Source organism: Phytobacter massiliensis JC163, from assembly GCF_000321045.1.
Classification (GTDB): Bacteria; Pseudomonadota; Gammaproteobacteria; order Enterobacterales; family Enterobacteriaceae; genus Phytobacter_A; species Phytobacter_A massiliensis.
In genome coordinates, this window is sequence record NZ_HE578949.1 from 95,869 (window position 1) to 143,549 (window position 47,681).

Here is a 47,681-nt window from a genome sequence, read left to right on the forward strand (position 1 = left end):
TGAAAACCGGCAACGCCGCTATCCTGCGCGGCGGCAAAGAGACCTGGCGCACTAACGCCGCGACGGTCAAAGTGATCCAGCAGGCGCTGGAGGCGTGCGGTCTGCCCGCGGGCGCGGTGCAGGCAATTGAGAGCCCGGATCGTGCGCTGGTCAATGAGATGCTGCGCATGGATAAATATATCGACATGCTGATCCCGCGCGGTGGGGCAGGGCTGCACAAGCTGTGCCGCGAGCAGTCCACCATTCCGGTGATTACCGGCGGTATTGGCGTGTGTCATATTTTTGTGGATGACACGGCGGAAATCGCCCCGGCGCTTAAGGTTATCGTTAACGCGAAAACCCAGCGTCCGAGCACCTGCAATACGGTGGAGACGCTGCTGGTGCATCAGGGTATCGCTAACGACTTCCTGCCCGCTCTTAGCAAGCAGATGGCGGAAAGCGGGGTGACGCTTCACGCTGATGAACAGGCGCTGGCGCAGTTGCAGTCCGGCCCGGCGCAGGTGGTGGCGGTGAAGGCGCAGGAGTATGACGACGAGTTTTTGTCGCTGGATCTGAACGTGAAGATTGTCGCCAGCCTGGATGACGCCATCGCCCACATCCGCGAGCACGGCACCCAGCACTCCGACGCTATCCTGACCCGTACGCTCAGTAACGCGAACCGCTTTGTGAACGAGGTGGACTCCTCAGCGGTCTACGTTAACGCCTCCACGCGCTTCACCGACGGCGGCCAGTTTGGCCTGGGCGCAGAGGTGGCGGTGAGCACGCAGAAGTTGCACGCGCGCGGGCCGATGGGCCTTGAAGCGCTGACCACCTACAAGTGGATTGGTTACGGCGACGATACGATTCGTGCCTGAATGAAGCCGGGTGATGCAAAAGTAGCCGTTTGATTCACAAGGGCATTGACGCATCGCCCGGTTAGTTTTAACCTTCTACACCGTGTTCACGCTCGTGGGCACGCCCCTCAGGGCCGATATAGCTCAGTTGGTAGAGCAGCGCATTCGTAATGCGAAGGTCGTAGGTTCGACTCCTATTATCGGCACCATTTCAAATCAAAAGCACTCGCTGTTTTTTTAATCTTATCATTACCTTTCTTGCATACGCCGGCTCGCCTGGGCAGGCATGACTGTCATGCACTCATTGCAATTATCTATTGATCATATTTTCCAGCATGAATGTTGTGCCTTGCGTTTTAAGGGCTTAAATCATCTTAAATGAGTATCCCTTTCCACTCTTATCAGTCAGTGGGGGGAGATTCTTAGCGACAAAATTAAGCAGAAGCGATTTTTTGTGCGGATTTTTGCGTTTATTTCCGTCGGTTAATCTTAAAGATTATATATTTTATAGCATGAAAACCCAAGAAATCATTTAAGTAATCTCGTATTTCAAACAGTAACGCTGCCCGATACTATATTAAAACAAACGACGCCTGTAGCAGATGCCGTTTCTACGATGGCTTATTCAGTAAAGTTTTATGTTTTAATTATAGAGACCAGAAAGTGACAGATAATACAAAAATTATCATCATTGCTGACGACTTTTTTTACCTTAAAGGCGTTGCTTCTTATTTTAAGGTGAACAGTATTTTTGAAGTTATTGAAATACATGTTGATAATGATGAGTCCTCCTTTCCCTGCGAAGCACTGAATTTTTACTCGCCGCACAACTCAATTATCTTGCTGGCAGTGGAAGATTTCACAAAAATTAAGCTGATACCTGATTTGAATTTACGAGCCATTATCTGCTCAATACGTTGCCCGCAGGAGAGCCCCAGACCCTTTTTATTTAATGGCGTGCTTTTTTGAACAGGGATATTAAAGCTCGGTTTTTATTGATTGCCATACAAAATTTTATTAATGGGCATATCAGCAGAGATATGAAATTTTCACCCAGCGAGCTCAAGCTAATTTTGAATTACTTTAGCGCCAACCAAAAATCAGCTATACAAACCCTCCTGAATTTTAGTGATAAGAAGTTGAGTTACTATAAAAGATCGGTTTACGCCAAAGTGATGACCAATAGTGATTCTGGTGCATACCCTATTTTTAAAGCTATTGGCAATGTCTACGACGCGGTAAATGCGTGCCGACTGGCCAGTGCGGACTTCATTTTTCATGCCGCCTGAAAATCATAGCGTAGCGCAATCGCCCTGGCCTATTGCAGGAAATGTTAATTATGTTGTTTATTTGCGAAAAACATGTTAACTATTTCAGGGCGCAGTAATAGAATCAAGCCAGGGTGGTTCCCTCATTTTTTCCTTTAAGAAAAAAACCATCTTAAATCAGGTCATTTAAGATGGTTTTTGTTGAGCCAGATATTCAGCGGAATAAATAATATCCGGTATGAGCTTCTTAAGTTAGCAGGAGATTTCAGCGTATATATTTTTGAAGGAATATTGATTTTTAACGGACTGCAATAATTAAGGATAAGATGATGATAGCAAATAATTGGAAGCTGAAAGCCTCTGTGGTATTAGTCATGTCCGCGATACTCACTCAATCGGCACAAGCGGATTTATTAAGTGGCTGGTATTATATTTCCGGTAGTGGTGAGTTGGAGAATAATGGTCACTATAATGTTGTTGCCGTAGCTGGCGAGGAAAACACTATCTCTGTCGCTAATAATGGCCGGGTTGATATCCTTAATGAGGGGTATACACCACGTATTAATGGTCAAAACCATGTATATGGTGGCTCTATTATAATAACGCCTGCGGCAGCATTGGTAGGGAGCGGAACTCTCAATTTAGGCTCTGGTTCTTCGGTGACGGCAAGATTTGGCGATCTGCATCAAGGCACCATACCTGGAAGTAGCTCTCCTCTGGAAGAGGACTATATTGGCGTTGCTGGTATAGAGGTCGTTAATTTATACGATAGCTACAGTATTGATACTTCGCAGATCCCCTCATCCTTTCTATCCCGGACGGCGGAAGTTATTGCCGATGATCTTACCGTTAATGTCAGCCATAGCCGTGATAACAAATGGGTGCAGGGGATCGTTGGTAGCAAAAATAACGCCCTTTTTAATCTGACCGGCGAAACGACAATCAATGTCGATGCCACGGGCGTTGGCTCCGAAGCGATGGGCTTACTGGCGTCCTATGGAACCGCAATCAATGCGGAAAATGTCAATGTTAACGTTGATGGCACCTATTTTTCCGCAGGCATCTCGGCAAATTCTGGTACAGGCACTACCGCGCCTGAAACCATCGCGTCGTCGACGATTAATTATGACAATGCCACCATTAGTGTTTCCGCCCAGGATTATGCCGATGCTATCAATATTGATGGCGGCCATATTCAGGCTACAGGGGATACAACCATAAATGCCACTCTCAGCCAGAGCGGGGGAATTGCCACCGGTGTCTGGCTGAACGATGGCGTTGAGCGAAATGGCACCAGCCTGCTGTCGACGGCTAATTTCACCGGCAAGACCAGCATTGCCTATCAGGCTGGCGCGGATGGTACAGAATTTTATGGCGTTGACTCCACCGGAACGACCCAGTTCAACAGTCGTGACCTGAATATCTTAATCGATACTCAGGCGCATGCGTCAACGCTGGGGACGGGCCTGCATGCCACCAATGACGGCTCCGCGATGACAGCAGGAACTATTACCGTTGATGGTCCGCTGGATATTGATGTGCAGGACGACAGCCGGAGCGGGGTTTACCGCTATATTCATGCGGAACAAGGCGGCGAAGTCGCTCTTAATGGCTCTGCCTCGCTGGGTGTTCGCTACAATGACCCGGATGCGACTGCCATTCTTTCGACCGGCGCGGGATCGCAGGTCACCCTTAATAACCAGAAACTGTTGCTCACCGGTACGGTGGAAACAGGCGACAACGGTTTTACGGACCTGAGCGCGAACGATCGCTCTCTGTTACAGGGCGGTTTTGTCACCCACACCGGAGGCATCAGCAATCTGTCGCTGGCGGATAGCTCTGTGTGGAACATGACCAAAGATTCTCAACTGACCAGCCTGATGATGCAGGGTTCAACCCTGAACTTTGTTGCCGACACGGCGCAAGATAAACCGTCGATGCGCAGTACCTCCACTTTCAGGACACTGACGGTGAACGGTGATTATCACGGTGACAACAGCAGCATCGTTATGAACACCCAACTGAGTGATGATGCCTCCCCGACCGACCGGATGATTGTCGAGGGCAGTACCTCCGGCAATACCCGCGTTACAGTGCTGAACGCCGGGGGCGAAGGCGGGCTGACTACCGAGGGTATCGAACTGATTTCTGTGCAGGGCAATTCTGAGGGGGAATTCCAGCAGGATGGCCGTATCGTGGCGGGTGCCTATGATTACACCCTGGCGCGCGGCGAAGGACAGAACGAAAAGAACTGGTACCTGAGCAGTATTCTTACCCCGGATGAACCCGAAGAGCCGACCCCGGAAGAACCTGCGCCGACGCCGGAAGAACCTGCGCCGACGCCGGAAGAACCTGCGCCGACCCCGGAAGAGCCAGCGCCGACGCCGGAAGAGCCAGCGCCGATGCCGGAAGAGCCAGCGCCGACCCCGGAAGAACCTGCACCGACGCCAGATGAGCCGGTAACGCGCGAACATGCCGTGCGCCCGGAGGCAGGCCTTTACGGCATGAACCTGGCCGCCGCCAACACCATGTTTAATACCCGTCTGCATGACCGCCTGGGTGAGACACACTATGTGGATGCGCTCACCGGTGAAAAAGCGGTAACCAGCCTGTGGCTGCGAAACGTCGGCGGCCACACTCGTCAGCGCGACGGCAGCGGTCAGCTGCACATGCAGAGCAACCGTTATGTGATGCAGCTTGGCGGCGATCTTGCGCAATGGAGTACGGATGATACCAATCGTTTCCATCTGGGCCTGATGGCGGGCTACGCTAATCAGAAAAGCCATGCGAAAAATCAGCGCAATGGCAACCGCGCCGACGGCAGCATCAGCGGATACAGCGCTGGTCTGTACGGCACCTGGCTGCAGGACAACGCCACTTATGAAGGGGCGTACGTTGATACCTGGCTGCAATACAGCTGGTTTGACAACACTGTCTCCGGTAAAGGTCTGGATGCAGAAGAATACAACTCCAAAGGCTGGACCGCTTCTGCGGAATCCGGCTACACCTGGAAACTGGCAGAAACCAGCGCGCGTAATACGCTCTATATCCAGCCTAAAGCGCAGATCACCTGGATGGGCGTAAAAGCGGATGAGCACAAAGAAGCAAATGGTACCCGTGTTGAAGGCAAGGGTGACGGCAACATTCAGACGCGTGTCGGAGTGCGTCTGTTTGGTAAGGGTCACAACACGCTGGACGATGGCAAAGATCGCACGTTCCAGCCGTTTGTAGAAGTTAACTGGCTACACAACACCAAAGACTTCGGCGTTTCAATGAACGGCGAAAGCGCCAGTCTGACCGGCGCTCGCAATATGGCTGAGGTAAAAACCGGCGTAGAAGGCCAGCTAACGAAGAACATCTCCGTGTGGGGGAACGTTGCGCAGCAGGTGGGCAGTAAACACTACAGCGACACGTCTGCGATGTTGGGTATTAAAGCATCGTTTTGATTCGACGCTTATCCGGCCTGCAATTCCGCAGGCCGGATAATAGTCTGGGCTTTGCTGTTCTTGCGAATTTGTCGTGGCTGTCAGGAACGTCTGTATTTTAATCGCTGGCAGAAATAATAAAATAGTCTGGCACAGGAATATGACCTTGTTAAATGTCAATGGCGTCGTTCAGCAGGGATTAATTCAAGTTTCTCTGTCAGATGTTGATTTTATTTTTCCAGCGTGTTGAGAAAATGGTTGTCGCTTCGTGTTTTGACAAAAGAAACTCATAACGTATAATTATTGCAGCGTATTAGCCGTCTTTTTATTTCCCTGTGAGAGAAATATGTTCTGGATTATCAACGATAATATTAAATTTATTCCAGAGAAGAACCGTCTGGTCTCGTTGGTCAAACCAGAGCTAAGCGTAATATTGACATCGCCGGCAAGCCGTTGCCTGCATCTCTTGCTGGAATCCTGGCCAGACATTGTTTTGCAAAAAGATCTTTTTCAGAGCGTATGGGGGGAAGATGGCATGCTCGTCCCGGCAAATACGCTTTACCAGAATATTTCAATCGTCCGTCGTGGCTTGCGTAAAGTCGGGGAGACGGACTATCCGTTAATATTAACGGTGCCGCGCAGGGGCTTTCAGATAGACACCAACGTCAATATCGTGCGGGGAACCACAGAGGAAGATACCGAACAAGAGCCGGAAGAAGACGTTGTAGCCGCGCCAGTCGCACCACAGACACTATTACCTGAGCCTGAAGCGCTGCCTGTCGAGTATTCCCAGGAGGTCAATGATGAGCCGCAACTGGCATCTGTTTCTGCGACACAGAGAGCACCCCGGCGGCACCAGCGCTTTGTCGCGCTACTGGCGATGATATGCTCATTTGCGCTGGGTTTTTTATTCCTTCACTATCCGTGGTTTCATCAGGCGGATCTGGATTTCTTTAAAACCTATACGATTCATCACACCGAGAATGGCTGTCACTTTTACTCAAAAAATGATGATATTAGGAAGCGGGGTAATTTCACAAGGTTCCGCAATATGATTAAGGAGACCGGACTGGATTGTAAAAAATACCCCTGGATATATTTCTCTTCATCCAGCACTTCCCCTTCACTTTCTGCCTTTGCCTGCTCGCGGCCTTTTGAGGAAAACTCCAGTTCAGCTTGTGTAACCCTTTATTTTATGGCGGTTAATAATGACTAAGAAAACCGTTTTGTTATCCTGCTGCCTGTTATTTATTGTCGGTGCGCTGAGCGCATGGTTTCTCACAAACCGTTCAATGCGTGATACGCAGGTCTGTTCTGCCACCCTTTTTATCTATAAGGATGATATCCGGGCCAATTTAACGCTTGATTTCATGTATACGCTACAGAAAAAGACGGGGGTTGTGGCGGTTAGCGGAACTTACGCGCAAGGTGATAAAACTATTGGCGCTATCAGAAGGGATGTTTCTTATTCCTGGGAGGAAAATAACGATACCTTTCATTTTTTATCTCAAAAAGTTAAAAAATACATGACGATGAAAGTTTATCTGATGAAAAAATAAGTGAAATACTGCCTGATTTTTTTGTTTATCCTGACACTACTGTTCATTATTCAATCATAAATCAGGGTGATAAAGGTTTTATGTTCACGGTAGGCAAAAGACCTGTCTTTTTCTGCTCCCGCTGATAGCGGTAAACAGATACGTTGCCAGGCATTTGCCGAAGAAAAAATCCGCAAACGGTGCCAGAATAGCGACATCTCTAAGTATCTTGCAGCAATTTCGCGCCAGCGTCATAAAACCAGAGAAACCATCCATGCTTAAAGAAAACTTCAACGATCTGCAGGTCTTTCTGGTGGTAGCCCGCGAGCGAAGTTTTACGAAAGCGGCCAGCAAGCTTGGCGTCTCGCAGTCGGCGCTCAGCCATACCATGAAGGCGCTGGAAGCGCGGCTGAATATCCGTTTGTTGACCCGAACCACCCGCAGCGTGGCCCCGACCGAGGCGGGGGAGAGGATCATTGCCTGCCTTGCGCCCCGCATTGCCGACCTTGAACAGGAGCTGGAGGCGCTGATTCAGCTTAACGGCACGGCATCGGGCAATATTCGTCTCTCCGCGGGGGAGCACGCCGCCGCAAGCGTTGTGTGGCCGAAGTTGAAACCCTTTTTGAAAGCGCACCCGCAAATCAATGTCGAACTGGTGGTAGATAACGGCTTTGTCGATATCGTTGCGGGGCGTTTTGACGCCGGAATTCGCCTGGGCGAAAGCGTGGATAAGGACATGGTGGCGGTCAGGATCGGCCCGGATATGCGCATGGCGGTTGTGGGCTCGCCTGCCTACTTCGCTACCCATCCCGTTCCGCAGACGCCGCATGACCTCTCGCACCACCGGGGGATCAATTTGCGCCTGCCGACTGCGGGCGGCCTCTACCACTGGGAATTTGAGAAAGAGGGCAAGCCGCTGCGCGTCAAGGTGGAGGGGCAGCTGACATTCAATGTACTGCCGGAGCGGATAGACGCAGCGCTATCCGGTTTTGGCCTTGCCTGCGTCCCCGAAGATGCGGTGCGGCAGTGGCTGGACTCGGGCGAACTGGTCCAGGTTCTGCGAGCGTGGAGCCCCACCTTTCCGGGATATTCTCTCTACTATCCCAGCCGTAGACAGCATCCGCCCGCTTTTGCGCTGCTGATCGATGCGCTTCGCTACGTAAAAGAGGCAGACAGCGGGATTAATGAATTTTCAACATAGGTGAAATCACATTTCGCTGACTAATTGTCACCCCGTTTTGATCTTAAAATGAAGAGCCTTACATGACGGAGGTTCTCCCGATGGAATTTTCAGTATTGAGCAATAACCTTAAAATGCCGATGGTGGGCTTTGGTGTTTTTCAGGTAACCGACAAAGAAGAGTGCAGGCAATCGGTGCTAAGCGCCATTCGCACCGGCTATCGTCTCATCGATACTGCCGCGGTGTACGGCAATGAAGACGCCGTCGGTGAGGCCGTTCGTGACGCAATCGCCGAAGGCCTGTGTACCCGTGAAGAGTTATTTATCACCTCAAAGCTATGGGTTCAGGACATGGCAAATTACGATACGGCAAAAGCGGGGATTGCGGCATCGTTAGAAAAAGCCGGCCTGGAATACTTCGATCTCTACTTGTTGCATCAGGCGATGCGCGATTATTTCAGCGCGTGGCGTGCGTTAGAAGATGCTCTGGAGGAGGGGAAACTTAAGGCGATTGGCGTTTCCAATTTCTATGCTCACGTATTAGCCAATTTCTGTGAGACGGTGAAAATTAAGCCGATGGTCAACCAGGTTGAACTGCATCCTTATTTCAGTCAGCCTGCGGCGCTGGAAACCATGAAGTATTATAACGTTCAGCCAGAAGCCTGGGCGCCTTTAGGCGGTGGCAGACATAAGCCCTTTGAAAACAAAATGCTGCAGGACATCGCCCGCCGTCATCAGAAATCTGTTTCGCAGATTATCCTGCGCTGGAACGTACAACGAGGCGTCACCGTTATCCCTAAATCCACCCATCAGCACCGCATTGAGGAAAACTTCGCCCTTTGGGATTTCGCCTTGACGGACAAAGAAATGGAGCAGATCGGTTCGCTTGATTTGGGCTATGTTGGCGATGCCGTAAAACATTTTAACCCTGAATTTGTTCGCGGCTGTCTGGGCGTCAAAATCCATGATTAATGATGTCGTTGACGTTTTTGAGATGAGGGGGATGTCTTTTACGCCATCCAGGAGCCGCTAATTGCTCGCTTTCGCAGGGTAGAAGCAAGAGCATCCTGATAAAGACATCCGTCTTCACCTACGTTAACCCATTCACCCAACCTTCGGGTAGATTTCCAGGTATTCCGTGGAACCATAAGCAGGAACCAGCAGAAACATTAACCCGGCCCCGCCTTTTTCATATTGCACAGCCAGATCTCCACTGCGGGTAATAAACAGCTTATGGTTCCACCACTGGCAACCGACGCTCATATCCGGTTTGCAGCTGCGAACTTTTTTCGTCAGCTCGCCGTCTTTCGTCAGGGTCAGGTAGACGTCCTCGGTATCCGCCGGTTTTTCCGCTGATTCATCAAGCAGAACAATCGTTCTTTTGCGTAGAACCGTGTTCTGCGCATCCAGCGACGCGACGTCGACAGTGTTAGCCGCATAGTTGAAGCGCAGTTCAACACGGGTGGCGTTTTTATCGTCAACATAGAAGAACTCGGCCAGGTTTGCCGCCCCCCAGTACTCCTCGCCGCTGGGGCGCACAGGTTTGGTCATGAACCGATACACCGTATGCGTGCGAATATCCTGGCGGTTGCCGTATTCCTCTTTGTACTGAGCCCGTTGCGGAGAACTGATAACGCATCCGCCAAGAAGTAATGTAACCAGCAGCACCAACAATCCACGCATGATGTCTTTCCTTATCCTTAAACAGAGCCAGGTTAAGGATATGCCTGGCCATCAAACTGTCAAAACTCAGCCCCCTACCAGAAAAGGCGGGTCGAGCGCTATCCGTGTTTGCGATGTGGGGATAGCGACGCTGGCTACGCAATAAAACAATGCGAACAAAGTCACATTTATAAGATGCCTTGATTGTGAAGAGGCATTCTGCTGATACATTAGGCGCATTGGATTGTTACTGCATTAGCAGGCGAAACCTGATTTCTGGCTTAGGCCGGGGGTCGGGTTTTTTATTCCGGGGTTCAGATGAAAATCGCCAAAATACTCAATAATAATGTGGTGGTTGTACTTGATGAACACCAGCGTGAGCAGGTCGTGATGGGGCGCGGGCTGGCCTTTCAGAAACGAGCAGGTGAAAATCTTGACGAAAGTAAAATCGAAAAGATTTTTGCGTTGCAGGATGCGGGAATGGCGGGAAGGCTTTCCGAGCTATTAAGCCAAATTCCGCTGGAAGTGATGACCACCTGCGATCGTATTATTGAGCTGGCGCGCCAACGCCTGGGAAAATTACAGGATAGCCTCTACATCACGTTAACGGATCACTGCCATTTTGCCATTGAACGGCATAAGAGCGGGGCGGCCATTAAAAACGTGCTGCTATGGGAAATTAAACGGCTCTACCCGAAAGAGTTTGAAATAGGCGAAGAGGCCAGAGTCATGATCCATCGTCGCCTTGGAGTGGATCTGCCTGAAGACGAGGCCGGGTTTATCGCCCTGCATCTGGTTACCGGGCAGCTCAACAGCGAAATGCCGGAGGTCATGCATATCACCTACGTGATGCAAGAGATCCTGCATATTGTGAAGTACCAGCTTAGGTTGGAATATCATGAAGAATCATTAAGTTACCATCGGCTGGTAACGCATTTGAAATTCTTTGCGCAGCGGATGATGACGCGCACGGTGGTGCCTGATGACGATTTTTCGCTGCATAACGCAGTCAAAGAGAATTATGCCATCGCCTGGCGCTGTGCTGAAAAAGTTGCGCAGCATTTGCACCAAAAATATCAGCGGGATTCAACGACAGAAGAGATTATGTTTCTCGCCATACACATTGAACGGGTAAGAAAAGAAGGGCAATAGCGCCCGGCGAAAGGCCACCTTTGGATTGTTACTGCATTATGCAGGCAAAACCTGAACGCGGATGATTTTATCTGCGCTCGGGTTTTTTTTATCCGCAGTATTCAACAACTGAGTTAAGGGAAAGTGAAATGGGATATCAGGCACTGGCAAAAGATATTCTTAGCCATGTTGGGGGAAAAGAGAATATTGCAAGTCTTATCCACTGCGCGACCCGGCTGCGATTTAAATTAAAGGATAATGCGCTGGCCGATGCGGAAGGCCTCAAGGCTAAGCCTGGGATTATTATGGTAGTGGAAAGCGGCGGCCAGTTTCAGGTGGTGGTGGGTAACCATGTCAGCGAAGTCTGGCAGGCGGTACGCGATGAAGCGGGTATTACAGACGACACGCCGGTCAGCAGCGAAACCAAAGAGAAGAGCTCCTTACTGAGCACCGCTATCGATGTTATCTCTGCCATTTTCACCCCTTTTATCGGCGTTATGGCGGCCTCCGGGATATTAAAAGGGCTGCTGGCGCTGGCCGTGGTAACCGGGCTGCTCAATAACGAAAGCGGCACCTACAATATCCTCTTTGCGGCGAGTGATTCGCTGTTCTATTTCTTTCCGATCATTCTGGGGTACACCGCCGGTAAAAAATTTGGCGGCAGTCCGTTTATCACCATGGCTATCGGCGGGGCGTTAACGCATCCGCTGATGATAAAGGCCTTTGAGGCCCAGGCGGCAGATGCCACCATTGAGTACTTTTTCGGTATTCCGGTCACCTTTATCAATTACAGCTCTTCGGTTATTCCTATCATCATTGCGGCCTGGGTGAGCTGCCATCTTGAACGCCGCTGCAGCCCGCTTTTTCCTTCCGCCGTGCGCAACTTTTTTACGCCGCTGGTCTGCCTTGCGGTGGTGACGCCGCTTACCTTTCTGGTTATCGGCCCGGTGGCGACATGGCTTAGCCAGATGCTGGCTCACGGCTATATGTGGATTTACAACCTCGCGCCCTGGCTGGCTGGCGGCGTGATGGGCGCTATCTGGCAGATATGCGTTATCTTCGGCCTGCACTGGGGGCTGGCGCCGCTGATGATCAATAACCTGACGGTCTTTGGCCATGATTCGATGGTGCCGATGCTCCTGCCAGCCATCATGGGCCAGGTCGGGGCCGCGCTTGGCGTGTTCCTGCGCACCCGGGACGCCCGCCTAAAAACCCTTGCCGGTTCCGCTGTCTCCGCGGGGATCTTCGGCATCACCGAGCCTGCTGTTTATGGCGTGACCTTGCCCCATCGTCGCCCGTTTATCTTCGGCTGCGTCGCTGGCGCGCTGGGCGGCGCGTTCATCGGCTGGAGTCAGACCCAGGTCTACTCGTTTGGCCTGCCGAGCGTTCTCACTATTCCGCAGCTGATACCTGCCAGCGGGGTGGATTTCACAGTATGGGGCGGCATTATCGGCATGTTCGGCGCGGGGATTGTGGCCTGCGTACTGACCTGGATCGCAGGCATGCCCGCTGAAAAGTCTAAAGAAGAAATCAAAATCGACAAAGCGGGAGAAAACGATGTGCTGGCGCCGTTAAGCGGGACGGTACTGCCGCTGGAAAATGTGCCGGACGCGACCTTCTCCAGCGGTCTGCTGGGGCAGGGCGTGGCCATCATCCCTAACGATAACCGCGTTATCGCCCCCTTTGATGGTGAAGTCGCCTCGCTGTTTCAGACCAAACACGCCATTGGCATCCTGAGCGAAAGCGGAGTAGAGGTGCTTATCCATGTCGGCATCGATACCGTCAAACTGGACGGCCAGTATTTTACCGCGCACGTAAAAGCGGGGGATAAAGTTCGCGCGGGCGATCTGCTCCTCGAATTCGATCGTCAGGCGATCCGCAACGCCGGTTACGACCTTGCTACGCCGGTCATTATCAGCAACAGCGATGATTATCGCGCCATTGAAGTTGCCAACACCAGCAGCATCACGATGGGTACGCGGCTATTAACCCTGAGCCGCTAACGAAATGGAGAAAATGATGAAGTTATTCCCGGAAACATTCTTATGGGGCGGCGCCATAGCAGCGAACCAGGTTGAAGGCGCATGGCAGGAGGACGGCAAAGGCCCTTCAACGTCCGATATGCAGCCCTGGGGTATCCTGGGCGAGACGCGTCTGCGCACTCCCGGCGACAGCAATATCAAAGATATCGCTATCGATTTTTACCATCGTTACCCGGAAGATATCGCCCTCTTTGCCGGTATGGGCTTTACCTGCCTGCGTGTCTCCATTGCCTGGACGCGCATCTTCCCCGTCGGGGATGAAACCGAGCCGAATGAGGCCGGTCTGGCCTTTTACGACCGTTTATTCGACGAGTTAGCGAAGCATAACATTACCCCGCTGGTCACCCTGTCCCACTATGAAATGCCGTGGGGACTGGTGGAACAGTACGGCGGATGGGGCAGCCGGAAGACAATTGATTTCTTCGAACGCTACGCGCGCACCGTTTTTGAGCGCTACAAAGAGAAAGTAAAACTGTGGCTGACTTTTAACGAAATCAATATGTCGCTGCACGCGCCGTTGACGGGCGTCGGGCTGCCGGAAAACAGCAGCGAAGCAGAGATCTACCAGGCGATTCACCATCAGCTGGTGGCCAGCGCCCGCGCGGTTCGTGCCTGCCATGAAATCGTCGCCGACGCCAGAATCGGTAACATGCTGCTGGGCGCGTTGATGTATCCGCTAAGCTGCAAGCCGGAAGATGTCTTTAAAGCGCTGCAGGAGAATCATGGCTGGCAGTTCTTTGGCGACGTGCAGTGTCGGGGCAGCTATCCGGGCTATATGCAGCGCTATTTCCGTGAAAACAATATCGCGCTCGATATCAGCGAAAGGGATCGTGAAGATCTGCGCACCACGGTGGATTTTGTCTCCTTTAGTTATTACATGACCGGGTGCGTGACCACGGATGAAGCGCTGAATAACCAGGAGCGGGCCAATATCCTTAATATGGTGCCGAACCCGCATCTGGAAAGCTCGGAGTGGGGCTGGCAGATCGACCCTGTCGGGCTGCGCACGCTGCTTAATGTTCTGTGGGATCGCTATCAAAAGCCGCTGTTTATTGTTGAAAACGGCCTGGGGGCGAAAGACAGCATGAATGCAGAAGGGGAAATCATTGATGATTACCGTATCAGCTATCTCAATGACCACCTTGTGCAGGTCCGCGAGGCGCTGGAAGACGGGGTTGAGGTGATGGGCTATACCTCCTGGGGGCCCATCGACCTGGTCAGCGCCTCGAAAGCGGAAATCTCCAAGCGCTACGGGTTTATCTATGTCGATCGTGATGATGACGGCAACGGTAGCTTAAAGCGTATTCCGAAGAAAAGTTATGCCTGGTATCGTGAAGTGATTAAAAGCCGCGGCGCGTCGCTAAAAGAATAGCCGTCGGTGATTAACGCATTGAATACCGGTTAGTGATGTTAGCGTAAATAAAAAGCAGGATTGTTACTGTTCAGGCAGGCAAAACCTTAACGCAGACGCGTATCCGCGGCAGCGCCGGGTATTGCCTGTTTTTTGTTCCCTACAATTATATTAATTTCAGGTGTCAGGATGAAAAGCTTATATTTATTACCCGTGGGTGCCGTATTGTTGTCTTCGTTCAATCTGTATGCGGCAAATACTGAGCGGCTGTGGGATTCCGATGTTGTCGAAAATTATTTAAACCCTAAAAAAGGCAGTACGGTGGCGGCACCGATATTGACCGACCTTAATAAGGATTCCCGCTGGTATGCAACGTTTCGTGTTAAGGGAGGGTATTACAACGAAAATAAACTGCATCGTGAATATCTACAGTTAAACGGTCGCCTGCGCGGTAAAACCTATTTCACGGAAAAAATGGGGGTGATTGGCGACTTCTGGTTTAAAGGCCAGGAGAACTATTCCCGGAAGAACGGCCAGACGCTGCAAAAATTCGATGATTTTGATGATAAAACGCAGTGGGAACAGTACCGCTTTGGTATTGAACATGATGATTATGGCTCATTTATGTACGGTAAACATACGGCGACCTGGTCATTCTTTACCGTGGATATGGGCTCGCAGGGGCTGCTGGATACCCAGGCCGACGCTGGCACGAAAAATGCAGGCAAGTTCCTGTATAAGAAGCAGTTTGATAACAATCTGTTCCTTGCGGGCAGCTACGACCGCGAGTCAAAAATTACCGGTATTGATGTCGGTTACCAGACCGCCGATCTCTACTCCCTGCGCCCGGGCGACTACGGTATTTACGCCTCCGTACACAACGGCCAGCCGATGGTATCCTCAGGCAGCAAGGCGATTATTGGTAACGTTAATATCAATAAAACCCGTCAGGGTGATATCAAAAACTCCGATACCGCTTACGCGCGCGACGATAACAGTCTCTATACCTGGGGGCTCGCGGGCTATATGAACGTCGATAACGCTTACCGCCTGGTGGGCCAGATGGCGTGGTCGGAACGCGACAACGACGAGAGCACGGATGAGATTCGCCAGCGTGGCTGGGCGAAAAAAGGGCTTGGCTTCGCCGGGAACCTGGCGGTACAGACCATCCCGAAAAACTACCAGGGCTTTAGCTATATCCTGTTTAACTCCTGGGATGAAATTGGCCGCACCAGCATTACGCCGCAGTTAGAGTACTGGTTCGGCGGCGGCTTACGCGCCTGGGTCTCCTGGACATGGGAAGAAGAGGCCGACGATATTACCCGCGTTGAATTCCAGTGGGATTTCTGATGATGTAATTGAGAAGGCACTGTTTACGCCATCTGGAGACAGATGGCGTTTTTTATTTAACAGAGGCCATAAAAACAGGGCAGGTGAACTGCCCTTCGGGTGATTAACGGTAGTGCTGGTTCTTCATCTGTTTGCGGATAGCGGTGGGCGTTTTATTGCTGTGCAGCAGCGATAGCAGCGTCTGCATGCGCGGCACAACGTGGTGCAGATGAATGGCGAACCCGTCGCAGAGATAGTTCTTATTGGGTTTGCCGTCGCTGGAGAGCGCAAAACGGTGCTTCGGGCAGCCGCCGTTGCACAGCGGGCGGACAGCGCAATTCAGGCAGTCTTTGCTGATATGCGTGCGTTTACGCTGGCCAAACTCCCGGTTTTGCGGCGAGTTAACTAAATCGAGCAGATCGTCGCTATTCACGTTGCCGAGTTTATTTTCCGGGTAGACAAAATGGTCGCAGGAGTAGACGTCCCCGTTGGCCTCCACAATAAGGTTGGTGCCGCAGGTTTCATTAATTACGCAGGCGCTCATCTGGCCGCACATTTTGGTGAGCGTCTGTTCGAAATTCATCACGAACACTTCGCCCACGTCGTGGGTAACCCAGTAATCAAATAGCGTATTCATAAACCGCCCCCAGGCTTTGGGGGGCACCGACCACTCGGTCACATCGCATTGCCCGGAAAAATCGGGCTGAATAAGGGTCAGGCCGTTAGCGTCAGGCTGGGCGGCGGCGCGCTCCACCAGCGGGATAAACTGCATATACCGGCTGCCGATGCGCTTAAGGAAATGGTAGACATCCAGCGGTCGCTTGACGTTTTCATCGTTCACCACGGTCAGGGTATTGAACTCAACGTTGTGACGCTTAAGAGCCTCTATGCCGCGCATCACCGCGTCAAAAATGCTTTTACCTGAGCGGGAGCGGCGATAGGCGTCATTGCTGATGCGATCGCCGTCAATCGAAATCCCCACTAAAAAATTGTGCGCTTTCAAGAAGCGAGCCCACTCATCGTCAATTTGCGTGCCGTTGGTTTGAAAATAGTTATTAACCTGTTTTAACCCCCGGTACTGCTCCTGCAAACGAAGCGCCTCACGAAAGAAATCGATACCAAGCAGGGTAGGCTCGCCCCCCTGCCAGATAAAATCGACCACATCGTGATTCTGCGCGGCCAGGTGTTTACGGACATAGTTTTCCAGCGTGGCGGCATCCATCTTCCAGCGGTTTTTACGTTCCGGGTAGAGATGCTCCTTCTCCAGGTAAAAGCAGTAGGTGCAGTCAACGTTGCAGACCGAACCGGAGGGTTTGGCCATCAGCTGGAAATTCTGGACTGGATGACTCATTGCGCGGATTTACCTTCTTGATTAATGGCCATAACGACGGATTGGCTCTCTTCCCAGCCGTAACGGACGGCTTTAATTTCTACTTTTTTAGCCGCTTTCGGCAGGGTAAGCGCGCCGGTGTAAAGCTGCCAGGGGTGGTTATCGAAGCGGTAACCTATCGAAGCGCCTTCAGTTCGGCTGGCCAGATAAAGCTTGCCGGTAACAGGGTTGATTTCCGCCACCGGCGGCAGCGTGACATAAGCCTTGCCCCCGGCGTTCTGCATATCTTTGACCATCTGCGCCTCGGGAATGATGCTGGTGTCGTTGGTCTCGTTGCGCCACGCCTCCAGTTTTTGCCGGAACTCAGCAAGCTTCGGCTGGGACGATTTCTGGTCCGCGATGTTGTGCAACTGCCATGGGTCTGACTGCAAATCGTACAGCTCTTCGGCGGGCTTAGGCGCGTACCAGCTCTCCTGCTCAGGCGTCAGCGTTCCCTCTTTATGCGCATCGTTAAGCGTGCGGGTCGTGACCAGCGCATCACGAAAAGCGATTTGCGCGCCGTTCGGGGTCTTATCAACATTCTGTACGTACTGATAGCGGCTGTCGCGGACGAAGTAAGAGCGCAGAGAGATATCATCCATACGGCCGCGGGAGGAGAAGACCAGCTCGCGCTGCGGGGCGTTATCGGCGGCGAGGTTAATCCCTTTCATATAAGACGGAATGGCCGTACGGGTGAAGCCGAGAATGGTAGGCGCAAGATCTTCAAACGACACCAGGCGCTCATCTTTCTGGCCGTCTTGTTTCCAGCCTGCGGGCCTGAATTTGTCCGGTACATGGACGATCAGCGGAACATGCGTGCCAGAGTCATAACCTTCACGCTTATGGCGCGGCAGGCCATCGCCATTATCGGCGGCAAAAATCACGATGGTGTTATCCCACAGGCCGTCATCCTTAAGCCGCTTGATGATATTGCCCACCTGCTGATCCATGACGCTGATGTTTTTATAGAACAGCGCCAGCTCCTGGCGAACCTCCGGGGTATCTTTCCAGTAGGGATCGAGCTTCAATTTAGCGGGATCGATGTCGGGCAACGTATAAAACGCACGCAGCTTATCCCACATCACCGGCAGAGCCTTAAACGCTTCCGGCGCGTTTTCCTGCGTGAAAATACCCGATTCATGAGTAATTTGCGGGTTCAGGTTGATATAAAAAGGTTTTCCCTGCAGATCAACATTCTGCCATGCAGGCGGGACCTTGAGATCTTCAATATTGCCATAATTGCCGTGGGCATCCCACAGGGTGAACGGGCCGATATCGGCCGGGCCTTTCGAGAACTGATAATCCGTTTTAGTATCAACATAGGTAAAATAACCGGCACGGCGCAGCAGTTCCGGATACCCTTTAACCCATGACGGCGGCACCGCCTGATAAGGGTGGGAGTAAGTGGCGGTGCGCATATGCTGTAGCCCGTTGGCGTGCTGCGGCATGCCGGTGATGAGACCCGCACGCGAGGGCGCGCTGACGCCAGCCATCGTGAAGGCGTTGGTAAAAAGAACGGACTCCCTGGCGAGGGCGTCAATATTCGGCGTAACGGCATTCGGATCGCCATATGCCCCCAACCGCGGGTTCATATCCTCCGCCAGAATAAACACGACGTTTGGCGTCGCGCTCTGGATCTGCGGCGTAAAATCAACGCCGAGTGCCGTATGGCTGATAGCCAGCATGACCAATGCTGCAAGCGTTTGTTTTTTCATTGTTCTTTCTCACCTCTCCCCTGAACGTAATAAAACGATACCCCTGTCAGGGATGTGTAGCGCGGCCAGGCGAAAGCCCAAAAAAAACCAGACAGACCTCAATGAAGTCTGTCTGGTTTTGCCTGCAAAGCGCAGTCACAATCCTGTTTTCGTGAACTTAACACGCAGGCAGAAAGTTACAACGCGTGCGCTAAGAAACTGTGATGGGTTTCAACAAAAAAAGCAAAAATTCACCCGGTCAAATATTGAGTTCCGTCACACTTATCAACCTGAAAAAAGAAAGGGCTTGCGAAATAAAAAGCACCTCTTTATAAATGACCACACATCAGGATTGTTACTGTTGTTCACAGGCAAAACCTAAACCGAAGAATTTTTTAAGTTCTTCGGTTTAGGTTTTTTTTGGCCTGAAACCGGCAGGGAATACGTTCATATTAATGCTGCCCTATTTTTAAACAGAAATTCGACGGACGTTAAACACCTTCACGGAGAATATTATTCCGTTGCAATTACACAGGAGATGCAATGAGAAACGTTATAACCGCAATAACTGATAATAAAAAAGACAGCGTATCTGAAATTTCCGGCGGGATATTTCCGCTGTCTAAACCGCGTCAATTAAGTCGCGCTGTCGCGCTTACCCTGGGAATGACCTCATTATTACTGGCGTCATTTACGGCGGCCGGACAAACAAAAACGACCGCGCCTGAAAAGCAGCCGAATATTGTGATGATTGTGCTTGACGATACCGGCTTTGCCGATATCGGAGCATTTGGTTCGGAAATTAAAACGCCGAATATCGACCTGCTGGCCTACTCTGGCTTACGCTATAACCGGTTTGATACCAGCGCCATTAGCGCCCCGACCCGTGCGGCATTGATAACCGGCCGTAACAGTCAGACCGTGAATATGGAAGAGCTGCCGCCGAAGAACCAAAAAGCGCCGCCGGCTTCGGTGCCGTTGGGCTCCGGTCCGGCAACCAGCGGTGAAATTCCGTTAAATGCGCAGAACGTTGCCCAGGCGCTGCACGGGGCGGGATATGCAACGTACGCGCTGGGTAAATGGCACCTTGCGCCGGAATATAAAGATGATGAAAAGCGTAACCAGGCATTCTGGCCGCGCCAGCGCGGTTTCGACCATTTTTACGGTTTCCTGAGCGGCCATACCAGCCAGTATCACCCGGAACTGGTCGAGGATAATACGCACCTGCCGCGCCCGGATAAACCGGGATACCATTTATCCGAAGATCTGGTCGATCGCGCGATCAAAGCCATCGACGTCAAAGAGGATAAGCCGAAGTTTGTTTATCTGGCGCTTGGCGCTGCGCATTCGCCGCTGCATGTTCCGCAGAAATATATCGAGGAATACAAAGGCCGGTACGATCAGGGCTGGGATAAGCTGCGTCTTGCGCGTTTCGAACGGCAAAAATCACTCGGTATCATTCCGGCGGATACCAAACTGCCGCCGCGTGAATTTGGCGATGACGCCTGGGACTCGCTGGACGCGCAGCACAAACGTGTCTTTGCGCGCTTTATGGAGACCTACGCGGGCTACCTGACCCACACCGATGAACAAATTGGCCGTCTGGTTAAACACCTTAAAGAGACCGGGCAGTTTGATAACACGCTGATTGTTTTCATGTCTGATAACGGCGCTGCGCCTGAAGCGGGTAAAAATGGCGGCTTCCGTACGGCCTACATGGATAAAACCACCGTGCAGGAGATGGATGAGCACCTTGATGAAGCGGGCGGTCCGAAAACTGACATGCTTTATCAGCGCCCGTGGGCCTATGCCGGTAATACACCGTTCCGCCGTTACAAACTCTGGCCGTTCCAGGGCGGCGTGCGCACGCCGCTGATTGTCTCCTGGCCGAAAATGATCGAGCAAAAAGGCGCTATCCGCCACCAGTACGTCAGCACCGTGGATATCGCACCGACGCTGCTTGCCGCAGCGGGAACGCAGTTTGCTGACACCATCGACGGCGTGAAGCAGTTGCCGGTGGCGGGGCAGTCATTCCTGCCTACCTTCAATTCGGATACTGCGAAAACCCGTGATGTGCAGTACTTTGAGCTGCGTGGCCAGCGTGCCATCACCCAGGGGACATGGCGTGCCGTTGCGTTGCATAAACTGGGAACGGACTACGCGCAGGATAAGTGGATGCTGTTTGATACGGCAAAAGATTTCTCTGAGTCCACCGACCTTGCTGATAAGTATCCTGAGAAAGTGGAAGAGATGAAAAAACTGTGGTGGAGCGAGGCGAAGCGTCACAGTAACCCGCCCGTCATCGAGCCGAATGCATTCCTGTATAAATTCAACCGCATGGATAATGCCTTTGGCGTTGAGCCGGATTAATTTCGCTTTTTAACCACTCCGGCACGGCAGAACACCGCCGTGCTGGAGGTTCGAGTGGCGTTACGTCACCTTTTACTCAATTCAGGCCAGCGCGTCGGTTTTGATAACGCTCACCAGCCAGGCTTTCTCTTCCGGCGTCAGCTCAAGCTTATTAACGCGGGTTAAAAAGGTGTTGATGACCTGAATATCAGAGTCTGAGATGCGCGCCAGCAGCGCCGCGGGTATGCCTTTACTCACTATCGCCCTGCGGTGGCTCTCATAGTTTTTATTGCTCATCACTTATCCTCTCTGCACGTTATTCGCCGTGCTGCCTGCTGCAAAAACTGGATTAGCTCCGTAAACGTGCCGCCTCCACTATCGCACTATGCAACTGCCCGATCGATAAATCGCGGATTACCGGCGGGGGGATTTTGCGCAGCCAGTCTATCAGGCGACCGATTCCCAGCAGATCCAGGCCTTCGGAAGAAAAAAGGTATTCATTCTCTTGCAGTGAAAAGGTCTTACGGTAGCCCTCCTCGTCGGTGCAAAGCTCGACATTAAAGGCTTTGGCAATATCTTCCAGTAGCTCCACGCCATCATCGCCGCAAACGCCAAGGTCCGCTTCCAGCAAGGTGCTGGCATCCATCGCCTGACGCCGGTTGCCGGTGTACTCCCGTATAAACGCAATAACCTCTGAAAGTTCAGGTGCCATAGTTTTCCCCATTGATAGCCATCAGACCTTAACGGCGAATCACATGCTTCACAATATACTTATTGGTATTCTGATAAATATCTGACAGATCAACCACCTGGTTATTCTGGGAATAGCTCACCGACTGCACCCGCAGCAGCAGGCTATTGACGGGCACTTGCAGCAGCCCGGCCTGTTCGCGGGTCGCCTGCACCGGGCTGTAGCTGCGGTGGCTCTCCAGAATAGTGATATTGCACTCTTTGCGAAAATAGTTGAATTTCGACTGTTCCATATTGCCAATGCTTAGCCAGGGAAACGGCGCTACCGGGATATAGCTGTTCTCGATCAGCACCGGAATGTCGTCGATAAGGCGCACCCGCCGGATATAGTAGACCTTCTCTCCCGGTTCGATTTTTAGCTGTTGGGCAATGGCCGGCGGCGCGTCGAGCAGGGTGAACTCGATAACTTTATTGACGTAGTTGGTCACGCCGACAATGTTCATCTGGTAGTTAAACCCGTCCAGCTCACCGCCGTGGTAGTTAATTTTCCGCGCCACAAACGAGCCGCTGCCGTGGCGTTTAACAATCAGCTTTTCACTCTCCAGTAGCGCCAGCGCCTTACGTACCGTCATCACCGACACCTGCAACTCCTGCGCCAGCGCTTTTTCGCTCGGCAGAATATCGCCCACTTCATACTCTTCGCTGTTGATGCGTAATTTAATGGCGTTCGCCACGTTCTGGTATATCACTTTTAGATCTCCTGAAAGCAGCGTGAAGAAGAGAGAGAAAACATAAGCTAATGAAAAATAGATAAATAATAAGAAAATGTAGTTCGGTTATGGATAACTCATCTACAAAGCAAAGTAAATTTATATATATCTCGTCTACGTTATTGTATGACTCCCGTCACATTTGCCGTTTTTCTGCCTCTGCCCGATGCGCTTCGCCACTTAGGATATTTTGCATATTCAGATTTTCCTGCAAGCAAATTGTGAGAGATGAGGGCGGGTAGATGGTCGTATTAAAAAAATTACAGGACTTCTCCAAAGCAATGATTGGCCCGGTACTCTACTTGCCGGTCGTTGGGCTGTTAATTGCGCTGTTCAGTATTACCACCAATAAAATATGGGTAACGGAAGGAAGCACCCTGTACCTTATTGGTAAATACGCCTCCACAATATTGTGGGCAATAATGAACAACCTGGGCTTTTTCTTCTGCCTGGGGCTGGCCAGCGGGCTGGCGAAAAGCAGAAAAGCGGAAGCCTCGTTTGTCGCCGCCATGTCCTATTTTATGTATCTGGCGGGCAATAATTCCTGGCTGACGCTGACCCAGCGGCTGGCGGAAGGGGCCACCAACGCGGAGCTTTACGGCAGCGGGCAAATCTTTATCTTCGGCTTTAAGGTCGTGGATATGGGCGTCTTTCTGGGGATAATCCTTGGCGTGCTGGTGGCGTTTATCCATAACCGCTTCGTTAATAAAGAGTTCCCCGGCGCGTTTTCAATCTACGGCAACAGCAAGCTGGTGCTGATCATTATGCTGCCGCTGGTAGCGCTCTTTGCCGTAGCAACGGTCTATATCTGGCCATTCGTGGCGCACGGTATTTCGGCGCTCACCACCTTTATGAAGACATTCGGCTCGGCGGGGGTCTTTTTATATGGCTTCCTGAACCGCTTTTTAATTCCGACAGGTCTGCATCATCTGGTCTGGTCGCCTTTTGTCTTCACCTCTATTGGCGGTCAGATGCTGATTGACGGGCAAACCGTGGTAGGCGCGAAGCCCATCTTCCTGGCCGAGATCGCCAGCAACACCGGCGGCGCGCTGAACGACTCCGCCCGCTTCCTCACCTACGGCATGGTGAAGATTTTCGGTACGGCGGGCATGGCCCTGGCCTTTTATAAAACCGCCAGGCCGGAATATAAAGCAAAGCTGAAAGCCACGCTTATTCCCCTTATCGTCACCTCGTTTCTGGTGGGAATTACCGAACCGTTTGAGTTCCTGTTTATTTTCACCGCGCCGCTGCTGTGGCTGTTTTATTCCCTGATTGACGGCTTCTTCCAGATGCTGGCGTGGATGGTGGATGTGCGGGTCTGCGCCACCAACGGCATTATCGATTTCCTGGTTTACAACATCCCGGCGGGGGCGGGCAGAACGCAATGGCCGCTGTTTGTCCTGCTCGGACTGATTGAAACGGCAACCATGTATTTCGTCGGTAAGTTTGTTATCACCCGCTTCAATATGGCGACCCCAGGGCGTCGCGCCGGGGAGGATGAAGGGCCGCAAAGCGCGCCTGCGGGCGGCGGCCATCCAGGGGAAGAGGTAATTCGCGGCCTGGGCGGCAAAGAGAACATTCTGACGGTCGACAACTGTTTTACCCGCTTACGGGTGGATGTAAGCAACCCCGGACTGATTCAGGAGACGCTACTGAAAAACACTGGCGGCACCGGGGTCATTATTAAAGGCAATCATGTTCAGGTTATTTACGGGCTCAACGTCAGCAAGGTCAGAAATAACGTGAATGCGGCTTTAGGCGTAAATGAATAAGAGGTGGATGGTGAAAGATAAATTTGTAGTCACAATCGCAGGCGGCGGCAGCACTTATACCCCCGGTATCGTGTTAATGCTGCTGGAAAATATGGACCGGTTCCCGCTTAAAGAGATCCGTTTATACGATAACAACGCCGAACGGCAGAGCCTGCTGGGCGAGGCGTGCGAAATTATGGTGCGCGAGCGCCACCCGGAGGTTGCTTTCAGCTACACCACCGACCCGCAGAGCGCCTTTACCGATGTCGATTTCGTCATGGCCCATATCCGCGTCGGGCTGTATGAGATGCGGGAAAAAGATGAAAAGATCCCGCTGAAATATGGCGTTGTCGGCCAGGAGACCTGTGGCCCCGGCGGCATCGCTTACGGGATGCGCTCTATCGCTGGCGTGCTGGAGCTGCTGGATTATATGGAGCAGTACTCCCCCGATGCCTGGATGCTTAACTACTCCAATCCGGCGGCGATTGTCGCCGAGGCGACCCGTCGCCTGCGTCCGCACTCAAAAATTATCAACATCTGCGATATGCCGGTAGCCATCGAAGGTATTTTTGCCGACATCCTCGGCCTGAGTTCGCGCAAAGAGATGAACGTGCGTTATTACGGGCTGAACCATTTTGGCTGGTGGACCAGCATTACCGATAAGGCGGGCAACGATTTGATGCCTGCGCTGAAACAGCACGTGGTGGAGCAGGGCTACTGCAGCCCGGCGGAGGACTTTCAGCATAAAGCGCCAAGCTGGATTGAAACCTTCCGCAAGGCGAAGGATCTCTATGCCCTCGACCCGCAGACGCTGCCCAATACCTACCTGAAATACTATTTTTACCCGGACTACGTGGTCGAGCATGCCAATCCGGCGTTCACCCGCGCCAATGAAATCATCATTGGACGCGAAAAAGAGGTTTTCGACATGGCGCGCCACATCGTTGAGCGCCAGAGCGCCAGCGAATCGCACTTTCATGCCGGGGCGCATGCGACCTTTATCGTCGATCTGGCCTGCGCCATCGCCTTCAATACTCAGGAGCGGATGCTGCTGATTGTGGAAAACAACGGCGCGATTGCCAACTTTAATGCGTCGGCGATGGTGGAAGTGCCGTGCCTGGTGGGGGCGAACGGCCCGGAACCGCTGGCGATGGGCAATATCCCTACCTTCCAGAAAGGGCTGATGGAGCAGCAGGTGGCGGTAGAAAAACTGGTGGTGGAGGCCTGGATTGAGGGCAGCTATCAGAAACTGTGGCAGGCGCTTACCCTGTCGAAAACCGTACCCAGCGCGTCGGTGGCAAAAGCCATTCTTGACGATCTGATTGAGGCCAACAAAGCGTGGTGGCCTGAGCTGCGCTAAACGGTGCGGCCCGCGGTACTGCATCGCGGGCCTTCCCTGGTGGTGACGAAAAAAGGCGGCGCACGCGCTTCGGCGTGTCGCCGTTTTAGCTACTGGCGTTAAGAAAATCACTCACGGTCTGCATACAGAGCGCCCGCTCTTCCACATGCGGCATATGGCTGGAGTGTTCAAAAATGACCCATTGCGCTCCGGCAATTTTATCCTGAAACGGCTGCACCACTTCCGGCGTGGCCTCATCAAACCGCCCGGAAATGAGTAGGGTAGGGACGTTTATCGCCGCCAGCCGGTCAATAATGGTCCAGTGCTTCATACTGCCGATAACGTGGAACTCCGTCGGGCCGTTCATCGCGTGGTAGACCGTCGGGTCCGCGTCCATCGCGGCGAAGGTGCGGCTCACCTCCTCAGGCCAGGGATCGAGCCGACAGACGTGGCGCTGATAAAAGACCTGACTTGCCGCCTTATATTCCGGGCTGTCGAGCGTGCCCGCGGCTTCGTGCGCCAGCAGCGTCGCCTGCACCTGCGGCGGCAGTTCAGCCCGCAGGCGCGCTGCCCCCTCCAGCCACAGGGCCATTGACGCCGGGGAGTTGGCGATAATCAGCGCCTGCAACCCCGCTGGGCGCGTTACCGCATGCTCCGCCGCCAGCATGCCGCCCCAGGACTGGCCCAGCAGGGCGTAGCGCGCAATCTCCAGGTGGCGCAGCAGGTTTTCAAGCTCATCCAGAAAGAGAGCCGGCTGCCAGAAGTCAGGGCTGGCGTCGGGCAAATGCGTGGATCGCCCGTTCCCCATCTGATCGTAATGGATCACGGCGCGCCCGGTTTCAGCAATATCCCGGAAGGCGTCAACATAGTCATGGGTGCAGCCCGGCCCGCCGTGGGCAACCACCAGCGGCGTCAGGCCGCTGTGCAGATCGCCGCAGATGCGATACCAGGTCTGCCAGGTGCGGAATGGGGCATAACCTTCGTGAATGGTGTACATAGACGTTAACCCTGTCAGTGAAGTTGCTGTCAGGGTAGAACGCGGGGAGCGCCGGTGAACACTAGCAAAAATACTAGTTATCCCCGTGCTGCTCTCCCTCCAGCAACCGGTAATGCAGCGCCCGCACCACCGCCTGCACGCGGTTCGTCGCCCCCAGCTTTCTGGCGGCGGTGTTCAGATGGAGGGTCACGGTCGCCACCGAGCGGTGCAGCTTGCGGGCGATCTCTTTCGCCGTCAGCCCCTCGGCGGACCAGGCCAGACACTCGCGCTCCCGGTTGCTTAACTTCACGTGGCGGCAGGTGAGCATGGAGGCGTCAAACAGCGGGAACGCCGACTCCTGAAAACGGTGGGCCAGAAAAGTGAGCGAGGCCAGCGTATCGCCCAGTTCCCGCTCCGGCTGCGCGCCGGTAATGATGCCGGTTAGGGTGCCAAACCCGCCGTTGGGCAAATGCAGCGGCACCGTAGCCCCGCACGGCATGTCGTGGTCGCGCATATAGTGCGTCACCGCCTGGGCGTGGTCGTCCAGTTTTCCCTGTAATGCGCTGTTCTCCGGGCGCTGATAGGACCAGACAAACGGCGCGCAGCTTGCCAGCGCGCAGTGTTGTACCGGGTCGCGCTGGTAATAACCCCGCTCGCACCAGAGCTGGCGCATATCCTCCGGTACGTTGCGCATTTGCAGCAGCGACGGGGTAATCAGCTCCCCCTCCAGCGAGCGCGCAACCGGGGTGTAGTCGTAAATCATCGCGTCAAAGCCCAGCGCCCGCGTTTGCGAAAAGAGCGTGGCGAAGGCCGCTTCCAACCCGGCGGCCTCGCAGCCCGCAGGGCGTTCAATTTCAATGCGCATTGCTCCCCCTCGTTCGAAACAGCGCCCCGGCACGGTTTGTGCAACGGGGTCTATGGCAACGACCATGCAAAACCAGTGCCGTCCCGGCGCGACAGAAAACCTAGCATTTTTGCTAACTGTTCAGCGCCGGGGCTTGCCAGTAGCGTTGATAACAACAGCGGGGTAGTGATGAGGAACAGAGCATGTGGAGCGAAACAGTAGCGGATCGCCGTCATGATATTGCGGTGGAAGGGTATAACGTGGTGGCCTGGGAATTCGGCGAGGGCGATGAGGTGGTGCTCTGCCTGAACGGCGGGCCGGGGCTGCCCTGCGACTACCTGCGCGAGGCCCACTCCTGCCTGAAAAACCACGGCTACCGGGTGATTGCTTTCGACCAGCTTGGCACCGGCAAGTCTGACCGTCCCAACGATCCCCGCCTGTGGACCATGGCGCGCTATGTCAAAGAGGTGGAAACCGTGCGCCGTACTCTCGGCCTCGGTCCGGTGCATCTGCTTGGTCACTCATGGGGCGGCTGGCTGGCTATTGAGGTGGCGCTGCACCATCCTGGGGCGGTCCGCTCGCTGATTCTGGAGAATACGGTGGCGGATATGCCGCACCTGATATCAGAACTGAACCGCCTGCGCGGCGCGCTGGGGGCGGAAACGGTGGCGATGATGCAGCGTTACGAAGCGCTTGGCTGGCTGGAGCATCCGGCCTACCAGGCGGCTATCACCCTGCTTAACTACCGCCACGTCTGCCGCCTTGACGTCTGGCCAGAGCCCGTTCGCCGCTCGCTGGACGACTGGAACCAGGGGCCGTACCTGGCGCTACAGGGGCCGAATGAGTTTCTCTATACCGGCTCGCTGAAGGCGTGGGATCGCAGCGCGGACCTGGCGGCCATTCGCGTTCCTTGCCTTATCACCACCGGGCAGCACGATGAGCTGACCCCCGCCTGCGCCATGAAGATGCAGCAGGGGCTGGCGGAATCCGAGCTTCACGTCTTTCCCAACAGCAGCCACATGCCGTTCTACGAAGAGCCGCAGGCCTACTACCCGGTACTGCTCGACTTTCTCGCGCGTCAGCGCGCCGCCGGAGGACGCTGATGCATCGTTACCGCTTTCTGCTGTTTCGCCCGCTGCAGCTTCTGCCGGTGCTGCTGGGGATAAGCATCATCACGTTTGCCATGGTGCGGGCCATTCCCGGCGATCCGGCGCGCATTCTGCTGGGGGTACGCAGCACGCCCGCCGCGCTGGCGCGGATTCGCGCGCAGTTCGGGCTGGACGAGCCTTTGTGGGTGCAGTACGGCTACTTTCTTCGCAACCTGTTACAGGGCGAGTTGGGAAAATCCATTGTTTACCGGGTGGATACCCTCAAACTCATTGGCTCGCGCCTTGAGCCCACGCTGTGGCTGGTGCTGGGCAGCGTCATGCTGGCGGTCGCGCTGACGGTGCCGCTGGCTGCGCTGGCGGCAAGGCAGCGCGGGCGGCTCGCCGATCAGCTTATCCGCCTTTTCACCACCGCCGGGTTGGGGTTTCCTGCTTTCTGGCTCGGCATCATGATGATTATCGTCTTTAGCGTGGTGCTGGGCTGGTTCCCGGTATCCGGCTACGGCAGCGATTTTACCGACCAGCTGCACCATATGACGCTGCCCTGTCTTACCGTGGCGCTGGCGCTGTCGGCGGTGCTTATTCGCAATCTGCGCGCCAGCCTGCTCATGGAGATGAACAGCGACTATGTGGTGGCCGCGCGCGCGCGGGGCCAGCAGGAGAGCCGCATCTTCTGGCGACACGTGATGCCCAATTCGCTGGTGCCGACGCTCAATCTGCTGGCGGTCAATATCGGCTGGCTTATTGGCAGCACGGTGGTGATTGAGAGCGTCTTCGCCATTCCCGGCCTCGGCCAGCTTCTGGTAAAAGCCATTTTTAGCCGCGACTACATGGTGGTGCAGGGGGTGGTGATGGTCTTCGCCCTCGCCACGGTGGCGGTGAACCTGCTGGCGGACGTGCTGACGGTGGCGCTGGACCCGAGGGTAAAACTATGAACGCGTTAACCCAGGCCGCCGCGCTGCGGCGGCGGATACTCCCCCGCCAGCATGCCCTGAGCGCCGGAGCGATGGTTGTCGGGCTGTGGCTGTTTGTCGCCTGCTTCGCGCCGTGGCTGGCGCCGTTTGATCCGGTCGCGCAGGATACCGCCGCCAGCCTCCTGCCGCCCGGCGGCGCGCACCTGTTCGGCACCGATAATTTTGGCCGCGATATCTTCTCCCGGGTGCTGTGGGGGGCGCGGGTCGATCTGCAAATCTGCCTGCTGGGGGTTATCTTCCCCTTTATGCTCGGCACCGTACTCGGTGCGCTGGCGGGCTACCTCGGCGGCGCGGTGGACGCGCTCATCATGCGGGTTATCGATATTGTGCTGGCCTTTCCCTTTCTGGTGCTGATGCTGGCGATCATCGCCATTCTCGGGCCGGGGCTGGGCAGTTTTTACATTGCGATGGCGATGGTCGGCTGGGTCTCCTATGCCCGGCTGGTGCGCGCCCAGGTATTAACCCTTAAACAGCGGGACTTTATTCTGGCGGCGCGCAGCCTCGGTTACGGCCACGGACGGGTGCTGTTTCGCCACCTGCTGCCGAATGCGCTCACCGGGGCGCTGGTCTTCTCCATGTCCGACTGCGTGCTGGTGCTGCTCAACGGCGCGGCGGTGAGCTACCTCGGCCTCGGCGTGCAGCCGCCCACCGCTGAATGGGGAGTCATGGTAGCGGAAGGGCAGAGTTTTATTACCACCGCCTGGTGGATAACCACCTTTCCGGGGCTGGCGATTGTGCTGCTGGCGATGGGGTTCAGCCTGTTGGCCGACGGCCTGGGCGATAAGCTGGGGGAGAGAGTATGAGTCTGTTAACGGTGTCGCAGCTTAGCGTCGCGCGCGGGCCGGATATTGCGCTGGTGGACAAGGTCTCTTTTCAGCTTAACGCCGGGGAGATGTTGGGGCTGGTAGGGGAGAGCGGCTCCGGCAAAACCGTCACCTGCCGGGCCATGATGCGTCTGCTCCCTGGGCAGGGGCTACGAATCAGCGGCGGCGAAGTGCGGTTGGGCGGGCGGGATCTGCTGACCTTGAGCGACGCGCAGATGTCCCGGGTGCGCGGGCGGGAGATCGGCATGATCTTCCAGAATCCGGCAAGCCATCTCAACCCGGTCATGACCATCGGCGAGCAGATAGCCGAAAGCCGCCGCCTGCATTTCGGCGCCAGCCGCCGTCAGGCGCGGGAGGCTGCCAAAGAGCTGCTGCGCCAGGTGGGGATTCCCGACCCGCAGCGCCGTCTCGACAACTATCCGCACGAGTTCTCCGGCGGTATGCGCCAGCGGGCGATGATCGCGGTGGCGCTGGCCTGCGAGCCTGCGCTGCTGATTGCTGACGAACCCACCACCGCCCTCGACGTGACCGTACAGATGCAGATCCTGCGGCTGCTGAGCGATCTGCGCCAGCAGCTGGGGCTGGCGGTGATCATGATCACCCACGACCTCGGCGTGGTCGCCCAGACCTGCGATCGCATCGCGGTGATGTACGGCGGACGGCTGTGCGAGTCCGGGGGCAAACGCGACGTGCTTGCTGCGCCGCTGCATCGCTATACCGAAGGGCTGATAGCCTGCCAGCCGGGTAGCGAAGGGGGGCAGGGCAGGCTCGCCACCATCAGCGGGCAACCGCCGGTCGCCGACCGCTTTCCTTCGGGCTGCCGTTTTCATCCGCGCTGCGCGGCGGCCAGCGATATCTGCCGTCAGCAACAGCCGCCGTTGTGTCTGGGGCAGAATAGCCTGAGCCATGCGGCGGCCTGCCATCATCCACTGCGGGCGCTTCGCCGGGAGGCTGTATGACCACATCCGCAAACTGGCCGTTACTGGAGGCGGACAATGTTTCCGTCACTTTTCCCGTCTCTGGCGGCCTGTTCACGGCAAAAAAGCGGGTTCACGCCGTGAGCAATGTGACGCTCAGCATCGCGCCCGGCGAGACGCTGGGCCTGGTGGGCGAGTCCGGCAGCGGCAAAAGCACCCTTGGCCGGGCGCTGCTGCAGCTGGAGCACATCGCCGACGGCGAAGTGCGTTTTGACGGTCAGCGCGTTACCCACGGCCTGCGCAGCGACGTGGCGCGGCTGCGTCAGCAGACGGCGATGATCTTCCAGGACCCGTTCGCCTCCCTAAATCCGCGCCAGACCATCGGCGAAAGCATTGCCGAGGTGCTGCGGGTGCATAAGAAAGTCGCGCGTCCGGCCATCGCCGCGCGGGTGGCGGAACTGCTGACGCGGGTAGGTTTGCGCCCCGAGCAGGCCAGCGTGCGCCCCGGCCAGCTTAGCGGCGGCCAGTGCCAGCGCGCCGGTATCGCCAGGGCGCTGGCGATGGAGCCGCGGCTGATTGTCGCCGATGAGTGCGTGGCCGCGCTGGATGTCTCCATTCAGGGGCAGATCGTGAATCTGCTGATGGAGCTGCGGGAGACGATGGGGCTGGCTATTTTGTTTATCGCCCACGATCTGGCGATTGTCCGTCGCCTGTGCGATCGCGTGGCGGTGATGTATCTGGGGCGGATCGTCGAAAGCGGCCCGTCGGAAGCGGTTTTCCGCTCGCCTCGCCACCCTTACACCGCCGCGCTGGTGGCGGCGATTCCGGAGATTGACCCGGACAAAACGCTGCCAACCGACCCGTTAGGGGGCGAGCCGCCGAGTCCGGTTGCTATTCCACAGGGCTGCGCGTTTCACCCGCGCTGCCCCTATGCGCAGGTGCAGTGCCGCACCGACGCGCCACCTACACGGCGTCATGCCGAACACGTCTGGTCCTGCGTACTGATGCAGGCCGGCGATAACGCGATTTTTCCATTGACCGGGGGATATAAAGATGAAGCGCAGGCATGTTAAGTTTCTGGCGGCGAGCCTCTTTCTGGCGCTCAGCGCGGCGAGCGAGGTCGCGCAGGCGGCCGGGGTGTTAACCATTGGCCGTCGTGAGGACAGCACCACTTTCGATCCGATTAAATCGGCGCAAAACGCCGATAACTGGGTCTTCTCTAACGTGTTTGATCCGCTGGTGCGGGTCGATAAAACCGGCACTAAACTGGAGCCGGGCGTGGCGGAAAGCTGGACCGTTTCCCAGGACGGCAAGGTCTATACCTTTAAAATCCGCGATACCCAATTCTCCGACGGGTCGCCGCTTACCGCCGCCGACGCGGTGTTTAGCCTGCTGCGCATCCGCGATGATGAAGGCTCCCTGTGGCGCGACTCCTACAGCATTATCGACAACGCCGAAGCGCCGGACCCGCGCACCCTGGTCGTCACGCTGAAATCGCCCTCCGCGCCGTTCCTGTCCCAGCTGGCGCTGCCGAACGCGTCGATTATCTCGGAGAAGGCATTCAAGGCGGAAGGGGCGGATGAGTTCGCCGAGAAGCCGGTCGGCTCCGGCGCGTTCAGCGTGAAAGAGTGGCTGCGCGGCGAGAAAGTGGTACTGGTGAAGAACCCGCTGTTCTGGCAGGCGAAAAACGTCAGCCTTGACGGCGTGGACTGGCTGACCATTCCCGACGACAACACCCGCATGCTGAAAGTGCAGGCAGGGGAACTGGACGCCGCCCTGACGGTGCCGTTCTCGCGCATTGCCTCCCTGCAAAAAGACAGCAATCTGAAAGTAGCGCTGGACCCTTCAACCCGCGAAGACCACCTGCTGATTAACCACGCCCACGGCAAGCTGGGGCAGGTAGAGGTGCGCCAGGCGCTGGATTTCGCCATCGACAAAGCGGCTATCGTCAAAACCGTCACCTTCGGCTATGGCCAGGTCGCTAACTCGTATATTCCCGCCGGGGCGCTCTACCACTACAACGATAATCTGATGCGGCCTTACGATCCGCAGAAAGCGAAAGAGATGCTGAAAGCGGCGGGCGCGGCCGACCTGTCGCTGAATTACGTGGTGAACGCCGGAGACGAAGTGGATGAGCAGATTGCGATTCTGCTGCAGCAGCAGCTGGCGAAAGCCGGGGTGAAGGTAAACCTGCAAAAAGTCGACCCCAGCCAGAGCTGGGATATGCTGGTTGCCGGGGAGTACGACATTTCGGTGATGTACTGGACCAACGATATCCTCGACCCGGACCAGAAAACCACCTTCGTATTGGGCCATGACGCCAATATGAACTACATGACCCGCTATAAAAATGACAAGGTGAAATCCCTGGTGGCTGCCGCACGCGTGGAGATGGACCCTAAAAAACGCGAACAGATGTATATCGACCTGCAAAAAATGGCGAAAGCGGACGTGAACTGGGTAGATCTCTACTACAGCCCGTACCGCAACGTCAGCCGTAAAAACATCGATGGCTTCTACCAGAACCCGTTAGGGCGCTTCTTCCTTGAAGACACCGTGAAGCACTAAGGCCGCCGCCGGGCGTTTGCGCCCGGCGCGCTTATGACGAGCGCATACCCGCCAGGTGCATGAGAAACTTAATGATCGAGCCCACCACCCCCAGCGCCAGGACGCTGACGGCCCACAGGGCAACGAACCACAAAAGGCGGCTAAACAGCGGTTTTTGCATTAGTGATACCCCTCCCCGTGGTGAACTTTGCCGCGAAAGACATAGTAGCTCCAGAAGGTATAGACCAGGATCACCGGAATAATGAGCAGCGCGCCCACCAGCATAAAGCCTTGGCTCTGCGGCGGCGCGGCGGCCTGCCAGAGCGTGATGTCCGGCGGAATAATATGCGGCCAGATACTGATGCCAAGCCCGCTAAAGCCAAGGAAGATCAGCCCCAGGGTCTGAATAAAGGGCAGCGAATGGTGATCGGGGTTTGCAAGGCTTCGCCACAACCAGAGGCTCAGCAACAGCACGAGGATAGGCACCGGCGCGAAGAACCACATATTGGGCAGGCTGAACCAGCGGTCGGCCACCGCCGCGTGGGTGAGCGGCGTCCAGAGGCTGATGACCGCAATCACCGCCAGCATCGCCAGCAGCAGTTTTTTCGCTACCGCGCGCATTCTTCCCTGTAACGGCTCGTTGCTTTTCATCACCAGCCAGCTTGCGCCGAGCAGCGCGTAGGCGACCATCAGCCCCAGACCGCAAAAGAGATTGAACGGCGTGAGCCAGTCCAGCGCGCCGCCGCTGAACGTGCGGCCCTCTACCTTAAAGCCGTTCAGCACCGCCCCGACCACAATCCCTTGGGTAAAGGTGGCGAGCATCGACCCCGCCATAAACGAGATATCCCAGAAGCGGCGGTGCGTTTCAGTGGCTTTGAAGCGGAACTCAAAGGCCACGCCGCGAAAGATAAGGCCGATCAGCATCAGGGTGAGCGGGATGGTCAGCGCATCGATAATTACCGCATAGGCCAGCGGGAACGCGCCGAACAGCCCGGCGCCGCCCAGCACCAGCCAGGTTTCGTTCCCATCCCATACGGGCGCGACGCTGTTGACCATCACGTCCCGGTCTACGGCGTCACGGGTGGCGGGAAACAGAATCCCAATCCCCAGATCGAAGCCGTCCATCACGATATACATCAGCGTGGCAAAGACGATTATCACAAACCATATCAGCGAAAGATCAATGCCCATCACTCATTCTCCTTTGCCTCTATGCGCTCGCCCGCAGCGGAGAGCGGCCTTGCTGGCGTACCGTTAGTCGGGTGCTCATCAACAGGCTGCGGCCCTTTCTTGATAAGCCGTATCAGGTAGAGATAGCCCACGCCAAACACGGAGAAGTAAACCACCACAAAGGCCAGCAGGCTCAGGCTCATTTGCAGGGTGCCGTGGCCGGAAACCGCGTCGGCGGTACGCAGCAGGCCATACACCACCCACGGCTGACGCCCTACCTCGGTGGTGACCCAGCCTGCCAGAATGGCGATAAGCCCGGCCGGCCCCATCCACAGCGCAAAGTGCAGGAAGGGGCGCGACTGATAGAGCCGTCTTCGATAGCGCAGCCACAGGGCGGCGAAGCCCAGGGCAATCATCAGTAGCCCCATTCCGACCATGATACGGAACGACCAGAAGACGATGGTGGAGTTCGGGCGCTCATCTTTAGGAAACTCTTTCAGCGCCGGAACCTGCTGGTCCAGGCTGTGGGTGAGGATCAGGCTGCCGAGCGACGGGATTTCCACCGCGTAACGCGTGCGCTCCTCTTCCATATCCGGCAGGCCAAACAGCAGCAGCGGAGTCGCTTCCCCTGGCGGGTTTTCCCAGTGCCCTTCAATGGCGGCGATTTTCGCCGGCTGGTGTTCCAGGGTATTCAGGCCGTGCATATCGCCGATAAACGCCTGAACAGGGGCCACCAGCAGCGCCATCCACATTGCCATGGAGAACATTTTACGGATCGCGGGCGTGTCGTTACCGCGCAGCAGGTGCCAGGCGGCGGAAGCGCCGACGAACAGCGCGCTGCTGAGGAACGCGGCGATAGTCATATGCAGCAGGCGATAGGGGAAAGAGGGGTTAAAGATAACCGCCAGCCAGTCGACGGGAATGACCTGGCCGTTCTGAATTTCAAAACCTTGCGGCGTATGCATCCAGCTATTGGAAGCCAGGATCCAGAACGTGGACATTAACGTTCCCAGCGCCACCATGCAGGTTGCCAGAAAGTGTAGCCCCGGCCCGACTTTGTTCCAGCCGAAGAGCATTACCCCTAAAAAGCCCGCTTCAAGGAAGAAGGCGGTGAGCACTTCGTAGGTCAGCAGCGGCCCGGTAATGCTGCCGGCAAACTGGGAAAAGCCGCTCCAGTTAGTCCCGAACTGGTAGGCCATCACCAGCCCCGATACCACCCCCATGCCGAAGTTAACGGCAAAAATTTTAGACCAGAAATGATAAAGCGCGCGCCAGTCGGGATTCCGCGTTTTTAGCCATAGTCCTTCCAGCACTGCAAGGTAGCTGGCGAGCCCGATAGTAATCGCGGGGAAGATAATATGGAATGAGACCGTAAAGGCGAACTGGATCCTTGCCAGATGAAAGGCGTCTAAGTCAAACATGTTGCCACCCTTAAACGTAAAAAATCACCCCGGGTTAACGGGGTGAGTTGTCGCGATACGGCCCAGGGTTATTTTTTACTCTGCGGCTCGCCGCTGCCCAGTTCGGCCCCGGTAACAGGGTCAACCGTTGGTTCGGAACGTGTTCTGTCGGCCATGGCTTTGACCAGCGCCAGCTGCTCCGGAGAGAGCGTAACCGAGGCCATGCCGTCGCCGCCATCCACCGCGGGTTGCGGGTCGGCGACGTAGTCGAAGTTTTCGTCGCTGTTCCAGCTGCCACGCGGGTCATCGCCCTGAGACATGTTGTAATAGGTGTTGGTGTACTCTTCCACCGGCGGCAGTTTGCCCGGCGGGAAGCTATTACGAATCGAGTAAAGCGCCTTTTCGAACGACATCATATGGGCGACTTCACGGGTCATCAGGAAGCTAAGCGCATCTTTGACGCCCGGATCGTCGGTAACATTGATCAGACGTTCGTAGATGATCTTAGCGCGCGCTTCGGCTGCGATGTTGGAACGCAGGTCTGCGGTCACTTCACCGATGGTATCGATATAGGCCGCCGTCCACGGTACGCCCGCAGAGTTGGTCAGCGACGGGCCGCCGCCGTAGAGCAGGGAGGTGATGTGGCTGTCATTACCGTTTTCGGTCAGAGAACGGTAAAGATCCGCTTCACTTTCGGTGCCTTCAGCCAGCTCGCCTTTCGCGCCTTTATTCAGCATGCCGACCAGCGAGCCGATGATCTCCAGATGGCTCAGCTCTTCGGTGGCGATGTCCATGAGCATCTCTTTACGACCCGGGTCCTCGTCGCCCAGCCCCTGGGTGAAGTAGCGGCAGGCTGCCGCCAGTTCGCCCTGCGGTCCGCCGAACTGTTCGAGCAGCAGATTCGCGAGGCCCGGATTAGGTTCGCTTACGCGAACCGTATACTGTAATTGTTTAACGTGACGAAACATTGCTCCTCCTTTTTTATATTATTTTTTTGCTTCTACGCCGTCGGCTTCATCACGCAACAGGAACTGGGCCGTGACATCGGGTAAATGCTGTAAAGCCCAGTCAGCCATCGCTTGTTCTTCAACAAGGATTTTTTTCAGGGTTTCGGCTCCGGCGGTATCGCCGACTTTCACAGCGGCCGCAATAAGGGAGGTGTAGCAGGCGATTTCAAATTGCTCAAAGACATAGCTGCTAATAGCCCCTTTGACAATTTCATCCGGGGCAAACATGCCGCCGAATGCCTGACCCATCGCTGCCATTTTACTGGTGGCGTCTTTAATGACGGAGCGGTCAATATTGTTGCGGTCCATCACTTCTTCCAGTAAAACGATCTGGTTTTGCGTTTCACGTAAATGCTGTTCAATGCGCGCACGCAAATCCGGGTAATTATCAATACGTTTGCTCTGCGCCGTTAACATGGATTCGGCCTGCTTTTCCATGGCGTGGGCGTCACGCAGCCAGTCGTGGTAATTGTCTAGTTGTGAAGTCATAATAAACTCCCATTACGAATGAATTGGCAATCGTCAGAAAATAGTCATAAGGCGCAATAAATTACGCTTTACCTGCTTTAGCATTAATTTTCGAAGTTGCAGTTTCGGTTAACAGCGTATCGGCTGCTTTCTCTTCTTCCAGCGTTTCCGCCAGCAGTTTTTTCACATCTTTGTAGCCTAACTGGTCGGCCAGGGTGCAAAGCGTGCCGTAGGAGGCGATTTCGTAGTGCTCCACTTTCTGCGCGGCGGCAATCAGCGCGGCGTCGCGCACCGGGCCTTTCTCGGTGGACTCAATCACTTCGTTGGCCTCTTCTACCAGCCCTTCCATTGCGTGGCATTTCATGCGTTTGATTTTCAGCTCGGGCACCAGATCTTTGATCTGATCGATACGTTCAATCTGACCCTGCGTCTCTTCCAGGTGATTTTTAAACGCCTGAGCCAGTTCCGCATTTGACGATTCGCGGGCTAATTTAGAGAGCGCGCGCGTCAACTGTTTCTCAGCGTTGTAAATATCAGATAAACCGTGGACGAAAAGATCTTCAACAGTATTAATCTGCATGGTTAGCTACCTCATTAAAAGGGAGAATGAACGAACTGTTACCAATTCGTTAAATTAATTGCCTGCGCAGGCGATGTTAATTAATTGAAATAACTATCAGGGAATTTATTCCCCTGATTTACGGCCGCCGCCATGACTATTCTGGCCGCCTTTTTTTCCTGCCTCAGATGCGCGTTGCGGATCGTTTTTAAAATTCCCCCCGCTCTGCTGGCCACCTTTACGACCTGCTTCTGATGCTTTCTCTCGATTTTCAGCAAAATTACCGGAACCACCACGATGTTGTTGCGCCATAATAATTCTCCAGTTGTTGCTTGTTGATAAATCGACACATCAAATAGTGAAATGTCGTCCGCATGCAGGATTTAAATCTAGTCAGGATTTGCATTAAGTCAAAGGCAAGGCTGTGGATATATATTACATCGACGGCGCAGTGACGATGTTTTACGAAACGGCAAAAAGTAATTTGTAAAATAGAGAAATAAGATTTTTTTATATTAAAAATAAACAGGATAGACGGGTTGTCGCACCGGCAGGATGGCCGTTTGTTGACAAATTATTGGTGTTAATTGACGTAAATTGACAAATTTCCGCGTTATCAGCCGCACAAAATCTCGCTCTTTGGGATGATTCCTGGTCATTCAGCGCGTCGCTGCCGGTTCGTCAGACCCCGCCAAAGCCGATGGCACCTGGCGGCTATACAGGCAATGTAAAGTGTGACGGAATAGGCTGTTTTTTATGTTAACAGCAGGCGTTGGCTGTAATACCATATTTGCCGCGCGGTGCGTTGTGTCGCGTTTAGCGTAATAAGTTAATCCTTAAGTGAAATTTTCTTTGGGGGTTGCTTGTTTTGCTTTTTCTTTTCGTCAGGCGATGCTTCCGCCCGAAAAAATAAAAATTCAATACTCAGGGATAGTTATGGCTTTAACGCTTATCTCACGGCAACCTCTGATACCGCAAGGCGGCGCTGGCTTTAAACAGTGTCATGCTTCCACGCTGACGGTGCTACCCGGAGGCGATCTGCTGGTTGCCTGGTTTGCCGGGCTGAAAGAGGGAAGCGGTGACACCGCCATCTGGCTTGCCCGCCGGGAGCAGGGCGTCTGGCAGATGCCGGTTCGCGCCATCGCCTGTGAGGGCTTGCCCACTGGAACCCCGTGCTGTTTACCGCCCCCGATGGCGTCTGGCTATTTTATAAAGTCGGCTCCGGCGTGCATGTCTGGCAAACCCGTTACGTTAAGTCCACCGACGGCGGCAGAAGCTGGAGCGCGCCTGCGGAACTGGTGGCGGGCGATCCGCTGCCGCGCGGCCCGGTTAAAAATAAAATCCTGCACACCTCCGACGGCGTCTGGCTCGCTCCCGGCTCAACAGAAGATGAGCGCCACTGGGACGCTTTTGTCGATCGCTCCTGCGACGGCGGCCAGAGCTGGCAACTCTCCCCTGTACCGCTGGCCCATCAGACCTTCAGCGGCCAGAGCAGCCAATTATGGCAGGGACTCAAAGACGAAGCGTTATGGGAAAATGACCTCAGCCGCGTGCTGCGCTGGGATGGCGTCATTCAGCCTTCGCTGTGGGAGTCCGCGCCGGGACAGATTCATATGCTAATGCGCAGCACCCGCGGCTGGCTCTATCGCAGCGATTCAACCGATAACGGCCGCAGCTGGTGTCCCGCCTATGCAACAACGCTGCCCAATAACAACAGCGGTATCGATCTGGTTCAAACAGCGTCGGGCACACTGGTGCTGGCCTGCAATCCTACAGGCGGCAACTGGGGGCAGCGCTTCCCGTTAACGCTTCTGGTTTCAGAGGATAACGGCGTCAGCTGGACGCATGCTCTGGATGTGGAAACCGGGGAAGGGGAGTTCTCCTACCCGGCTATTATTCGCGACGGGGAGAGGCTGCATCTGACCTGGACCTGGAATCGCACCAATATCATGCACTGCGAACTGCAACTTGCCTGACGCAGCGCTGAATATAAAAAACGTTCTTATTACAACAGCCCGATGATAGCAGGGCGGCGTCAACGCGCGTTGACGTACATAACAAGGTTAGCGTCATGTCAATCTCTCTGGAAATGCCGGTCGCGCCAAAGGCGGATTTGGATAAAAGCAACATTCGCCGCGTGGTGATCTCAAGCTGGGTCGGCAACACCATCGAATATTACGATTTCCTGCTTTATGGTCTGGCGAGCGCGCTGGTATTCGGCAAAATCTTCTTTCCTAACGTCAGCCCCATCGCCGCGCTGCTGGCCTCCTTTGCCACCTTCGGCGTTGGTTTTATCGCCCGCCCGCTGGGGGGGATTTTCTTTGGCCATATGGGGGACACCCTGGGGCGTAAAATCACCCTGCTGATTACCCTCGGCGGCATGGGTGCCGCCACGTTCCTGATTGGCTGTTTACCCTCCTATGATGCTATTGGCATCTGGGCGCCGATTCTGCTGGTGGTGCTGCGCTTCGTGCAGGGCTTTCTGGTAGGCGGCGAATGGGGCGGCGCGATGCTGATGGTGGTGGAGAGCGCACCGGCCAACCGTCGCGGCGTGCTGGGCGCCATTCCCCAGACCGGCGGCTTCTCCGGGCAACTGCTGGCGACCGGCATCTTCGCGCTGGTCATGCTGCTGCCGGAAGAACAGCTGCTTTCCTGGGGCTGGCGCGTGCCCTTTATGCTGAGCGTGGTGCTGGTTCTGGTGGGGCTCTATATGCGTCGCCGTCTGGATGAAACGCCGGTTTTCCAGGAAGTACAGCGTAAGCAGGCGCTGGATAAGCAGAACACACAGCAGCAAAACGCGGAGAGCCCGGTCGTGCAGGTGGTGCGCGAACAGTGGCGTAGCATTCTGCTGATCATGGTGCTGCGTTTTGCCGAAAGCGTGCCGTTTTTTATGTGTACGGTGTTTGCGGTCTCCTACGCGACCGGGACGCTGGGGGTTGATAAACAGACCATGCTAAGCGTGGTGATGGCGACCTGCGTTCTGGCCTTCCCGATGCACGCATTGTTTGGCGCCATCTCCGACAAAGTGGGCCGCCGTCCGGTCTATATCTTTGGCGCGCTCTGCGCGGCGGCGATGGCATTTCCCTTCTTCTGGCTGCTGGAAAGCGGCTCTTTCGCGTTGATGGTGACGGGGTACGTGCTGCTGATTAATATCGCCCACAACTCCATTAACTCGGTGCAGCCTTCCTTCTTTACCGAACTGTTCGGGCCGAAAGTACGCTACAGCGGCGCGTCCATTGGCGCGCAACTGGGGGCGATTGTGGCCGGGGGCTTTACGCCGTTTATCGCCAAAGGGTTGACCACGCTCGACAACAATAACTGGACGCTGGTTGCTGGCTATGTGGTCGTTGCCGCGCTGGTGGCGGCCTATGCCGCATGGCGCGCGCCGGAAACGTCGAAGCGCGATTTAACCAAAGAGACACTTTAATCTGCGTACCGGAGCGCCAGCCGCTCCGGTCTTGCATGCATAGCACCCTCAACCTGATGGAACCCCGCTTATGCCACAGCCTCGCCAGATTCGGCTCTTCTTATCGTCCACCTTCCGCGACATGGAGAGCGAGCGCCACGAGCTGCTCACCCGCGTTTTTCCCCTCTTCCGACAGCGCTGCCTTGAACGCCAGGTGGTATTCAGCGAGATCGACCTGCGCTGGGGTATTACCGAAGAGGATGCGCAAAACGGCCAGACGGTACAGATCTGCCTCGAAGAGATCGCCCGCTGCCGGGCGCTGGGCGTACCGCCGTTTTTCATTGGCTTTATTGGCGAGCGCTACGGCTGGGTGCCGCAGCCGGAAAACCTGGAGCACTACTGGCAGAGCGCGCAGCACGGCGACAACCGCTGGGCCGCGCGCATTGAAACGGCGCTGGCGCAGGGTATCAGCGTAACGGAGCTGGAGATGCGCGTCGGCTTTATGGACGACGCCGACGACGACATTAAACGCCGGGTACAGATCTATTTCCGTCACCCTGACTTAACGGCGGCCATCGCCGGGGGGGCGCAGAGCGAGTCCGCCGGGTTTTATGAGCGTGACCCGGCAGGCCAGCAGAAGCTCGCGGCCTTAAAAAGCGCCATTCGTGAGCATCACGCCGCCAGCATCGGCGTTGACGGCTATCGTGACATCAGCGAATTCGGCGAGCAGGTGCTGCGCTTTTTGCATGACCAGCTGGACGCGCTCTTTCCTGCGCAAAACGTGCCGGATGAGCAGCAGCTACGGCAGGCGCAGCAGCAAAGCTACGCGCTCTCCCGCCGCGAGGGCTACGTGCCGTTAACGGCGTTACGCCAGCACGTTGCGACATGGGTGGCAAATACTCTCGATGCCACGCTGTCAGAATCCGTCCCCGACCGTGATGCGCTCAACCGGCTGGCGCTGGTTGGCCCCTCCGGCAGAGGCAAAAGCGCCTTTATGGCAGACCTTGCCGCCGGTGCTTTTCCTCACGCCCTGGTGGTCGCCCACTTTGTTGGCGCGGACGGTGATAACAGCCCGGAAGGCTGGCGTGAGCGGGTGCTTGCCGCCATTGCGCCGTGGCTCCCGGATGACGCGGCGATCCCCCCGGCGGGCGAAGCGCGCTGGGCCGCGTTTCCGGCGCTGGTGAACGCGGCCCAGGCCCGTGCTGGCCAGCCGTTTATCTTCCTGCTGGACGCGGTGAACCAGTTTTCGCCGGCGCAGGAAGGGGTAAGCCGCCTGGACGCGCTACGCTTTTCCCGCGGCACGCTACTGATAGCGACCTCAACGGAGGCGTTAACGTCGCAGTGGCCGGCGCTGACCTTCCCGGAGATGGACGACGCCACCCGCCGCGCGGCGATCGACTGCATTTTGCAGCACTACAGCAAAAAAACTACCCGCCGTGCTGGTTGAGCAACTGGCTGCGGCTCCTGCCTGCGGTAACGCGCTCTTTCTACGCCTGGTGCTGGAGGAGCTGCGCCTGCACGCCAGCCATGAGTCCCTGAGCGCGCGGCTGGCCTCGCTGTTAAGCTATACCGATGCCGGGGAGCTGTTTCTTGCGCTGCTCAATGAAACCGACCGGGATTTTCGCGCCGAGGGCGAGGCCCTCGCCAGCCATGCCGCGACGCTTATCGCCGTCTCGCGCGCCGGGCTGTCGCACCGGGATCTGGCGGCGCTGCTTGCGCCGCACCTGCATGGCAGCGCGCCGCGTATGGCGGACCAGCACCTGCTGCGGCTGATTGCCCGCCTTGCTCCCTTCTGCCTGAATGACGACGGCAGGTTGCGTATTACCCATACCCTCTTTACTCACGCCCTGGCGACCCGTTCGCCGCTGATGATGCCGTCACGCCGGGCGCTGGTGGCCTGGTTTGCGGGGAACGACGCCTTCTCGCTGGCCGAGCGCGCCTTTCAGTGGCTGACGCTGGATGAGGAGGAGCGGCTGGTGCAGACGCTGGGGCGAATCGATGACTTCACCACCCTCCAGCAGCACTACCCTGAACTGACAGGAAGAATAATGCTAGCCCTGGGGGCGGGGCGCAGTACGCTCTCGCTGCCGCTCAACGCGCTGGCGGAGAGCTGGAATTCGCCGCACCCGGACGCGCGCTTCACCCCCGCCGTTAACCCGGTCAGCGCCTGGTTTTTACAGCAGGGATTCTGGCTTATCGGCATGCGCTGGAGCGCCTTAATGCCGGGGCTGATGCGCAAGCTTTTCCCGGAGGACTTCATCAGCTATATGGGCGCGGTCAACAATCTGGGGCTGTTCTACCGCCTGCTGGCGCGCTATGACCAGGCCGAGCCGCTGTTTCGTGACGCGCTGGCGCTGATGCGCAAAACCCTGCCGCCGGGCCACCCGGATCTGGCTATCGTGCTGAATAACCTTGCCGGGGTGTACGGTTCGCAGGGGCGGGATGCCGAGGCCGAGCCGCTGCTGCTGGAGGCGCAGCGCGGGCTGAGCGAGGAGGACGGCATTCAGTACGCCAACATTACCCAGAGCCTGGGGGAGTGCTACCAGCGCCTGGAGCAGTACGATAAAGCCGAAACGCTGATGCGCCAGGCGCTGGCGGTGCGTGAACGGCTACAGGGTAAGAGCCACCCGGATATGCTGGGCTTAAAACGTAGCCTTGGCGGCCTGTGGATGGAAATGGGGCGCTATGGTGAGGCGGAACCGCTGCTGGAAGAGGTGCTCAGGCAGCGCCGGACCATTTTACCGCCTGCCCACCCCGATATCGCGGTGAGCTTAAATGAGCTGGGCGAACTCTACTACCGCCAGCAGCAGGGTGACAAAGCCGCGCCGCTGTTTGAGGAGATGCTGGCGATTAAACGGGAAAGCCTGCCGCCGGGCCACCCGGGTATCGCCGAAGGGCTGCAATATCTGGCGGAATTGCGCCGCGCGCAGGGGCGCATGGAAGAGGCGGAGGCGCTCTTTCTGGAGGGGCTAACCATCCTCGAACACAGCCTGCCTTCCGGTGATGAGAATCTGCTGTTCGCGCGTCAGTACCTGATTGATCTCTATATTGAGCAGGAGCAGCACGGCAAAACTATTCCGCAGTATCAAGCACTGATTGCCGCACAGGATGAGCAGGCGCCGCCCGACAGCCCGCAGACGTTACAGCTGCTGTTGAACCTGGCGCTGGCCTGCCTGGGCGAAGGGCGTCTTGAGGACGCAGAGGCCGCCTGGCGGCAGTGGCTGGATCGCCAGCAGGAGACCCTCGCCCCTGAGGACCCGCACGGGCTGGACGTGATGCGCAATATCGCCTGCATCTGCAAGGAGCAGGGGCGCTATGAAGAGGCCAAAACCCTGATGCTACGCCTGGTCGCGCTGCGTTTTGAACACCACCCGGATGATGATGGTAATAACGCCCAGTCGCTTTACGATCTGGGGGACGTCTATTATCTGCTGGAGGAGTATCAGCAGGCGGAGTTTATCTACCGCTGGCTGTTTAATTTGGTGGATCCGGTTATGCAGGACGACAATCCTGAAAAGGTGAAGCTGTTACAGCGGCTGGTGGAACTGGGAAGGCGCAACGTTCAGGCAGAGCGCGCTCCAGCGCCGCCACAGCCGCAAATACCGCCGCCGGAGGTGACGCCGGTGGCAAAAAGCGCCTTGAGCGACAGGCTGCGCGGGGTATGGCGTAAGCTCACGCGCTAAAACCGCCGTTTGAGCACCCTCTCCCTGGGGGGAGAGGCGTGTTATCCCCCCGATTGCCGAAGCGTCACCTGATAGATTTCCCGCCGCATTGTCAGCAGGTCATCAAGCTTCTTCGACGCGTCGTTATTAAAGTACTGCACGGCGGCGATGGCGTTGTCGATAGCGGCGATGGCCTCTATCAGCCGATCGTTCTGGAGCAGCGCGAAGGCGTACTCCTCGTAGATCACCGAGAGGATTTTCTGCCGTTGCAGGGTCAGCGGCTGGGCTTCGGCAATGCTAATCTGCGCTTCGAACTCTGCGATTCTTTTCGCAGCGCCGGTGGGCTGCGTATCAAGACGGGCGAGGAGGGTCGCGATCGCCGCCAGCGTCTCTTCATCGCCCGCCTGCATGGCAAGCCGCTGCGCGTTATGATAGGCCTGCCGACCTTGCTCTTCGCGCTCAGTGGCGATGAGGATCCCTCCCAGGGTGATCAGCATCCGCGCCATGTTACGCTTACCGCATAATGCACCCACTCCCAGCGCCTCGCGAATAGCGAATTCCGCCACATCCAGCGCCCCCTGATTTTTATGCAGCACCGCCAGGGTATTGTAAAAGTTGGCTTTCACTAACGGGTTTGTATCCGGTGCGCTACATGCCGCCCGGATAGCGCTACCCCATGCGGCGGCGGCGGGCAGCGCGGTGGTCATGCGCAGCTCGGTAAAAATGGCTATCGCCGCGTAAAAGTGGTCGCTAAGCTGCGCCGCGCCCACCGGCTGCCAGCTAAACGGCTGGCGCAGCTTGCCGGTCATCACGTCTTCTTCATAGACGCCGCTAAAGCCCCAGACCTGGCGTAACAGGCCGGGTTCATATTCGTAAAGCTGAATCACATTTAAAACGTCGGACAGCGCCTGGAATAGCGCTTTTTTCTCATTCAGCGCCATTAACTGCCAGACGCGCTCCGCCAGCGAAAAGGCGCTCTCATCCTTAAAGCAGTCGACGATTGCCCGGCGGCAGATATTCATCTCTTCGCCGCGTTGCAGGGCGTGGTCGAGGGCACTGTGCAGCAGCTTGAGGCGACCATCGCGTATTTGACAGTAAGGGGCCAGACGCGCCAGCAGCGGCAGCAGTTCGTGGTCAGGCGCTTTGACGCCCCGTTCGTCTGCCAGCAGGCGGGCAAGCTCGCTGTGGGTCAGGCCGTTACGGGAGGCGGCGATAAAACGGGCCGCGCGCGAGGCAAGCCCCGGCGGTGAAAAGTCTTTATCAGACTCGGCAAGCGCCGCCAGAAACAGCGCCCCCGTCTCGCCGCAGCGCAGGAGGGCGTCAAGGCGCTGCGGCAGCGCTTCGTGGCGCGCGTGCAGGCACAGCTCCTCTAGCGTCAGGCGCAAAAAAAGCGGGTTTTCGCAGGCCGGGTCGTCAACCAGGCGGCGGGTGAGGGGGATGGAGAGCGACTTGCTCACCTGCGCCAGGCTCGCGGCGCACACCGCCTCACGCTCCTCTACGCTCAGCGCAGGCAGCTGAACGCGCTGCCAGTGCTGCTCATCCAGACGCGCCAGCTGCGTAATGTCCGGGGTTGCGCTTATCACCAGCGCCACCTGCGGCGGCCAGGCAATCTGGCGCAGCCTGTCCATGGCCTCCTGGGGGCGGGCAAGCTGGTTAACGGCATCCAGCAGCAGTACCAGTGTACCGTTTTGCCTCTGACTCCATGCCGTCAGCGCCTCTGTCAGCGCGTTCCACGAAGGGGGGGATACCTGTGGGGCAAGGGCGTTAAGCAGCCTGTCCCGCCAGTTCTCCAGGGTATTGTCGCCGTCTGCGCCAACGTAATGGGCGAAGACAGGGCCCTTTGCCGCCAGCGTCGCTTCCAGGTCGGCCAGAAAGGCGCTTTTACCCATCCCCGAGGCGGCGGTCAGCAGCAGCGGCGTAAAAGTGGGCAGCGTGCTGGCCTGGTTCAGGTACGCCACGAGCCGGTCACGAAAGGCGGTCAGCGGTACATAGGCCCGGCGGCGAACGGCGGCATACTGTTGATGTTCACGCAAGCGGCGCTGCCAGCTATCCGGCAGCGAATGCGCCGGGTAGAGCGCATCGATGGTCTGCTCAAGCCAGC

General features: G+C 56.0%; 39 protein-coding genes, 1 tRNA gene and 2 pseudogenes. 26 read left to right on the plus strand and 16 right to left on the minus strand.

What is annotated here, in order from left to right:
• The 9 genes and pseudogenes from proA to ENTHG_RS20495 all read left to right on the plus strand — a co-directional run.
• Positions 1-854: glutamate-5-semialdehyde dehydrogenase (gene proA, locus ENTHG_RS20455; RefSeq protein WP_044184287.1), on the plus strand; the 854-nt coding region annotated here is incomplete at its 5' end.
• A 112-nt stretch (positions 855-966) separates the two neighbouring features.
• Positions 967-1,042 (plus strand) — tRNA-Thr (locus ENTHG_RS20460).
• A 454-nt stretch (positions 1,043-1,496) separates the two neighbouring features.
• Entirely contained in the window at positions 1,497-1,802 is a 306-nt protein-coding gene (locus ENTHG_RS20465) for a hypothetical protein (RefSeq protein ID WP_044184290.1), read from the plus strand.
• Positions 1,799-2,122, plus strand: a complete 324-nt coding sequence (locus tag ENTHG_RS20470; protein ID WP_044184293.1) for a hypothetical protein — start codon at positions 1,799-1,801, stop codon at positions 2,120-2,122. Before ENTHG_RS20465 ends, ENTHG_RS20470 begins: the two co-directional genes overlap by 4 nt.
• A gap of 638 nt (positions 2,123-2,760) precedes the next feature.
• A complete protein-coding gene (locus ENTHG_RS20475; RefSeq protein WP_052332750.1) occupies positions 2,761-5,547 on the plus strand; it encodes an autotransporter outer membrane beta-barrel domain-containing protein in 2,787 nt (928 codons plus the stop codon).
• Between the two features lie 325 nt (positions 5,548-5,872).
• The gene (locus tag ENTHG_RS20480) at positions 5,873-6,742 is read left to right on the plus strand and encodes a transcriptional regulator (RefSeq protein WP_044184296.1); all 870 of its coding nucleotides are present in this window, start codon (positions 5,873-5,875) and stop codon (positions 6,740-6,742) included.
• Positions 6,735-7,210, plus strand: a pseudogene (locus tag ENTHG_RS20485) (hypothetical protein). The gene ENTHG_RS20480 and the pseudogene ENTHG_RS20485 overlap by 8 nt, the downstream one beginning before the upstream one ends.
• Before the next feature lie 128 nt (positions 7,211-7,338).
• Complete coding sequence (locus ENTHG_RS20490; RefSeq protein ID WP_044184299.1) at positions 7,339-8,265, plus strand: LysR family transcriptional regulator; 927 nt, start codon at positions 7,339-7,341, stop codon at positions 8,263-8,265.
• An 80-nt stretch (positions 8,266-8,345) separates the two neighbouring features.
• Positions 8,346-9,215, plus strand: a complete 870-nt coding sequence (locus tag ENTHG_RS20495; protein WP_044184302.1) for an aldo/keto reductase — start codon at positions 8,346-8,348, stop codon at positions 9,213-9,215.
• 132 nt (positions 9,216-9,347) lie between these two features.
• Here the strand turns inward: ENTHG_RS20495 and ENTHG_RS20500 are convergent, their stop codons facing one another.
• Positions 9,348-9,926 carry a hypothetical protein gene (locus ENTHG_RS20500; protein WP_044184305.1) on the minus strand — a complete coding sequence of 193 codons (579 nt, stop codon included), beginning with the start codon at positions 9,924-9,926 and terminating at the stop codon, positions 9,348-9,350.
• 297 nt (positions 9,927-10,223) lie between these two features.
• On the opposite strand from ENTHG_RS20500, the gene bglG reads away from it, so the two are divergent.
• The 4 genes from bglG to ENTHG_RS20520 all read left to right on the plus strand — a co-directional run bounded on the left by bglG (position 10,224) and on the right by ENTHG_RS20520 (position 15,779).
• Positions 10,224-11,057 (plus strand): transcriptional antiterminator BglG, encoded by an 834-nt coding sequence (bglG, locus tag ENTHG_RS20505; protein ID WP_044184307.1) that lies wholly within the window; start codon positions 10,224-10,226, stop codon positions 11,055-11,057.
• Positions 11,058-11,185: 128 nt separating this feature from the next.
• Positions 11,186-13,039 carry a PTS beta-glucoside transporter subunit IIABC gene (gene bglF, locus ENTHG_RS20510; RefSeq protein ID WP_044184309.1) on the plus strand — a complete coding sequence of 618 codons (1,854 nt, stop codon included), beginning with the start codon at positions 11,186-11,188 and terminating at the stop codon, positions 13,037-13,039.
• A 16-nt stretch (positions 13,040-13,055) separates the two neighbouring features.
• A complete protein-coding gene (locus ENTHG_RS20515; protein ID WP_044184311.1) occupies positions 13,056-14,450 on the plus strand; it encodes a glycoside hydrolase family 1 protein in 1,395 nt (464 codons plus the stop codon).
• 168 nt (positions 14,451-14,618) lie between these two features.
• Entirely contained in the window at positions 14,619-15,779 is a 1,161-nt protein-coding gene (locus ENTHG_RS20520; protein ID WP_044184314.1) for a hypothetical protein, read from the plus strand.
• A 103-nt stretch (positions 15,780-15,882) separates the two neighbouring features.
• Here the strand turns inward: ENTHG_RS20520 and ENTHG_RS20525 are convergent, their stop codons facing one another.
• Together ENTHG_RS20525 and ENTHG_RS20530 are read right to left on the minus strand one after the other, a co-directional pair.
• Entirely contained in the window at positions 15,883-17,109 is a 1,227-nt protein-coding gene (locus ENTHG_RS20525; protein WP_044184316.1) for an anaerobic sulfatase maturase, read from the minus strand.
• The gene (locus ENTHG_RS20530) at positions 17,106-18,842 is read right to left on the minus strand and encodes a sulfatase family protein (RefSeq protein WP_052332751.1); all 1,737 of its coding nucleotides are present in this window, start codon (positions 18,840-18,842) and stop codon (positions 17,106-17,108) included. Before ENTHG_RS20530 ends, ENTHG_RS20525 begins: the two co-directional genes overlap by 4 nt.
• A 522-nt stretch (positions 18,843-19,364) precedes the next feature.
• Between ENTHG_RS20530 and ENTHG_RS20535 the strand changes: the two genes are divergently transcribed.
• Positions 19,365-21,191 (plus strand): arylsulfatase, encoded by a 1,827-nt coding sequence (locus ENTHG_RS20535; RefSeq protein WP_052332752.1) that lies wholly within the window; start codon positions 19,365-19,367, stop codon positions 21,189-21,191.
• An 81-nt stretch (positions 21,192-21,272) separates the two neighbouring features.
• Here the strand turns inward: ENTHG_RS20535 and ENTHG_RS20540 are convergent, their stop codons facing one another.
• The 3 genes from ENTHG_RS20540 to ENTHG_RS20550 are packed head-to-tail and all read right to left on the minus strand — an operon-like array spanning position 21,273 to position 22,609.
• Positions 21,273-21,467, minus strand: coding sequence for a hypothetical protein (locus tag ENTHG_RS20540; protein WP_044184319.1), 195 nt, complete (start codon positions 21,465-21,467; stop codon positions 21,273-21,275).
• A gap of 52 nt (positions 21,468-21,519) precedes the next feature.
• A complete protein-coding gene (locus tag ENTHG_RS20545) occupies positions 21,520-21,882 on the minus strand; it encodes a DUF1493 family protein (protein ID WP_044184322.1) in 363 nt (120 codons plus the stop codon).
• 28 nt (positions 21,883-21,910) lie between these two features.
• On the minus strand, positions 21,911-22,609 hold the full coding sequence (locus tag ENTHG_RS20550; protein ID WP_044184323.1) for a GntR family transcriptional regulator: 699 nt from the start codon (positions 22,607-22,609) through the stop codon (positions 21,911-21,913).
• 263 nt (positions 22,610-22,872) lie between these two features.
• Here ENTHG_RS20550 and ENTHG_RS20555 point away from each other — a divergent pair, with 263 nt between their 5' ends.
• Both ENTHG_RS20555 and ENTHG_RS20560 read left to right on the plus strand, forming a co-directional pair.
• Positions 22,873-24,402, plus strand: coding sequence for a PTS transporter subunit EIIC (locus tag ENTHG_RS20555; RefSeq protein WP_044184327.1), 1,530 nt, complete (start codon positions 22,873-22,875; stop codon positions 24,400-24,402).
• Positions 24,403-24,412: 10 nt separating this feature from the next.
• Positions 24,413-25,741, plus strand: a complete 1,329-nt coding sequence (locus ENTHG_RS20560; protein ID WP_106403352.1) for a 6-phospho-alpha-glucosidase — start codon at positions 24,413-24,415, stop codon at positions 25,739-25,741.
• 85 nt (positions 25,742-25,826) lie between these two features.
• Here the strand turns inward: ENTHG_RS20560 and ENTHG_RS20565 are convergent, their stop codons facing one another.
• Both ENTHG_RS20565 and ENTHG_RS20570 read right to left on the minus strand, forming a co-directional pair.
• A complete protein-coding gene (locus ENTHG_RS20565) occupies positions 25,827-26,717 on the minus strand; it encodes a proline iminopeptidase-family hydrolase (protein ID WP_044184334.1) in 891 nt (296 codons plus the stop codon).
• 73 nt (positions 26,718-26,790) lie between these two features.
• Positions 26,791-27,561 (minus strand): LuxR family transcriptional regulator, encoded by a 771-nt coding sequence (locus ENTHG_RS20570; RefSeq protein ID WP_044184337.1) that lies wholly within the window; start codon positions 27,559-27,561, stop codon positions 26,791-26,793.
• A gap of 182 nt (positions 27,562-27,743) precedes the next feature.
• Here ENTHG_RS20570 and ENTHG_RS20575 point away from each other — a divergent pair, with 182 nt between their 5' ends.
• Genes ENTHG_RS20575 through ENTHG_RS20600 form a run of 6 tightly spaced genes read left to right on the plus strand, consistent with a single transcriptional unit; the run spans position 27,744 to position 33,929 of the window.
• Positions 27,744-28,643 (plus strand): proline iminopeptidase-family hydrolase, encoded by a 900-nt coding sequence (locus tag ENTHG_RS20575; RefSeq protein ID WP_044184340.1) that lies wholly within the window; start codon positions 27,744-27,746, stop codon positions 28,641-28,643.
• A complete protein-coding gene (locus ENTHG_RS20580; protein WP_044184342.1) occupies positions 28,643-29,581 on the plus strand; it encodes an ABC transporter permease in 939 nt (312 codons plus the stop codon). Before ENTHG_RS20575 ends, ENTHG_RS20580 begins: the two co-directional genes overlap by 1 nt.
• Positions 29,578-30,423: an ABC transporter permease gene (locus ENTHG_RS20585; protein ID WP_044184345.1), complete on the plus strand. Its 846-nt coding sequence runs from the start codon at positions 29,578-29,580 to the stop codon at positions 30,421-30,423. Before ENTHG_RS20580 ends, ENTHG_RS20585 begins: the two co-directional genes overlap by 4 nt.
• Positions 30,420-31,403, plus strand: coding sequence for an ABC transporter ATP-binding protein (locus ENTHG_RS20590; protein ID WP_044184348.1), 984 nt, complete (start codon positions 30,420-30,422; stop codon positions 31,401-31,403). The genes ENTHG_RS20585 and ENTHG_RS20590 overlap by 4 nt, the downstream gene beginning before the upstream one ends.
• Positions 31,400-32,434 carry an ABC transporter ATP-binding protein gene (locus tag ENTHG_RS20595; RefSeq protein ID WP_044184351.1) on the plus strand — a complete coding sequence of 345 codons (1,035 nt, stop codon included), beginning with the start codon at positions 31,400-31,402 and terminating at the stop codon, positions 32,432-32,434. Before ENTHG_RS20590 ends, ENTHG_RS20595 begins: the two co-directional genes overlap by 4 nt.
• Positions 32,415-33,929: an ABC transporter substrate-binding protein gene (locus tag ENTHG_RS20600; protein WP_044184354.1), complete on the plus strand. Its 1,515-nt coding sequence runs from the start codon at positions 32,415-32,417 to the stop codon at positions 33,927-33,929. The genes ENTHG_RS20595 and ENTHG_RS20600 overlap by 20 nt, the downstream gene beginning before the upstream one ends.
• Positions 33,930-33,960: 31 nt before the next feature.
• On the opposite strand, the gene ENTHG_RS24505 is transcribed toward ENTHG_RS20600, so the two are convergent.
• The 7 genes from ENTHG_RS24505 to ENTHG_RS20630 all read right to left on the minus strand — a co-directional run bounded on the left by ENTHG_RS24505 (position 33,961) and on the right by ENTHG_RS20630 (position 38,824).
• Positions 33,961-34,089: a DUF2474 domain-containing protein gene (locus ENTHG_RS24505; RefSeq protein WP_081653654.1), complete on the minus strand. Its 129-nt coding sequence runs from the start codon at positions 34,087-34,089 to the stop codon at positions 33,961-33,963.
• Positions 34,089-35,099: a cytochrome d ubiquinol oxidase subunit II gene (cydB, locus tag ENTHG_RS20605; protein WP_044184357.1), complete on the minus strand. Its 1,011-nt coding sequence runs from the start codon at positions 35,097-35,099 to the stop codon at positions 34,089-34,091. The genes ENTHG_RS24505 and cydB overlap by 1 nt, the downstream gene beginning before the upstream one ends.
• Positions 35,099-36,499 carry a cytochrome ubiquinol oxidase subunit I gene (locus ENTHG_RS20610; RefSeq protein WP_044184360.1) on the minus strand — a complete coding sequence of 467 codons (1,401 nt, stop codon included), beginning with the start codon at positions 36,497-36,499 and terminating at the stop codon, positions 35,099-35,101. The genes cydB and ENTHG_RS20610 overlap by 1 nt, the downstream gene beginning before the upstream one ends.
• A gap of 68 nt (positions 36,500-36,567) precedes the next feature.
• Positions 36,568-37,446, minus strand: coding sequence for a manganese catalase family protein (locus tag ENTHG_RS20615; protein WP_044184363.1), 879 nt, complete (start codon positions 37,444-37,446; stop codon positions 36,568-36,570).
• 18 nt (positions 37,447-37,464) lie between these two features.
• The gene (locus ENTHG_RS20620) at positions 37,465-37,974 is read right to left on the minus strand and encodes a ferritin-like domain-containing protein (RefSeq protein WP_044184365.1); all 510 of its coding nucleotides are present in this window, start codon (positions 37,972-37,974) and stop codon (positions 37,465-37,467) included.
• 61 nt (positions 37,975-38,035) lie between these two features.
• Positions 38,036-38,533: a YciE/YciF ferroxidase family protein gene (locus ENTHG_RS20625; RefSeq protein ID WP_044184368.1), complete on the minus strand. Its 498-nt coding sequence runs from the start codon at positions 38,531-38,533 to the stop codon at positions 38,036-38,038.
• A gap of 105 nt (positions 38,534-38,638) precedes the next feature.
• Positions 38,639-38,824, minus strand: coding sequence for a con-10 family general stress protein (locus ENTHG_RS20630; RefSeq protein WP_044184371.1), 186 nt, complete (start codon positions 38,822-38,824; stop codon positions 38,639-38,641).
• Between the two features lie 624 nt (positions 38,825-39,448).
• Between ENTHG_RS20630 and ENTHG_RS20635 the strand changes: the two are divergent.
• The 4 genes and pseudogenes from ENTHG_RS20635 (at position 39,449) to ENTHG_RS20650 (ending at position 45,601) form a co-directional block, all read left to right on the plus strand.
• Positions 39,449-40,488 (plus strand): annotated as a pseudogene (locus tag ENTHG_RS20635) (sialidase family protein).
• A 95-nt stretch (positions 40,489-40,583) separates the two neighbouring features.
• Complete coding sequence (locus ENTHG_RS20640) at positions 40,584-41,939, plus strand: MFS transporter (RefSeq protein WP_044184374.1); 1,356 nt, start codon at positions 40,584-40,586, stop codon at positions 41,937-41,939.
• A gap of 70 nt (positions 41,940-42,009) precedes the next feature.
• The gene (locus ENTHG_RS20645; protein ID WP_044184377.1) at positions 42,010-43,365 is read left to right on the plus strand and encodes a DUF4062 domain-containing protein; all 1,356 of its coding nucleotides are present in this window, start codon (positions 42,010-42,012) and stop codon (positions 43,363-43,365) included.
• A complete protein-coding gene (locus ENTHG_RS20650) occupies positions 43,355-45,601 on the plus strand; it encodes a tetratricopeptide repeat protein (protein WP_044184380.1) in 2,247 nt (748 codons plus the stop codon). Before ENTHG_RS20645 ends, ENTHG_RS20650 begins: the two co-directional genes overlap by 11 nt.
• Before the next feature lie 41 nt (positions 45,602-45,642).
• On the opposite strand, the gene ENTHG_RS20655 is transcribed toward ENTHG_RS20650, so the two are convergent.
• On the minus strand, positions 45,643-47,681 hold a 2,039-nt coding region (locus tag ENTHG_RS20655; RefSeq protein WP_044184382.1), incomplete at its 5' end, for an AAA family ATPase.

Coding starts and splice junctions, on each gene's coding strand:
- ENTHG_RS20480 (WP_044184296.1), top strand. CDS start 5,873: ATGTTCTGGATTATCAACGATAATATTAAATTTATTCCAGAGAAGAAC.
- ENTHG_RS20490 (WP_044184299.1), top strand. CDS start 7,339: ATGCTTAAAGAAAACTTCAACGATCTGCAGGTCTTTCTGGTGGTAGCC.
- ENTHG_RS20495 (WP_044184302.1), top strand. CDS start 8,346: ATGGAATTTTCAGTATTGAGCAATAACCTTAAAATGCCGATGGTGGGC.
- ENTHG_RS20500 (WP_044184305.1), bottom strand. CDS start 9,926: ATGCGTGGATTGTTGGTGCTGCTGGTTACATTACTTCTTGGCGGATGC.
- bglG (WP_044184307.1), top strand. CDS start 10,224: ATGAAAATCGCCAAAATACTCAATAATAATGTGGTGGTTGTACTTGAT.
- bglF (WP_044184309.1), top strand. CDS start 11,186: ATGGGATATCAGGCACTGGCAAAAGATATTCTTAGCCATGTTGGGGGA.
- ENTHG_RS20515 (WP_044184311.1), top strand. CDS start 13,056: ATGAAGTTATTCCCGGAAACATTCTTATGGGGCGGCGCCATAGCAGCG.
- ENTHG_RS20520 (WP_044184314.1), top strand. CDS start 14,619: ATGAAAAGCTTATATTTATTACCCGTGGGTGCCGTATTGTTGTCTTCG.
- ENTHG_RS20525 (WP_044184316.1), bottom strand. CDS start 17,109: ATGAGTCATCCAGTCCAGAATTTCCAGCTGATGGCCAAACCCTCCGGT.
- ENTHG_RS20530 (WP_052332751.1), bottom strand. CDS start 18,842: ATGAAAAAACAAACGCTTGCAGCATTGGTCATGCTGGCTATCAGCCAT.
- ENTHG_RS20535 (WP_052332752.1), top strand. CDS start 19,365: ATGAGAAACGTTATAACCGCAATAACTGATAATAAAAAAGACAGCGTA.
- ENTHG_RS20540 (WP_044184319.1), bottom strand. CDS start 21,467: ATGAGCAATAAAAACTATGAGAGCCACCGCAGGGCGATAGTGAGTAAA.
- ENTHG_RS20545 (WP_044184322.1), bottom strand. CDS start 21,882: ATGGCACCTGAACTTTCAGAGGTTATTGCGTTTATACGGGAGTACACC.
- ENTHG_RS20555 (WP_044184327.1), top strand. CDS start 22,873: ATGGTCGTATTAAAAAAATTACAGGACTTCTCCAAAGCAATGATTGGC.
- ENTHG_RS20565 (WP_044184334.1), bottom strand. CDS start 26,717: ATGTACACCATTCACGAAGGTTATGCCCCATTCCGCACCTGGCAGACC.
- ENTHG_RS20570 (WP_044184337.1), bottom strand. CDS start 27,561: ATGCGCATTGAAATTGAACGCCCTGCGGGCTGCGAGGCCGCCGGGTTG.
- ENTHG_RS20575 (WP_044184340.1), top strand. CDS start 27,744: ATGTGGAGCGAAACAGTAGCGGATCGCCGTCATGATATTGCGGTGGAA.
- ENTHG_RS20580 (WP_044184342.1), top strand. CDS start 28,643: ATGCATCGTTACCGCTTTCTGCTGTTTCGCCCGCTGCAGCTTCTGCCG.
- ENTHG_RS20585 (WP_044184345.1), top strand. CDS start 29,578: ATGAACGCGTTAACCCAGGCCGCCGCGCTGCGGCGGCGGATACTCCCC.
- ENTHG_RS20590 (WP_044184348.1), top strand. CDS start 30,420: ATGAGTCTGTTAACGGTGTCGCAGCTTAGCGTCGCGCGCGGGCCGGAT.
- ENTHG_RS20595 (WP_044184351.1), top strand. CDS start 31,400: ATGACCACATCCGCAAACTGGCCGTTACTGGAGGCGGACAATGTTTCC.
- ENTHG_RS20600 (WP_044184354.1), top strand. CDS start 32,415: ATGAAGCGCAGGCATGTTAAGTTTCTGGCGGCGAGCCTCTTTCTGGCG.
- ENTHG_RS24505 (WP_081653654.1), bottom strand. CDS start 34,089: ATGCAAAAACCGCTGTTTAGCCGCCTTTTGTGGTTCGTTGCCCTGTGG.
- cydB (WP_044184357.1), bottom strand. CDS start 35,099: ATGGGCATTGATCTTTCGCTGATATGGTTTGTGATAATCGTCTTTGCC.
- ENTHG_RS20610 (WP_044184360.1), bottom strand. CDS start 36,499: ATGTTTGACTTAGACGCCTTTCATCTGGCAAGGATCCAGTTCGCCTTT.
- ENTHG_RS20615 (WP_044184363.1), bottom strand. CDS start 37,446: ATGTTTCGTCACGTTAAACAATTACAGTATACGGTTCGCGTAAGCGAA.
- ENTHG_RS20620 (WP_044184365.1), bottom strand. CDS start 37,974: ATGACTTCACAACTAGACAATTACCACGACTGGCTGCGTGACGCCCAC.
- ENTHG_RS20625 (WP_044184368.1), bottom strand. CDS start 38,533: ATGCAGATTAATACTGTTGAAGATCTTTTCGTCCACGGTTTATCTGAT.
- ENTHG_RS20630 (WP_044184371.1), bottom strand. CDS start 38,824: ATGGCGCAACAACATCGTGGTGGTTCCGGTAATTTTGCTGAAAATCGA.
- ENTHG_RS20640 (WP_044184374.1), top strand. CDS start 40,584: ATGTCAATCTCTCTGGAAATGCCGGTCGCGCCAAAGGCGGATTTGGAT.
- ENTHG_RS20645 (WP_044184377.1), top strand. CDS start 42,010: ATGCCACAGCCTCGCCAGATTCGGCTCTTCTTATCGTCCACCTTCCGC.